General features: G+C 57.1%; 47 protein-coding genes, 1 other RNA gene and 2 CRISPR repeat arrays. Of the genes, 25 read left to right on the forward strand and 23 right to left on the reverse strand.

From position 1 onward, the window contains the following. Positions 1-163: 163 nt before the first annotated feature. A complete protein-coding gene (locus V3W49_RS09315; RefSeq protein ID WP_500145078.1) occupies positions 164-1,219 on the reverse strand; it encodes a PLP-dependent cysteine synthase family protein in 1,056 nt (351 codons plus the stop codon). 123 nt (positions 1,220-1,342) lie between these two features. Between V3W49_RS09315 and V3W49_RS09320 the strand changes: the two genes are divergently transcribed. From V3W49_RS09320 to amtB, 5 genes are all read left to right on the forward strand, one after another. Then, complete coding sequence (locus V3W49_RS09320) at positions 1,343-1,795, forward strand: Lrp/AsnC family transcriptional regulator (RefSeq protein WP_500145079.1); 453 nt, start codon at positions 1,343-1,345, stop codon at positions 1,793-1,795. Positions 1,796-1,861: 66 nt separating this feature from the next. Beyond that, positions 1,862-3,631 carry a SmdA family multidrug ABC transporter permease/ATP-binding protein gene (locus tag V3W49_RS09325; protein WP_500145080.1) on the forward strand — a complete coding sequence of 590 codons (1,770 nt, stop codon included), beginning with the start codon at positions 1,862-1,864 and terminating at the stop codon, positions 3,629-3,631. Continuing rightward, on the forward strand, positions 3,624-5,402 hold the full coding sequence (locus tag V3W49_RS09330; protein WP_500145081.1) for a SmdB family multidrug efflux ABC transporter permease/ATP-binding protein: 1,779 nt from the start codon (positions 3,624-3,626) through the stop codon (positions 5,400-5,402). Before V3W49_RS09325 ends, V3W49_RS09330 begins: the two co-directional genes overlap by 8 nt. Before the next feature lie 224 nt (positions 5,403-5,626). Continuing rightward, positions 5,627-5,965: a P-II family nitrogen regulator gene (gene glnK, locus V3W49_RS09335; RefSeq protein WP_500145082.1), complete on the forward strand. Its 339-nt coding sequence runs from the start codon at positions 5,627-5,629 to the stop codon at positions 5,963-5,965. 25 nt (positions 5,966-5,990) lie between these two features. Further along, a complete protein-coding gene (amtB, locus tag V3W49_RS09340) occupies positions 5,991-7,277 on the forward strand; it encodes an ammonium transporter AmtB (RefSeq protein ID WP_500145083.1) in 1,287 nt (428 codons plus the stop codon). A gap of 212 nt (positions 7,278-7,489) precedes the next feature. Here amtB and tesB read toward each other — a convergent pair whose 3' ends face one another. Next, a complete protein-coding gene (tesB, locus tag V3W49_RS09345) occupies positions 7,490-8,353 on the reverse strand; it encodes an acyl-CoA thioesterase II (protein ID WP_500145084.1) in 864 nt (287 codons plus the stop codon). 188 nt (positions 8,354-8,541) lie between these two features. On the opposite strand from tesB, the gene V3W49_RS09350 reads away from it, so the two are divergent. Then, complete coding sequence (locus V3W49_RS09350; protein ID WP_500145085.1) at positions 8,542-9,111, forward strand: YbaY family lipoprotein; 570 nt, start codon at positions 8,542-8,544, stop codon at positions 9,109-9,111. 208 nt (positions 9,112-9,319) lie between these two features. Further along, positions 9,320-9,837: a CRISPR direct-repeat array (repeat unit 29 nt; unit sequence GTGTTCCCCGCGCTAGCGGGGATAAACCG). Between the two features lie 63 nt (positions 9,838-9,900). Here the strand turns inward: V3W49_RS09350 and V3W49_RS09355 are convergent. Then, positions 9,901-10,215 (reverse strand): MGMT family protein, encoded by a 315-nt coding sequence (locus V3W49_RS09355; protein WP_500145086.1) that lies wholly within the window; start codon positions 10,213-10,215, stop codon positions 9,901-9,903. A 171-nt stretch (positions 10,216-10,386) separates the two neighbouring features. On the opposite strand from V3W49_RS09355, the gene ffs reads away from it, so the two are divergent. Then, an RNA gene (ffs, locus tag V3W49_RS09360) (signal recognition particle sRNA small type) lies at positions 10,387-10,483 on the forward strand. Positions 10,484-10,703: 220 nt separating this feature from the next. Then, positions 10,704-11,587: direct repeats of the CRISPR family, unit length 29 nt. A 68-nt stretch (positions 11,588-11,655) separates the two neighbouring features. Here ffs and V3W49_RS09365 read toward each other — a convergent pair. From V3W49_RS09365 to V3W49_RS09400, 8 genes are all read right to left on the reverse strand, one after another. Then, entirely contained in the window at positions 11,656-12,327 is a 672-nt protein-coding gene (locus V3W49_RS09365) for an N-acyl amino acid synthase FeeM domain-containing protein (protein WP_500145087.1), read from the reverse strand. Between the two features lie 337 nt (positions 12,328-12,664). Then, positions 12,665-14,641: an alkyl/aryl-sulfatase gene (locus V3W49_RS09370; RefSeq protein WP_500145088.1), complete on the reverse strand. Its 1,977-nt coding sequence runs from the start codon at positions 14,639-14,641 to the stop codon at positions 12,665-12,667. A gap of 196 nt (positions 14,642-14,837) precedes the next feature. Further along, on the reverse strand, positions 14,838-17,945 hold the full coding sequence (locus V3W49_RS09375; protein WP_500145089.1) for an efflux RND transporter permease subunit: 3,108 nt from the start codon (positions 17,943-17,945) through the stop codon (positions 14,838-14,840). After that, positions 17,942-19,438, reverse strand: coding sequence for an efflux RND transporter periplasmic adaptor subunit (locus V3W49_RS09380; protein WP_500145090.1), 1,497 nt, complete (start codon positions 19,436-19,438; stop codon positions 17,942-17,944). Before V3W49_RS09380 ends, V3W49_RS09375 begins: the two co-directional genes overlap by 4 nt. After that, a complete protein-coding gene (locus tag V3W49_RS09385; protein ID WP_500145091.1) occupies positions 19,435-20,688 on the reverse strand; it encodes a TolC family protein in 1,254 nt (417 codons plus the stop codon). Before V3W49_RS09385 ends, V3W49_RS09380 begins: the two co-directional genes overlap by 4 nt. Before the next feature lie 15 nt (positions 20,689-20,703). Beyond that, positions 20,704-21,033 carry a copper-binding protein gene (locus V3W49_RS09390; RefSeq protein ID WP_500145092.1) on the reverse strand — a complete coding sequence of 110 codons (330 nt, stop codon included), beginning with the start codon at positions 21,031-21,033 and terminating at the stop codon, positions 20,704-20,706. 120 nt (positions 21,034-21,153) lie between these two features. After that, on the reverse strand, positions 21,154-21,555 hold the full coding sequence (locus V3W49_RS09395) for a hypothetical protein (protein ID WP_500145093.1): 402 nt from the start codon (positions 21,553-21,555) through the stop codon (positions 21,154-21,156). 184 nt (positions 21,556-21,739) lie between these two features. Next, positions 21,740-22,312 carry a TetR family transcriptional regulator gene (locus tag V3W49_RS09400; RefSeq protein WP_500145094.1) on the reverse strand — a complete coding sequence of 191 codons (573 nt, stop codon included), beginning with the start codon at positions 22,310-22,312 and terminating at the stop codon, positions 21,740-21,742. A 127-nt stretch (positions 22,313-22,439) separates the two neighbouring features. Here V3W49_RS09400 and V3W49_RS09405 point away from each other — a divergent pair, with 127 nt between their 5' ends. Next, positions 22,440-23,933 (forward strand): SmvA family efflux MFS transporter, encoded by a 1,494-nt coding sequence (locus tag V3W49_RS09405; protein ID WP_500145095.1) that lies wholly within the window; start codon positions 22,440-22,442, stop codon positions 23,931-23,933. Here V3W49_RS09405 and V3W49_RS09410 read toward each other — a convergent pair whose 3' ends face one another. The 7 genes from V3W49_RS09410 to V3W49_RS09440 all read right to left on the reverse strand — a co-directional run bounded on the left by V3W49_RS09410 (position 23,934) and on the right by V3W49_RS09440 (position 31,581). Further along, a complete protein-coding gene (locus tag V3W49_RS09410) occupies positions 23,934-24,479 on the reverse strand; it encodes a flavin reductase family protein (protein WP_500145183.1) in 546 nt (181 codons plus the stop codon). A 72-nt stretch (positions 24,480-24,551) separates the two neighbouring features. After that, complete coding sequence (locus tag V3W49_RS09415) at positions 24,552-25,253, reverse strand: GNAT family N-acetyltransferase (protein WP_500145096.1); 702 nt, start codon at positions 25,251-25,253, stop codon at positions 24,552-24,554. A 32-nt stretch (positions 25,254-25,285) separates the two neighbouring features. Beyond that, positions 25,286-25,777: a YlaC family protein gene (locus V3W49_RS09420; RefSeq protein WP_500145097.1), complete on the reverse strand. Its 492-nt coding sequence runs from the start codon at positions 25,775-25,777 to the stop codon at positions 25,286-25,288. Positions 25,778-26,117: 340 nt separating this feature from the next. Then, positions 26,118-26,336 (reverse strand): hemolysin expression-modulating protein Hha, encoded by a 219-nt coding sequence (gene hha / locus V3W49_RS09425; RefSeq protein WP_138096046.1) that lies wholly within the window; start codon positions 26,334-26,336, stop codon positions 26,118-26,120. A 28-nt stretch (positions 26,337-26,364) separates the two neighbouring features. Further along, positions 26,365-26,739, reverse strand: a complete 375-nt coding sequence (gene tomB / locus V3W49_RS09430) for an Hha toxicity modulator TomB (protein ID WP_500145098.1) — start codon at positions 26,737-26,739, stop codon at positions 26,365-26,367. Between the two features lie 467 nt (positions 26,740-27,206). Continuing rightward, positions 27,207-30,359 (reverse strand): multidrug efflux RND transporter permease subunit AcrB, encoded by a 3,153-nt coding sequence (acrB, locus tag V3W49_RS09435; RefSeq protein WP_500145099.1) that lies wholly within the window; start codon positions 30,357-30,359, stop codon positions 27,207-27,209. 22 nt (positions 30,360-30,381) lie between these two features. Further along, positions 30,382-31,581: an efflux RND transporter periplasmic adaptor subunit gene (locus V3W49_RS09440; protein WP_500145100.1), complete on the reverse strand. Its 1,200-nt coding sequence runs from the start codon at positions 31,579-31,581 to the stop codon at positions 30,382-30,384. A 143-nt stretch (positions 31,582-31,724) separates the two neighbouring features. On the opposite strand from V3W49_RS09440, the gene acrR reads away from it, so the two are divergent. Further along, positions 31,725-32,372, forward strand: coding sequence for a multidrug efflux transporter transcriptional repressor AcrR (acrR, locus tag V3W49_RS09445; protein ID WP_500145101.1), 648 nt, complete (start codon positions 31,725-31,727; stop codon positions 32,370-32,372). Between the two features lie 113 nt (positions 32,373-32,485). Continuing rightward, entirely contained in the window at positions 32,486-35,866 is a 3,381-nt protein-coding gene (mscK, locus tag V3W49_RS09450; protein WP_500145102.1) for a mechanosensitive channel MscK, read from the forward strand. Here mscK and rsmS read toward each other — a convergent pair. Continuing rightward, entirely contained in the window at positions 35,858-36,019 is a 162-nt protein-coding gene (gene rsmS / locus V3W49_RS09455) for a pleiotropic regulatory protein RsmS (RefSeq protein ID WP_500145103.1), read from the reverse strand. The two genes, mscK and rsmS, sit on opposite strands and share 9 nt — an antisense overlap. 28 nt (positions 36,020-36,047) lie before the next feature. After that, complete coding sequence (gene priC, locus V3W49_RS09460) at positions 36,048-36,575, reverse strand: primosomal replication protein PriC (protein WP_500145104.1); 528 nt, start codon at positions 36,573-36,575, stop codon at positions 36,048-36,050. A gap of 57 nt (positions 36,576-36,632) precedes the next feature. Between priC and V3W49_RS09465 the strand changes: the two genes are divergently transcribed. The 6 genes from V3W49_RS09465 to htpG all read left to right on the forward strand — a co-directional run bounded on the left by V3W49_RS09465 (position 36,633) and on the right by htpG (position 42,861). Continuing rightward, positions 36,633-37,022 carry a DUF454 family protein gene (locus V3W49_RS09465; protein ID WP_500145105.1) on the forward strand — a complete coding sequence of 130 codons (390 nt, stop codon included), beginning with the start codon at positions 36,633-36,635 and terminating at the stop codon, positions 37,020-37,022. Between the two features lie 148 nt (positions 37,023-37,170). Beyond that, a complete protein-coding gene (gene apt / locus V3W49_RS09470) occupies positions 37,171-37,722 on the forward strand; it encodes an adenine phosphoribosyltransferase (protein WP_500145106.1) in 552 nt (183 codons plus the stop codon). Positions 37,723-37,952: 230 nt separating this feature from the next. Continuing rightward, positions 37,953-39,872, forward strand: coding sequence for a DNA polymerase III subunit gamma/tau (gene dnaX, locus V3W49_RS09475; protein ID WP_500145107.1), 1,920 nt, complete (start codon positions 37,953-37,955; stop codon positions 39,870-39,872). A 69-nt stretch (positions 39,873-39,941) separates the two neighbouring features. Beyond that, positions 39,942-40,271, forward strand: a complete 330-nt coding sequence (locus V3W49_RS09480) for a YbaB/EbfC family nucleoid-associated protein (RefSeq protein WP_138096057.1) — start codon at positions 39,942-39,944, stop codon at positions 40,269-40,271. Next, on the forward strand, positions 40,271-40,876 hold the full coding sequence (gene recR / locus V3W49_RS09485; protein WP_500145108.1) for a recombination mediator RecR: 606 nt from the start codon (positions 40,271-40,273) through the stop codon (positions 40,874-40,876). Before V3W49_RS09480 ends, recR begins: the two co-directional genes overlap by 1 nt. A gap of 110 nt (positions 40,877-40,986) precedes the next feature. After that, on the forward strand, positions 40,987-42,861 hold the full coding sequence (gene htpG / locus V3W49_RS09490) for a molecular chaperone HtpG (protein WP_500145109.1): 1,875 nt from the start codon (positions 40,987-40,989) through the stop codon (positions 42,859-42,861). A gap of 95 nt (positions 42,862-42,956) precedes the next feature. On the opposite strand, the gene V3W49_RS09495 is transcribed toward htpG, so the two are convergent. Then, entirely contained in the window at positions 42,957-44,132 is a 1,176-nt protein-coding gene (locus V3W49_RS09495) for a DegT/DnrJ/EryC1/StrS family aminotransferase (protein WP_500145110.1), read from the reverse strand. A 129-nt stretch (positions 44,133-44,261) separates the two neighbouring features. Between V3W49_RS09495 and V3W49_RS09500 the strand changes: the two genes are divergently transcribed. From V3W49_RS09500 to V3W49_RS09535, 8 genes are all read left to right on the forward strand, one after another. Further along, positions 44,262-44,510: a hypothetical protein gene (locus V3W49_RS09500; RefSeq protein WP_500145111.1), complete on the forward strand. Its 249-nt coding sequence runs from the start codon at positions 44,262-44,264 to the stop codon at positions 44,508-44,510. Further along, the gene (locus tag V3W49_RS09505; protein WP_500145112.1) at positions 44,507-46,027 is read left to right on the forward strand and encodes a sodium:solute symporter family transporter; all 1,521 of its coding nucleotides are present in this window, start codon (positions 44,507-44,509) and stop codon (positions 46,025-46,027) included. The genes V3W49_RS09500 and V3W49_RS09505 overlap by 4 nt, the downstream gene beginning before the upstream one ends. Positions 46,028-46,035: 8 nt before the next feature. After that, positions 46,036-47,004 carry a GntR family transcriptional regulator gene (locus V3W49_RS09510; protein ID WP_500145113.1) on the forward strand — a complete coding sequence of 323 codons (969 nt, stop codon included), beginning with the start codon at positions 46,036-46,038 and terminating at the stop codon, positions 47,002-47,004. A 2-nt stretch (positions 47,005-47,006) separates the two neighbouring features. Further along, entirely contained in the window at positions 47,007-47,711 is a 705-nt protein-coding gene (locus V3W49_RS09515) for a creatininase family protein (protein WP_500145114.1), read from the forward strand. After that, positions 47,708-48,883 carry a beta-aspartyl-peptidase gene (iadA, locus tag V3W49_RS09520; RefSeq protein WP_500145115.1) on the forward strand — a complete coding sequence of 392 codons (1,176 nt, stop codon included), beginning with the start codon at positions 47,708-47,710 and terminating at the stop codon, positions 48,881-48,883. Before V3W49_RS09515 ends, iadA begins: the two co-directional genes overlap by 4 nt. Before the next feature lie 107 nt (positions 48,884-48,990). Continuing rightward, the gene (gene adk / locus V3W49_RS09525) at positions 48,991-49,635 is read left to right on the forward strand and encodes an adenylate kinase (RefSeq protein ID WP_500145116.1); all 645 of its coding nucleotides are present in this window, start codon (positions 48,991-48,993) and stop codon (positions 49,633-49,635) included. Positions 49,636-49,911: 276 nt separating this feature from the next. Then, positions 49,912-50,874: a ferrochelatase gene (gene hemH, locus V3W49_RS09530; RefSeq protein ID WP_500145117.1), complete on the forward strand. Its 963-nt coding sequence runs from the start codon at positions 49,912-49,914 to the stop codon at positions 50,872-50,874. Positions 50,875-50,935: 61 nt separating this feature from the next. Further along, a complete protein-coding gene (locus V3W49_RS09535; protein WP_500145118.1) occupies positions 50,936-52,240 on the forward strand; it encodes an inosine/guanosine kinase in 1,305 nt (434 codons plus the stop codon). Between the two features lie 39 nt (positions 52,241-52,279). On the opposite strand, the gene ybaL is transcribed toward V3W49_RS09535, so the two are convergent. Beyond that, positions 52,280-53,971, reverse strand: a complete 1,692-nt coding sequence (gene ybaL, locus V3W49_RS09540; RefSeq protein ID WP_500145119.1) for a YbaL family putative K(+) efflux transporter — start codon at positions 53,969-53,971, stop codon at positions 52,280-52,282. Positions 53,972-54,206: 235 nt separating this feature from the next. Beyond that, entirely contained in the window at positions 54,207-55,421 is a 1,215-nt protein-coding gene (locus V3W49_RS09545; protein WP_500145120.1) for an MFS transporter, read from the reverse strand. A 225-nt stretch (positions 55,422-55,646) separates the two neighbouring features. Between V3W49_RS09545 and ushA the strand changes: the two genes are divergently transcribed. After that, positions 55,647-57,305 carry a bifunctional UDP-sugar hydrolase/5'-nucleotidase UshA gene (ushA, locus tag V3W49_RS09550; protein WP_500145121.1) on the forward strand — a complete coding sequence of 553 codons (1,659 nt, stop codon included), beginning with the start codon at positions 55,647-55,649 and terminating at the stop codon, positions 57,303-57,305. Positions 57,306-57,671: the final 366 nt, after the last annotated feature.

The following is a 57,671-nucleotide window of genomic DNA, read 5'->3' on the forward strand; positions in this document are numbered from 1 at the left end:
AACGGGCTCTTATGCCTTAGTTGTAAGTGTCTACCATGTCCCCGAACAAGTGTTCACTATGTCCCCGGACCGTACACCCGAAACGGGAGAGGGAGTTCCCCGGCAATGAACGGAACAGCTCGCCATATCCATCCTGCCAGCTGTTGCCTTCAAAGGCGGCTTACTAATTTGCGAATTTCATCATCTGATCAATTTGCGCCCGCCATGGCTGCGGATCGCCGATGTGTTCCGCCACCCACTGCGGATTGTAGTAAGTTTCCAGGTAGCGATCGCCGCTGTCACACAGTAGCGTCACGATGGCGCCCTGACGCCCTTCGTCACGCATCCTGACCGCCAGCTGTAGCGCCCCCCACATATTGGTACCGGTGGAAGCGCCAGGGCGGCGCCCTAACTGGCTTTCCAGCCACTGCATGGCGGCAACGCTGGCGGCATCGGGAACCCGCATCATCTCGTCGATGGCGTCCGGAATAAAAGACGGTTCAACCCTGGGGCGGCCGATCCCCTCGATCCGGCTACCGATAGTGCTGGAAAGCGACGGGCAGCGCCGTTGCCAGTAATCGAGAAAAACCGAGTTATCCGGGTCCACCACCGCCAGCCGGGTGGAGTAACCTTTACAGCGCAGATAGCGACCGATGGTGGCGGAAGTACCGCCTGTACCAGCGCTCATCACGATATAGTCCGGCACCGGGAAAGGTTCGCTTTCCATCTGGCGGAAAATACTATCGGCAATATTGTTGTTGCCGCGCCAGTCGGTGGCCCGTTCGGCGAAGGTGAATTGATCCATATAGTGGCCGCCCAGCTCCCGGGCAAGCTCTTCAGCAGCGGCGTAAATCTCGCAGGGACTGTCCACAAAGTGGCAGCGACCGCCATAGAAGGTGATTTGCTCTATTTTGCGGCGGGCGGTACAGCCGGGCATCACTGCGATAAACGGCAGACCGAGCAGCCGGGCAAAGTAAGCTTCGGATACCGCGGTAGAGCCGGACGAGGCTTCGATAATCGGCATACCTTCGCGGATCCAGCCGTTGCACAGGCCATACAGAAACAGTGAACGCGCCAGGCGGTGCTTCAGACTGCCGGTGGGGTGGGTGCTCTCATCCTTCAGATAAAGATAAATACCGGGGAAGGCGGGCAGCGTCAGCCGAATCAGATGGGTATCGGCAGAACGCTGGTAATCGGCGTTAATTTCGTTAATGGCCCGGGTGGCCCACTGTCTGTTCATGGCTGGGTATCCGTTTGTCTGTTTGTGCAGCGCTACTTTACTCCGGAGTTCGGAAAAAAGGATTGCTATTTGGCCCCCTTACGCCCACCATGATAGAAAATATTTCTCTGTTATGGCGGCTGTATGGATAAAATTGACCGCAGTCTGCTGGCGCTGCTTCAGCAGGACTGTTCGCTCTCTTTGCAGGAGCTGGCAGATGCCGTTAATCTGACCACAACGCCCTGCTGGAAACGCCTTAGGCGGCTGGAAGAGTCGGGGATCATTCAGGGCCGGGTGGCGATGCTGGATCCCGAAAAGCTGGGGCTGGGGCTAACGGCCTTTGTGCTTATCAAAACCCAGCAGCACAGCAGTCAGTGGTACAACCAGTTTGTGGCGGCGGTAGACGCCATGCCGGAGGTGCTGGGCTTCTGGCGTATGGCAGGGGAGTATGACTATCTGATGCGGGTTCAGGTGGCGGACATGAAGCGCTACGACGACTTCTATAAACGCCTGGTAAACAGTGTGCCGGGCCTGAGCGATGTAACTTCGAGTTTCGCCATGGAACAGATAAAATATACCACTGCGTTGCCGCTTTGAACCCGGGTAACCCTTTTTTGTTCTGTTGCGCCCAGCCGCGGGTCGGCGAGATCAGGAATTTGTCGCGTGCGATTATTTGCTCAATTAAGCTGGTTTTTTCTCCGCGAATGGCGGCGCTACCTTAGCGCAGTATCCCTGCTGATACTGGTCTCCATTCTGCAACTGATCCCGCCCAGGCTGGTGGGGGTTATTGTGGATGGCGTGACTGAAAGCCATTTCACTACCGGGCAAATCCTGAAGTGGATTGGTCTGATGGCGCTGATTGCGGTGATGGTCTATCTGCTGCGCTACTTCTGGCGCGTGCTGCTGTTTGGCGCTTCTTATCGCCTGGCGGTGGAGCTGCGCGAGTCGTTCTATCGCCAGCTTTGCCGCCAGAATCCCGCCTTTTACCTGCGTCACCGTACTGGCGATTTGATGGCCCGGGCCACCAACGATGTGGACAGGGTCGTATTCGCCGCCGGGGAAGGGGTGCTGACGCTGGTGGATTCGCTGGTGATGGGTTGTGCGGTACTGATTGTTATGAGCACGCAAATCAGCTGGCAATTGACGCTGCTGGCGCTGCTCCCTATGCCGGTCATGGCGGTGGTGATTAAACGCTATGGCGATATGCTGCACCAGCGCTTTAAACTGGCTCAGGCGGCTTTTTCCGTCCTGAACGATCGCACTCAGGAGAGCCTGACCAGTATCCGCATGATCAAATCCTTCGGACTGGAGGACAGACAGTCTGCGCTGTTCGCCGATGAAGCGCGCGATACCGGCGAGCGTAACCTACGGGTGGCTCGTATCGACGCCCGCTTCGATCCCACTATTTATATCGCCATCGGAATGGCCAATTTGCTGGCGGTAGCTGGTGGCAGCTGGATGGTGATTCAGGGAACGCTGACCCTGGGGCAACTGACCAGTTTCACCATGTATCTTGGTCTGATGATTTGGCCGATGCTGGCGCTGGCGTGGATGTTTAACATCGTTGAACGCGGCAGCGCCGCATACAGCCGCATTCGGACGCTGCTGGCAGAAGCGCCAGCGATTGTCGACGGCGACCAGCCGCTACCCGCCGGGCGGGGAACGCTTCAGATGGATGTGAAGTCGTTCCACTATCCCGAAACGGCTGCGCCGACGCTAACCAATATCGCATTCACTCTGACTCCCGGCCAGATGCTGGGGCTGTGTGGCCCGACCGGATCTGGTAAGAGCAGCATACTGGCGCTGATTCAGCGCCACTTCGACCCCGATCCTGGTGAAATTTGTTTCCATGGTATGGCGCTAACCACACTGCGCATTGATGACTGGCGCGCCCGGCTGGCGGTGGTGAACCAGGGGCCTTTCCTGTTTTCCGATACGGTGGCGGCTAATATTGCTCTGGGCCGCCCGGACGCCACCCGGCAGCAGATAGAAGAGGCGGCGCGGCTGGCCTGCGTGCATGACGATATCCTGCGTCTTACCAATGGCTATGACACCGAAGTGGGGGAGCGCGGGGTGATGCTCTCCGGCGGTCAGAAGCAGCGTATCGCTATTGCCCGGGCTCTGTTGCTTGATGCTGAAATACTGATCCTCGACGATGCGCTGTCGGCGGTGGACGGGCGCACCGAGCACCAGATCCTCCAGAACCTGAAAACGTGGGGTAAAGAGCGCACGCTGATTGTCAGCGCCCACCGTCTGTCGGCCCTGACGACGGCCAGCGAGATACTGGTGCTGCAACGTGGTCAGGTGGCGCAGCGCGGTCGCCATGACCGGTTGGTGGAACAGCCTGGCTGGTATCGCGATATGTACCGCTATCAGCAACTGGAGGCCGCACTGGATGAAGTGCCGGTCGACGAGGAGGCGACGGATGCGTAATCTGCGTCAATTGTGGCCGACCCTGAAGCGACTACTGGCTTATGGTTCACCCTGGCGTCGACCCCTGATGATAGCGGTGGCGATGCTGTGGATCGCGGCAGCGGCGGAAGTCAGCGGTCCGGCGCTTATCAGCTATTTTATTGATAATATGGTAGCCCAGCATCGGTTGCCGGTGAAACTGGTGGCGGGGCTGGCCGCGCTCTATCTCTTTCTGCAGATTCTGGCAGCGTCACTGCACTACGCCCAGGCGCTGCTGTTTAACCGCGCTGCGGTGGGCGTGGTGCAACAGTTGCGCACCGACGTGATGGATGCGGCGCTACGTCAGCCGATTAGCGCCTTCGATACCCAGCCGGTGGGGGAGTTGATCTCCCGGGTGACCAACGATACTGAAGTGATTCGCGATCTCTACGTTACCGTCGTGGCGACGGTGCTGCGTAGCGCAGCGCTGATAGGCGCCATGCTGGTGGCGATGTTCAGCCTGGACTGGCGTATGGCGCTGGTGGCGATAGCCATCTTCCCGGCGGTGCTGGTGGTGATGCTGATTTATCAGCGTTACAGCACCCCCATCGTGCGCCGGGTACGCAGCTGGCTGGCGGATATTAACGATGGATTTAATGAAGTGATTAACGGCATGGGCGTGATTCAGCAGTTTCGCCAGCAGGCGCGCTTCGGCGAGCGAATGGGGCGCGCCAGCCGGAATCACTACCAGGCACGAATGCAAACCCTGCGGCTTGACGGCTTTTTGCTGCGTCCGCTGCTGAGCCTGTTTTCCGCGCTGATCCTGTGCGGCCTGCTGATCCTGTTCGGCTTCAGTCCGCAGGGCACTATCGAAGTCGGGGTGCTGTACGCCTTTATCAGCTACCTCGGACGCCTTAATGAACCCCTGATTGAGCTGACCACTCAACAGTCGATGCTACAGCAGGCGGTGGTGGCCGGGGAGCGGGTTTTCGAACTGATGGATCGCCCACGCCAGCGCTATGGCGACGATACCCGGCCGCTGGCAGGCGGCAGTATCGCCATTCACGGCCTCTCTTTTGCCTACCGCGACCAGCAGTGGGTACTGAAGAACATCGATCTGGAAGTGCCGTCGCGCGGCTTTGTGGCGCTGGTCGGGCACACCGGCAGCGGCAAAAGCACGCTGGCTAACTTGCTGATGGGCTACTACCCCCTGACTCACGGCGAGATTTTGCTGGATGGTCGTAGCCTGGAAAGCCTGAGTCATGAAGTATTGCGCCATGGCGTAGCGATGGTGCAGCAGGACCCGGTGGTGCTGGCGGATACGTTCTTCGCTAACGTCACTCTGGGACGTGATATCAGCGAACAGCGGGTCTGGCAGGCGCTGGAGACGGTGCAGCTGGATGCCTTGGCTCGCAGTATGCGCGACGGGATCCAGACCCGGCTGGGCGAACAGGGGAATAACCTGTCGGTGGGCCAGAAGCAACTGCTGGCTCTGGCCCGGGTGCTGGTGGCGCCGCCGGAGATACTGATTCTTGATGAAGCTACCGCCAGCATTGACTCCGGTACTGAACAGGCCATTCAGCGGGCGCTGGCGGTGGTGCGCGAGCATACCACCCTGGTGGTTATCGCTCATCGTCTTTCCACCATCGTGGAGGCAGATACCATCATGGTGCTGCATCGCGGTCGGGCGGTAGAGCGCGGTACCCACGAGGCGCTACTGGAAGCCAGAGGCCGATACTGGCAAATGTATCAGCTGCAGCTGGTGGGCGATGAACTACAGGCTGCCGGGCGCGAAGAGACGCTGATTGCCTGATGCACCATTCCGGGGCGCGCGCTTAACCCGGCGCCCCGTTCCCCGTTTTTGCGCACCATAATAGTGCGTCAATATCCTCCAGTGGTCTTTCAGTCTGCATGTCGGTCATGCATTCCCCCCTATCTGAATCCCCACCCGGGGGCCGTTGGCGTTGAATAACGCGTTTTGGCATGTCCCTTGCTTTATCCCCTTGTATGCGGCTTTTACCCGGACGGAGGGGAATTATGAAGTTGGTTACGGTGGTCATTAAGCCATTTAAGCTGGAAGAGGTGCGCGAGGCGCTCTCCTCTATCGGCATTCAGGGGCTGACGGTGACGGAAGTGAAGGGCTTCGGGCGCCAGAAGGGCCATGCGGAGCTGTATCGTGGCGCGGAGTACAGCGTCAACTTCCTGCCTAAGGTCAAAATAGATATCGCCATTGCCGACGATCAGGTGGATGAAGTGGTGGACGTCATTAAAAACGCCGCCTGGACCGGCAAGATCGGCGACGGCAAGATTTTCGTCGCCGAGCTGCAGCGGGTGATTCGTATTCGTACCGGCGAAGCCGATGAAGCGGCACTATGACTGGCCTTGAATGGGGATAATTAAGATGAAAAAACTGACCTCAAAAATCGGCTGCTGCACGCTGGCTCTGGCGCCGGGTCTGGCGATGGCGGCGCCTGCCGTAGCCGATAAGGCGGATAACGCCTTTATGATGATTTGCACCGCGCTGGTGCTGTTTATGACGATACCGGGACTGGCGCTGTTTTACGGCGGGCTGCTGCGCGGGCGAAATGTCCTTTCGATGCTGACTCAGGTAAGCGTCAGTTTCGCTATGGTTTGCGTACTGTGGGTACTTTATGGCTACACGCTGGCCTTTGGGGAAGGGGGCGCCTTTTTCGGCAATCTTGACCAGATTATGCTGAAGGGGATTGAGCTGACGGCCCTGACCGGCTCCTTCTATCAGTATATTCACGTGGCTTTCCAGGGCTCTTTCGCCTGTATTACCGTGGCGTTAATTGTTGGCGCCCTGGCGGAACGCATTCGTTTTTCGGCGGTACTGATTTTTGTGGTGGTGTGGCTGACGCTTTCCTATATACCCATCGCCCATATGGTGTGGGGTGGTGGATTGTTGGGTACTCATGGGGCGCTGGACTTCGCGGGCGGCACTGTGGTGCATATTAACGCCGCGGTTGCCGGTCTGGTTGGGGCCTGGCTGCTGGGCAAGCGCGTGGGTTACGGCAAAGAGGCCTTTAAGCCCCATAATTTGCCGATGGTCTTTATGGGCACTGCGGTTCTCTATATCGGCTGGTTCGGCTTTAACGCCGGTTCCGCCAGCGCAGCGAATGAGATTGCCGCGCTGGCTTTTGTGAATACCGTGGTGGCCACGGCAGCGGCGATTCTGGGCTGGATCTTCGGCGAGTGGGCGCTGCGCGGCAAACCGTCGCTGCTTGGCGCTTGCTCTGGCGCCATCGCCGGGCTGGTGGGCATTACCCCGGCTTGCGGTACCGTGGGTGTTGGCGGTGCGCTGATTATCGGCCTTGTTGCCGGTCTGGCCGGGCTATGGGGCGTAACGGCGTTGAAACGCTGGCTGCGGGTGGACGATCCCTGCGATGTCTTTGGCGTCCACGGCGTGTGCGGCATTATCGGCTGCGTGCTGACTGGCATCTTCACCGCCACTTCGTTGGGCGGTACCGGTTTTGCCGATGGCGTGACGATGGGACATCAGGTACTGATTCAGCTGGAAAGCATCGCCATTACCGTGGTCTGGTCAGGAGTGGTGGCCTTTATCGGCTATAAACTGGCGGATATCGCGGTCGGACTGCGGGTGCCGGAAGAGCAGGAGCGCGAAGGACTGGACGTCAACAGCCATGGCGAGAACGCCTACAACAACTGAGTTATGGCTCCGTGCATTAAAAGCCCGAGCCTCGTTCGGGCTTGAGACTGTTGATAAACCTGGGTCAAACGCGGTCGGTCAGAATCGCTGAAAAATAAACAAGGAAAATCAATTTATTGAGTTTCGGCTGATAAACATTAAAGAGGGAAAAACCACGCTTTTTCCCTCTTTGTCATCAACCTGAAGCCCGAATCTCGTTCGGGCTTTTTGCGTTATTCGCCGTGGCGACGAATAACGCCTTCCTGTACCGATGAAGCGACCAGCTGGCCGTCCCGGTTATAAAATTCTCCGCGCACAAAGCCGCGGGCGCTGGAAGCGGAAGTGCTCTCTACATCGTAAAGCAGCCAGTCGCTGATATCGAACGGGCGGTGGAACCACATGGAGTGATCGATGGTCGCCACCTGCATGCCGGGCTCCAGGAACCCGACCCCATGGGGCTGAAGCGAAACCGGCAGAAAGTTAAAGTCGGACGCGTAGCCCAGCAGATACTGGTGTACGCTCAGGCAGTCAGGCACCGCGCCATTGGCTCGCAGCCACACCTGGCGTTTGGGGCCGTCGACGTGCCCTTTGAGCGGGTTATGGAAGGTGACCGGGCGTATCTCCAGCGGTTTCTCGCCCAGAAACTTATTGCGGGCCTTTTCAGGTAGCAGGTGAGCCAGCGAGCGGGCGATATCGCTTTCCGATTTCAGCGATTCGGGCGGCGGGGCGTCCGGCATTGTTTTCTGGTGCTCAAAGCCCGGCTCCGGCGCCTGGAAGGAGACGGTCATATAGAAAATGGGTTTGCCGTTCTGGATAGCGGCGACCCGACGGGCGCTGAAGCTGTTGCCGTCGCGTAGTACTTCCACATCGTAAACGATGGGTTTCTGGGTATCGCCGGGGCGAAGGAAGTAGCTGTGAAAAGAGTGTGCCAGTCGGGCTTCCGGCACCGTCTGTTTAGCGGCGGAAAGCGCCTGGCCCACGACCTGGCCGCCGAAGACGCGCTTTAGCCCAAGGTCTTCGCTCTGGCCGCGAAACAGTCCCTCTTCGATCTTCTCCAGTCGTAGCAGCGTCAGCAAACTATCAAGCGCCTGGCTCATCTTCTTTCCTCTTATCTGGTCAGTCTCAATGCTTCTCAGTATACCGCACAACCCGGCAGGGGCTGATAAGTTCAATTGTCTGATTCCCCGTCCTTTAAGAGGAAAAATCTGGCATGATGTGCCACACTTAGAGGCATATCTGGTGTAGATCACCCGGTTTGGTATGCATTGATAATAAGGAGAAATCAATGAAACTGGTGCATATGTTAAGTGGTTTGGCGATTGCCGTGGCTCTGGCTGGCTGCGCACAGGAAGGGTCTGAACAGGTTGCCGCGCCGACGACTCAGGGTGCAACGATAGCCGGAACCACTACGCAGAACGATCTGCGTCTGCCTAATGTCTCTGGCTCTGTCTGGTTGAAACAGAACGTGGTGTTGCCGCCGAATGCGGTGCTGACCGTGACGTTATCTGACGCTTCGCTGGCAGATGCGCCTTCGAAGGTGCTGACCCAGAGAGCGGTACGAACCGAAGGGAAGCAGGCGCCGTTTACCTTTATCCTGCCGTTTAACCCCTCGGACGTGAAACCGAACGCCCGCATTCTGTTAAGTGCGGCCATTACGGTTGATGATAAGCTGATGTTTATTACCGATACCATCCAGCCAGTGGTGAACAACGGCGTGACCAAAGCGGACGTGACCCTGGTTCCGGTACAGCATACGGCGGTTCCGGTGAAATCAGGCCCCAGCGCCGTGAATCAGAGCAGCATGCTGTCGGGCTCACAGCAGCAGGGTTCCGCTGCTACGCCGACCCTGTACTGAATTGTCGGTTTTCGTTCTGCTAAGGCGCCTGTCTGGCGCCTTTTTTTATGATATATGATCGGTGAATGGCGGATAGTCTGGGTAGTGAGATAATGAGTTTTTAATAATCAAAGGGTTATAATTCTTTGTCGCCATGATTTATGCTGCAAACGGTGGTGGATTTTATCTGCTATGAAAAACTTTTTAAAAACAGATGGATATGTCTGGAGTGTTCCCCGCGCTAGCGGGGATAAACCGGGGGTCCATCCGGATCTGGTCAGGCTGGCTCGGTGTTCCCCGCGCTAGCGGGGATAAACCGTGATAGTTCTCGATCGTTCATTTGGTTAGCATGTGTTCCCCGCGCTAGCGGGGATAAACCGAACATCTTCTAAATCCATTGCTACCCCCATAAGTGTTCCCCGCGCTAGCGGGGATAAACCGCGTATCGCAAGCCAGGTTGACCCTCACATCAGGTGTTCCCCGCGCTAGCGGGGATAAACCGTGATGGCGAGCGGCGTTGATGTACTCAACAGCGTGTTCCCCGCGCTAGCGGGGATAAACCGTCAGGGGAAATAACCCTGGCATGGTCTGACCTGTGTTCCCCGCGCTAGCGGGGATAAACCGATTATCCGCCGCTTGCGTGAGCTGGAAGAGCAGTGTTCCCCGCGCCAGCGGGGATAAACCGAGAACGACGCTCTGATTGCTGAGTGGCCCTTGGTGTTCTCCGCGCCAGCGGAGATAAACCGATATAATGGGGATGATTCAGCACGTTACCGGCGTGTTCCCCATGCCAGCAGGGATAGAAAAGACTTAATAGCGCCAGCGGTAGCGCTGGAGATCGATTTCACCCTGCCCGGAAACCTGCACGCCTTCAGCCAGCAAGGCCTGACGCTGACGCTGGAGATCGGGGCCGGTCAGCGAAATTACGCCGTGGCGGTTCACGACTCTATGCCAGGGAAGACGGCTTCCCTCCGGCAGCCTTTTGAGTACGCCGCCCACCTGGCGCGCCGCGCGTGGCGAACCGGCCAGTTGTGCCACCTCGCCGTAGGTGGTGACGCAGCCTTCGGGAATGGCGGCGACAATCTGATAGACCCTTCTGGCGAAAGTATCCTGAATCTCTTCCATTGCCTTGCTCCTGTTGTGGGCCATCAGAATAAACAGCCAGCGGAGGAGTGTGAAGAGCAGGTTGTGCAAGAATCAGGCATCCGGGCAGGGGCGGCTTGCAATTGCATCATCGTATGGCGATAATGCCCCGGCGCTTGTGGAGCTGGCTCCGCAAGTCCTCAATGGGGGCTCTGTTGGTTCTCCCGCAACACTAACTTGTGAACTCGGTCAGGTCCGGAAGGAAGCAGCCGCAGCAGGTGACGTGTGTGCCGGGATGTCGCTGGCAGGGCCCCCACCCAATTCAGGGTTATTATTTTCTCTTCAATTCTTTTGTCCTTCAGCCTGAGAAGCCGCCACCTGGTGGTGGATTCGGAACGCATCCGTAGTACATATTTTTTATCTTTAATAATCAATGCATTATATTTTCTACTGGCAATGATTTATGCTGAAACTGCTGGTGGATTTTATTCTGTATAAAAACACTTTAAAAACATATAGATAAGCTTAGGGTGTTCCCCGCGTCAGCGGGGATAAACCGGGCATCACGGTCAGCATCGTGCTGGATACCAGGTGTTCCCCGCGTCAGCGGGGATAAACCGTTTTCGCGTAACGTAGAGACAGATAACAACGGGTGTTCCCCGCGTCAGCGGGGATAAACCGCGCGTAAGGCGTACATCGATATGGAGGAGAAGGTGTTCCCCGCGTCAGCGGGGATAAACCGGAAACGAAAGAGGCTGTCAGCCTGGAGGGAATGTGTTCCCCGCGTCAGCGGGGATAAACCGAGTTTCAGATAGCGGTAAACAGGTTGGTTTATGTGTTCCCCGCGTCAGCGGGGATAAACCGCATACTGGGAGGCCAGCTGACGGATACGGGGTGTGTTCCCCGCGTCAGCGGGGATAAACCGGACTGGAAAGACATTTTCACCGCTCTGTGGCTGTGTTCCCCGCGTCAGCGGGGATAAACCGAACATAAAACCCCATCAATGCTTATAATTAGTGTGTTCCCCGCGTCAGCGGGGATAAACCGGCGAGCCGCTGATTTACCCGCCAGAAGATGTCGTGTTCCCCGCGTCAGCGGGGATAAACCGGCATGTTTAACAGCCTGTCTCATATGCTGGCCGTGTTCCCCGCGTCAGCGGGGATAAACCGGCATGGTTATTTCTGAATATTGCATTGCTGGACGTGTTCCCCGCGTCAGCGGGGATAAACCGCAACCCGATTATTGTGTCCGGGCGGTAGATGAGTGTTCCCCGCGTCAGCGGGGATAAACCGCAGAGGCTGCAAGAGCGGCAATTGAGCAGCAGGTGTTCCCCGCGTCAGCGGGGATAAACCGGCGTTTCACAGCGCGTGACCGTGGCCGGAGACGTGTTCCCCGCGTCAGCGGGGATAAACCGGTGAATGAAGATAAATAACAGTGCGCCCGGGAGTGTTCCCCGTATTCGCAAAAGAGCACGCTATTCCATCAGTTTCGCATCGCCACAGGGGCACTGCTCTCCATACCACACAGGTAGCTGTAAACCCGCGCATCCTTATCGCAGATGACGTATCTGTCCTTCATAAAGCGTACATCGTTGACGGATTTATATTCGCAAAGCAGACCCAGCTCGCACAGTACGCGGATCCATCCCAGCGGGCCGTAAGATTTCTGTTCGTAGATTTTACGTCTGACCTTCTTCACATCCGCCCGTAGTAGCGTGGTCTGTATGTCCTGGTAGTCCGGATGCGTTTTGGCTTCGCTGGCCCTTTCGAACAGAAAATTATTCACGTAAAAGTCGGCGGTTTTTTCCTTAACCTGAATAAAAACGTCGTCGACCTTCTCAATGAAAATGGCGTAGATCAGCACCTTCATATAGAGTTTGAAAACGATACCGTCCGAGATAGCCGATTTTTTTACCGATAGCGTGCCAACTTCTACACAGGAACGTCCGTGAAACGCCGGAGAGTTGATTTCATCGTTAAATAGTTTCATGCAGGGTAGGGTGTGATGCTTAATGATGCTAATGGTACCGACGACCTCTTTCTGATATCTGGCCAGGAATAGTTTGCTCTCCGGGTTTAATAGTCCCTCATTATATAAGAATGATTTGTTTTTCTGGCTAATGATTCCGTTGCTGACATATTCGTTGTAGAGCACTTCCATGCCTTTGAGAAAGTCGACGAATTCCCTTGCTGGTTCGATGGTTATACTTGATGGTAATCTGTTGATAATGTTGCATATTTTTATTGTTCTTTTATTTAGTATGCCGTCATTTATTGCCTTTATTGACACGTTTTTTTTAGCCATCCCGCTCCACCTGATTGAAAGTTTACCAACAAAATACATTAAATATAATTAACTATTTCAATCGTGCGCATGAGGATTATCTGAACTATCAACTGGTCGGGCCGCCAGTGGCTGAAGCTAAAAAAGCCGGAGTATTGAGCTCCGGCTATTTCTAAAAATGGGGTTCAGTCACCCGGAATAAACGCCATTATGGCGTAACGATATTGAACCAGAATTCAAATTTGTCCATATAACTCAGCAGCTCATCCAGCTTCGCCGCATCGCCGTCAATCTTCATATCGCCGTTATCGCGGGCCTGCTTAATGGTTTCTTGCTTAAGGATAATCTTGTTCAGGGTGTCACGGGAAAGCGTAATGGTGGCATCCGCATTCTTATCCTGGGCGTTGGCGGTATGGTTCAGCACGCCATTTTCCAGCTCCAGCTTATATTTACCGCCATCGTTACCCAGGTCGATGTTCAGTACCGATTTTGCGCCAGCCGCTTTCTGCCCGTTAAGATGTACCGCCAGATAGTCGAAGAACATCTCCGGCGTCATGGCGCGTACGGTATCCGGGCTGGCGGTATTCGGGGTCGGCAGTTTCTGTACCCCGTTGCGCAGCTCCTGAGCGCCGGTCAGGTAGAAATTACGCCACGGGCCAGATTCTGCCTGATAGCCTAACTGTTCCAGCGCATCCGCTTCCAGATTACGCGCCGCCTGGTTTGACGGGTCGGCAAAGACCACCTTGCTGACCACCTGCGCCACCCAGCGGTAGTTGCCCTGAGCGTAATCCTGTTTCGCTTTGGTGAGGATATTGTCAGCGCCGCCCATATACTCAACGAACTTTTTCGCAGCCTGTTCCGGTGGCAGTTCGTCCAGGGTGGCCGGGTTGCCGTCGAACCAGCCCAGATAGAGCACGTAGGTCGCTTTAACGTCGTGGCTTACGGAACCATAGTATCCGCGGCTGGACCAGGCTTTCTCCAGCGTCGGCGGCAGTTTGAAGTTACTGGCGATTTCGTCGCGGGTCAGACCTTTGTTGGCCATACGCAGCGTCTGGTCGTTGATATAACGGTACATGTCTCGCTGGTTTTTCATCAGTTTAACGACGTTATCGTTGCCCCAGGTCGGCCAGTGGTGTTGGGCCATAATGATTTCAGCTTCGCCGCCCCAGCGATCGATGGCGTCGTTAATGTATTTCGACCACGCCAGCGGATCGCGGATTTTGGCGCCGCGCAGCGAATAGGTGTTATGCAGGGTATGGGTTACATCTTCTGCGGCTTCGATCATTTTCTTCTCTTTGATGTACCACAGCATTTCAGACGGTGCTTCCGAGCCGGGCGCCATCATAAAGTCGTAGGTCAGGCCGTCTATCTTCTCTTCCTGACCGGTTCTGGTGATGTAATTAGTCGGCGCTATCAGGGTTACGGTACCGGCAGAGGTGGTGGTGCCCAGACCGGCGCCGACCTGGCCTTTGGCGTCTGGCTTAAGCAGGTTGCCATACATGTAGCTGGCGCGGCGGCTCATCACGTTACCGGCCATCATGTTTTCAGAGACCGCTTCTTCCATAAAGCCTGCCGGGGCATAGACTTTCACCTTGCCGGATTTCACATCGGCTTCATCGATCACGCCGCGCACCCCGCCGTAGTGATCCACGTGGCTGTGGGTGTAAATCACCGCCACCACCGGTTTTTTACCGCGGTTTTTATAGTAGAGATCCATACCGACCTTTGCGGTTTCCGCGGAAACCAGTGGATCGACCACGGTGATGCCTTTTTCCCCCTCGATAATGGTCATATTCGACAGGTCGAGGTTACGAATCTGATAAACGCCGTCGGTCACTTCAAACAGGCCGCTGATATTAATCAGCTGCGACTGGCGCCACAGGCTGGGGTTGACGCTATCCGGCGCTTTTTCGTTTTCTTTAATAAAGGCGTATTTTTGCGGATCCCAGACCACATTGCCTTTTTCGCCTTTAATCACTTCCTGGGGAATAGCGGCGATAAACCCTTTATGGGCGTTGGTAAAGTCGGTGTTATCAGAAAACGGTAGTTTGTTGTAAAGCGCGTTGTTGGCCTGCTTTGTGGCTTCGGTCGCCTCCTGGGGCCCGGCCTGAGCGAAAACGGGAACGGTAATGGTGGTCAGCAGACCGGCGAGCGCCAGACTCCTGATAACAGGCTTCAGTTTCATTGGAAAAACCTCGTGTGGTTATCATCGCGATAAATCCGTTTTCACGACAGGTTGCGAATAAAAACGATGACGGTGTAAGAACAGTCATGGGATAGTCAAAGGATAGCCAGCATTAGAAAAACCGTTTAGTTAATAACGACTTTAGCCTGGCTTAAGAAAGGCGATATTCCCCGCCGGGGCGGGGAATCAGTGGGGATCATTTTTTACGGTGGGTCAGCAGATAGAACGCCGGAATCACCAGCATCGAGAGCAGCGGGGCGCTGATCATCCCGCCAATCATCGGTGCGGCGATGCGTTGCATTACCTCAGAACCGGTGCCATCACCCCACATAATCGGCAGCAGGCCCGCCATAATGGTGGCGACGGTCATCGCCTTCGGGCGTACCCGCAGTACCGCGCCTTCGTGGATTGCCGCATTCAGCGAACGGGGCGTTTCACCGCCGTGCTTATCCAGGGCGTGATTCAGGTAGAGCACCATAATCACGCCAAATTCCGCCGCTACGCCGGCCAGGGCGATAAAGCCCACCGCCGCCGCCACCGACAGGTTGTAGTCCAGCAGCCACAGCAGCCAGACGCCGCCAATCAGCGCAAAGGGCAGGGTGCCCATAATCAGCAGGGCGTCGCGCACCCGCTTAAAGGTGAGGTAGAGCAGAATAAAGATAATCGCCAGGGTGAAGGGCAGCACCAGCGTCAGCTTTGCCGCAGCCCGCTCCAGATACTCATACTGTCCCGACCAGCTCAGGGATACGCCTTGCGGCAGTTTGACCTGGCGGTCGACGGCCTGCTGCATATCCCGTACCGCTGAAGCCAGATCGCGATCGCGGATATCTACGTAGATCCAGTTGGTCAGACGGGCATTCTCGCTTTTCAGCATTGGCGGGCCGCTGGCGACGCTGATATCCGCCAGTTCGGCCAGGGATATCTGCTCTCCGCCGGCGGTGACAACGGGCATCTCGCGCAGCTTTTGCAGCGAATCGCGCATTTCGCGCGGATAGCGCACGCTAATGGGATAACGTTCGCGCCCTTCAATGGTGGTGCCGATATTATCGCCGCCCACCAGGCTCGCAACCAGCGACTGTAGCTCCTTCACCGACACGCCGTAGCGCGCCGCCTTGCGCCGGTCGATGTCGATGTTGATATAACGCCCGCCGTCCAGACGCTCGGCCAGAGCGGAGGTAACGCCCGGAACGGTGCGCACCACCTGCTCGATCCGTTCAGCGGTCTTTTCGATCTGCGTGATGTCATTACCGTTTACCTTGATTCCCACCGGACTTTTAATGCCGGTGGCCAGCATATCCAGCCGGTTACGGATCGGCGGCACCCAGACGTTGGCGATGCCCGGCACCCGTACCCGACTGTCCAGATCCTCGATCAGTTTTTCCATGGTCATGCCCGGACGCCATTGATCCTTTGGCTTAAAGCGGATCGTGGTTTCCAGCATGGTCAGCGGCGCCGGATCGGTCGCGGTATCGGCCCGTCCTGCCTTACCAAAAACGGTATCCACCTCCGGTACCGTTTTGATCAAACGGTCGGTCAGCTGCAGCAGGCGCGCCGCCTCCCGGCTGGAGATACCGGGCAGGGTGGAGGGCATGTACAGCAGATCCCCTTCGTCTATCTGCGGCAGGAATTCGCTACCCAACTGGGAAAGCGGCCAGAGCGTGGCGACAAGCAGCGCCGCCGCTATCCCCAGGGTCGCTTTCGGCCAGCGCAGCACCTTCTCCAGCATGGGTTCATACAGGCGGATCAGGATGCGGTTCAGCGGGTTTTTATTCTCATCCGGAATCTTTCCGCGAATGAAAAAGCCCATCAGGATTGGCACCAGGGTAATACCCAGTCCGGCCGCTACCGCCATCGACCAGGTTTTGGTAAAGGCCAGCGGCGAGAACATCTTCCCTTCCTGGGCCTCCAGCGTGAAGACCGGAATAAACGAGAGGGTGATGATAAGCAGGCTGCAAAACAGGGCGGGGCCCACTTCTGAAGAGGCCTGCCGGGTTATTCGCCAGTAGTCGGCCGATTGCGGCGTCTGTTGGGGATGGTCGCGGCGCCACTGCTCCAGCACCTTGTGCATGTTCTCTATCATTACGATGGCGGCATCCACCATGGCGCCGATGGCGATGGCGATTCCCCCCAGCGACATCATATTGGCGCTGATGCCCTGATAATGCATGACGATAAAGGCGCCAAGGATCCCCAGCGGCAGCGTGATTATCGCCACCAGGGCGCTGCGGAAGTGGAACAGGAACAGGGTGCAGACCACCGCCACCACAATGAACTCTTCGATCAGCTTTTGGGTCAGGGTGTTAACCGAGTTTTTAATCAGCGGCGAGCGGTCATAGACCGGCACGATCTCCACCCCCCGGGGCAGGCTTTTTTTCACCTCTTCCAGCCGGGCCTTCACGGCGTTTATGGTGGTCATGGCGTTTTTACCGGAGCGCATAATGGTAATGCCGCCCGCCACTTCGCCTTCGCCGTTAAGCTCCGCTACGCCGCGGCGAATCTCCGGGCCGCGTCTGAGGGTGGCGATATCGCCGAGCAGAACCGGCACGCCGCCGCGGTTGGCGATAACCACATTGCGAAACGCCGCCAGGTTTTGCAGATAGCCGGAGGTGCGCACCATATATTCCGCTTCGCCCATTTCCAGTACCGATCCGCCCCCTTCCTGGTTGGCGCTCTTGATGGCATCGATCGCCTGGGCGTGGCTGATGTTAAGGGCCCGCATGCGATCCGGGTTGAGCACCACCTGGTACTGCTTCACCATGCCGCCGACGCTTGCGACCTCCGACACGTTCGGCACGGTTTTCAGTTCGTATTTCAGTATCCAGTCCTGGATAGCCCGCAGATCCCCCAGGCTGTGATTGCCGCTGCGGTCGACCAGCGCATACTCATAAACCCAGCCTACTCCGGTGGCGTCCGGCCCCAGCGAGGCTTTTGCCTCCGGGGGCAGGCTGCTCTGTACCTGGCTCAGGTATTCCAGCACCCGGGAGCGCGTCCAGTAAAGATCGGTGCCTTCATCGAACAGAATATAGACCCAGGCGTCGCCAAACATGGAAAAACCGCGTACCGTTCTGGCGCCGGGAACCGAAAGCATGGTGGTAGTGAGCGGATAAGTTACCTGATCTTCCACGATCTGCGGCGCTTTTCCCGGATAGTTCACCCGAATGATCACCTGGGTATCGGAGAGATCCGGCAGTGCGTCCAGAGGCGCCTGCTGTATCGACCAGACTCCCCAGGCTGCCATGATGAGCGTGGCAAGCAGCACCAGCAGCTGGTTGCGCAGCGAGGCGCGAATAATCGCGGCGATCATGGCTGCTCCTTATGGCCATGTCCGGCCATGTCGTTCACAGGCACGATCGAGGCGATATGTACCCCGTTATCGTCCATCGTAAAGCTGAACATCACTCGCTCGCCGGGTTTAAGCCCGGCTTTTTGCTCCGGCGTAATGGTGAAATCCATGGTCATCGCCGACCACTTCAGCGCTGGTATCGGGTCGTGAGCGATGGTGATCGCCTCCGGATTCAGTGCTCTGATAACGCCATGGGTGCTCCAGCGCTGTGGCGTCTGCTGCGGGGCCTTTTGCACATCGCTCATCTGGGGCAGAGCGCTACGCAGGCTGGCTTCGGAATCAATCAGGAACTGGCCGGAGGTGACCACCTGCTGACCCTCTTCCAGACCGCTGCGGACTTCAAGCATACCGTCGCTGCTACGCCCGATAGTGACCGCCACCGGACGAAACAGGCCGTCCTTTTCCTGAATCAGCACTCGTCCGCCATCGCTGGTGGCGATGAGCGCCTCTTCGGGAATCGTCAGCACCGGCGCGCTGTGGGTGGCGGCATCCAGCCGGACGTTAAGCACCATGCCCGGTTTGAGCTGCTGGCGCGGATTATCCAGCATTACGCGGGCCTTCAGAGTACGGGTGGCGGGTTCCAGATCCGCCAGCAGTTCGGTAACGGTACCGTGGAAGCTTTCACCGGGCCAGGCGTCGGAGGTGGCTTCAACTTTCGCTCCCTGATGAATCTGGCTGGCCTGACTTTCCGGGTAGTCGATCACCATCCAGACAGGATCCAGCGCCGCCAGTTCAAACAGTCCCTGATTCGCTGCGACCTGGCTTCCGGTGCGGACTTCCAGTTTGCTGATATAGCCGTCGCGTGGGGCGCGCAGCGTGATGCGCGCTTGAGGGGCGCCGCTGCGCTCAACGGCGCGAATAATTGCTTCCGGCATAAACTGCAACCGCAGGCGAGCGCGGGCGGCGCGGGTGAGCGCGCCGTCGCCCATCTGGCGCACCGCCAGATACTCCCGCTGGGCGGCGGTCCACTGGGGGATCCACAGCTGTGCCAGTGGCTCATTATGCTTCACAAATTGCTGGGAGGCGCTGACCCACAGCTTTTCTACCCGTCCGGCGGCGGGGGCCGGGACGATATCGATACTGCGTTCATCGGTGGCGACAGTGCCAAAAGCGGCAAGCCGGTTTTCAGGCGTGCGCAGGGTCACCGGCGCTGTTCGTACGCCCAGATTCTGCTGCTGGCGTGGAGTGATCTGTACGCCGCTATCGTCCCGGGCTTCGTCGGCATAGCGCGCAACCAGATCCATGTCCATAAAGGGGGATTTCCCCGGCTTGTCGAAACGGGTACCGGGAACCATGGGATCGTACCAGTAGAGCACTTTGCGTTCCTGTTGCGGACTTTGGTGTCCTGCATCAACGGAAGCGGGGGAGTGGTGAGTGGTGCTTCCCAGCCAGTAGCCGCCAATCGCCAGCGCAATGGCGATAGCGGCCAGCGATAAAGAGGTTTTCAGTGTCATGACCGGGACTCCTGAGGTGTCAGGTAACGGATGGCTGCCCAGGCGTCGGCAAGCGCTTTTTCGGCATTGTTGCGGGCGATTTCGCCGCTTAATAGCTCGCGGCGGGCGGCAAGGAGTTCTGACAGCCCCGAACTGCCCGACTGATACTGGGCTTTCATCAGACGGGCCTTTGAACGCAGCAGCGGCAGAACGTCGTTGACCTGGCGGTCATAAATGGCTTTTGCCGCGTTGTACTGAGAGATCAGCTGATTAAGCAGCGCCTGATGTTCGCGCATTAGCAGCGTTAACTGGTCGGTGGCCTGGTAAGTGCGGGAAACATCCGCCGCGTGGTCTTTATCCTGGCGTTTGCCCTGGAACAGGGGCAGATCGACGGTGAACATCACACCGGCCATATCGTCCATGCCATCGGCGCGTTTGGCGTAGTAAACCTCTATGCCCACGTCGGGGATAGCGGCCACCTCTGACTGGCGGGATTTAGCCCGGGCGGTTTCGGCTTCGCGACTGGCCTGAACGATCTCCGGGTGCTGTTTTATGGCGGCGATAAGCGTGGCTTCGTCGGCAGGCAGGCGCCCGATGCGCGGCAGCGGGCCGGATACGGCGGTAATGTTTTGCCCCGTAAGCTGCATCAGTCTGGCCTGCGCGATCTGTAGGTCGCGGCGGGCGTTGTCCGCCTCGTTTTCCATGGCGTTCAGGGCCAGTCGCAGATCCAGCACGCTACTGGCGTTGGCCGCTCCGCTGGCCACGCCGGCGATCTGGGCGCCGCCCTGGCGACGGGTTTCGGCAATCAGCGCTTCAATAGCCTTCAGCGTTTTTTCCGATGTCGCCAGATTGAGCCACGCCTGAGCGGTGTCGCGCTGGAGTCTGGCGCGGATCACTCCGGTATTGGCGGCAGTTTTGCTGGCTTCGGCGCGGATGGCGTCCGACCGCCGTTCGCGCTTGGTGCTGCTGACGTACTGTTGCATTACGCCGATCCGCTGCATGGTCATGCCGTCACGAGTCAAACGGCGACCGTTTCCCCCTTCCACCGGGACATTTTCGATACCGAATTTCAGTTTGGGATCCGGCAACTGCATGGCGGAATCCGCCATGTTATTTAGTGCGTTAACCTGATGGCCGTTAGCGGAAAGCTCCGCCGAATAGTTTTCCGCGGCGCTGAGCGCCTGTGCCAGGCTGGTGGCGCCAGCGGTGGCGGAAAACAGGGACAGCATCAGGGGCAGCCCACAGGCCGCCCTTTTCAGATTGAGGTTCATGTTCGCCTCCGGCGATTACTGTGCGCTGGCAGAGACCAGGGCGTAGCCGGATTCCGTCTGGCGGAAGGTGAATCTAATCTGCTGCCCCGGGGCGAGCGGTTTGCCCTGGTAGCCATCGAGTTCGAAGCTCATGGTCATAGCGGGCCAGTTAAGCTGGGGAATGGGGCGGTGAGCGATAGAGACCGATGTCGGGGACCAGGATTTGATAGTCCCGCTGGTGCTCCAGGTGTGCTCGCTCTGGCTGGAGTGATGCATTCCCGCCATTGCGTTGTTACCCATGGCGCTAAATACACTGGCGGAAAGGCTAAGCAGGGCGGTAGTCAGAATAAAATAAAAAATACGCATGATAGAAATCTCCGTCTTCCCGTTATATTTCGAAGGGCGCGCGGAAACCGCCCGAAATATTCAGGAGTTAAAAACAATAATCGTGAACCACAAAGGTCGTTATTTATTTCTGACGGATTTCTATTCCCGGAAACGGCAAAAGCGTATTTCAGCGGGAGGGCCGGTAACGGGCGGTTGATACCACTGCGCCTGTTCGATACAGGGCGTTTGCTCGCTGGCGACAGGCAGCAGGGTAGCGTCGACGGGCAGGGCCGTAAGCTGCAACGAAGGCGAGCCGGTTTGCGCGCTGTCCGGGTTGCAGTGCTTTTCACACAGCATCTTCTGGGCTACGGCGTGCTGCATACCGGGCATTTGCGCGTGCGAGGCGTTCTGCGGGGCGGTGATGTCCGGCTGCGGCGTGTGATGGGCGGCCAGCGCCAGTTGCATATTCAGCAGCAGCCAGCAGGCAACCACGAATCCCGCCCGGATGCGAAACCGGCGTCGAATTAGCGGTTGAAAGAGTGACTGAATACGCTGTCGCATTATTGCCATGTCCATAGCGAAAAGTGAATAAATTAAACCATAAATTTTAGGCAAATAGCTACCGGAAAATAGAATAACGGAAAGAGGCCCGTTAATTTAAAAAATTATCTCTATTTTTTCACAAATAAATAACGAATATTATCGGAAGGAAAGCGGCCTTATTCCAGGCTAACGGAAAGCCGCGTTATCCTCCCGTTTCGCTATCAATCACGCGCCGCATATGTTCTACCAGGCTTTGGGCGGTCATTTCCGGTAGGTCGAGCGCGATAAGGCCGTCCATGCCGCACAACAGGGCGATAAGCCGCCAGGCGATGGCCTCCGGTCGATCTTTCAGCCGGAAATGCCCCTGTAGCGCACCGTGATGCAGAATTTTTGTTGTCTCTTCGTGCCACAGGGCGGTAGCGGCGGCAAGTGCCTGGCGGAGGGGGAGATCCTGTTCCGCCAGAACCTGTGCTTCGCGCCACAGGCGCAGATAGGGGTCGTTGAGAGCGGTGTCGGCGCCCAGCATAGCCCAGAGCCGCTCGTTCCAGGTGCCGTCGGTGGCGGCGTCACTCAGGGAGTTACGCACCAGCGTCAGGAAGGCTTCGGCCTTAAGCGCTGAAGCTGAGGTGAAGTGATGGTGCACCTGGCCGGCGGCGATACCCGCTTCACTGGCGATACGTCTTACCGTCATTGCCCCAAAGCCTTCGCTCAGAGCCAGGCTCATCGCCGCCTTCAGGATGGTTTCGCGTCGCGCTTCGCGTTTCAGGTAGGACATCGTTTTTCTCTTAATGACTGGGCTGCGCCGCAGTTTAACAAAAAAACTGGACACTCGTTCAATTTTCAGTGAGGATCGAAAATGGACAGTTGTCCAGCTTTTTAAAGTTGTTTAAAGAGAGTAAGTTATGCAACGTCAGTGGGGAGTACTGGGCATTATTATTCTGGCCTACGTGCCGGTGGCTATCGATGCCACCGTGTTGCACGTGGCGGCGCCGTCGCTCAGCGTGGCGCTACAGGCAACGGGCAGCGAGCTGCTATGGATTATCGATATCTATTCGCTGGTGATGGCGGGGATGGTGCTGCCGATGGGAGCGCTGGGGGATCGCATTGGTTTCCGACGCCTGATGCTGGCAGGCAGCATGCTGTTTGGGCTGGGCTCGCTGGCGGCGGCTTATGCGCCGGATGCCCGACTGCTGATTGCCGCCCGGGCGCTGCTGGCGGTGGGCGCGGCGATGATTCTGCCGGCCACCCTGGCGGGCATTCGCACCACCTTTAACGATACCGGACAGCGTAACGTCGCGCTGGGTATCTGGGCGGCGGTCGGCTCCGGCGGCGCCGCGTTTGGGCCGCTGGTCGGCGGCATGGTGCTGACGCATTTCTCCTGGGGCGCGGTCTTTTTAATCAATATTCCCATTGTGGCTCTGGTGCTGCTGTTGACCTGGCGTTGGGTACCGCATCAGGCCTTCCGTTCCCAACAGAAACTGAACCTGCCACAGGCTGTCATGCTGGTGGTGGCGATTCTGGGCGTGGTCTGGTCGGTGAAAAGCGCAATGAAGCCCGATATCGCCGCGCTGCAAACGCTGGGCATCCTTATTCCGGCGCTGTTGCTGCTGGCCTGGTTTGTTCGCATCCAGCGAAATTCGCCATCGCCGATGATCGATATCGCGCTGTTTCGTCACCGGGTGATTCTGACCGGCGTGGTGATGGCGGTGACCTCCATGGTGGCGCTGGTGGGCTTTGAGCTGTTAATGGCCCAGGAACTGCAGTTTGTGCATGGCCGTACGCCGCTCCAGGCCGCGCTGTTTATGCTACCGGTGATGTTGGCCAGCAGTTGCAGCGGCCCGCTGGCGGGAATGCTGGTTTCCCGGTTGGGGCTACGCAGGGTCGCTACCGTCGGTATGGCGCTGAGCGGGATAAGTTTCCTGGGGTTGGCCAATGCCGATTTTCACCATCAGCAATGGCTGGTGTGGAGCTGGATGGCGCTGCTGGGCGTCAGTGCGACCATCGCGCTGCTTTCCGCCACTTCGGCTATTATGTCGGCCACGCCGAAAGAGAAAGCGGCTGCGGCAGGGGCGATTGAAACTATGGCCTACGAACTGGGCGCTGGTCTGGGCATTGCGCTGTTTGGGCTGGTACTGGCCCGCAGCTACAACGCCGTCATCGCGCTGCCGTCGGGGTTGAGCAGGGACGAACAGATCCGTGCCGCATCGTCCATCGGCGAAGCGGTACAGGTGGCTGCGGGGCTGGCGCCAGGGCGCGGTCTGGCGGTGATGGAGGCCGCCTCTCGGGCCTTTACCCATTCTCACAGCGTGGTGCTGCTTTCCGCCTGTGTGATTTTGCTGGTGTTGTCAGTCGCCGTCTGGATCGCGCTAAGCGGCCTGAAGCGCGAACGTAGCTAGTCAGGAAACTTTGGTAAACCAGCGGCTCAGATCGCGCAGCGGGCCGTCGCCGCGAAACTGTCCGCCGCCTGCGTAGTGCAGGGTGGCGGGCCACGAAGGCTCCCGACACACCCGGGCTTCGAGCACCTCGAATATAAAAAAGTTATAGTCGCTTACCAGACTGTCGTCGTAGAGCCGGCATTCGAAGCTGGCGTAGCATTCGGCAATGGCTGGCGCCCTCACCTTAACGCCCGGCTCCGGGGTTAATCCAAAACGGTCGAATTTATCCACCTGCGCGCCGCTGCAATTACCGATTTGCGCAATGGTATCGTCCAGCGTTTCAGTGGGCAGATTCAGCACGCATTCCTCGCTATGCAGCACCATATCGAAGCTGTGATTGCCGGCGGAAATCATGCAGCCCACCAGAGAAGGCGTAAACGCCATGATGGTATGCCAGCCCAGGGTCATAATGTTATTTTTCCCTTGCCAGCGGGAGCTGACCAGTAATACCGGGCCAGGCTCCAGCCAGCGTCGCACGTCGCTGACAGGCCAGGTTGTTTTGTTCATCATCCGCCTCTCCTGGTTAGAAAACCCTGATAGAGGAAGCGTAGAAGAAAAGCGGCCCTTGTGCTTTGTGGCTCAAGACCGGCGCAGTTCGGCCAGAGGCTGGCGTTGTATACCCCGTTGGTCGAAATTGGCGGGCGACAGCCAGCGCTGCAATGCGGCGTTAAGGCACGGCCATTCGCTATCGATAATGGAATACCATGCGGTGTCTCTGTTGCGTCCTTTATAGACCAGCGCCTGACGGAAAATGCCTTCGAACTGAAACCCCAGGCGCTGCGCCGCGCGGCGTGAAGGGGCATTCAGGCTATCGCACTTCCATTCATAGCGGCGATAGCCCAGTTTGTCGAAGGCATAACGCATCAGCAGCCAGTGGGCTTCGGTTGATAGCGGGCTGCGCTGCATGAGCGCAGAGAAGTGTACGTGGCCGACTTCCATCACGCCATGCTGCGGCACAATACGCATTAGTGCCAGCATACCGACCGGGCTTTGGCTGGCGTTATCGATCACGGTGAAGTGGAGCGGATCGCTGGACGATGCGGCTTCCGCCAGCTGACGGGCAAACGCCCCGACATCGCGTGGAGGCTCCAGAGGAAGCCAGGTCCAGTGACGGTCATCTTTGGCCTGCGAGAAGGCGCTATAGAGCGCGGGTGCATGTTCCAGCTGTAGCGGAGTCAGTTGGCACCAGGTTCCTTTCAGCGTTCGGCGCCGGGGGGTAGGGCGGGGTTGCCAGTCGGGCAGGCTGTCGCCCACCGGCTGGCCCCAGATATTTAGCGGCATGGCGTTCTCCTGGCGGGGCATGCCGCACGGTGTTACGCAGGTGCGGCCACGACTTTTTGGACTGCGCTGGCGTGTTCCAGCGACCAGATATCATAAAAAGAGATTTCTCCCTTCGAGGCAACCATTTTGCGCAATAGCGCTTTTTGTTGTGCAGTGACCCGGGGGGAGTTCAGGATGCTATCGATTAACGAAGTCGGGGCCGAACGGGTGTTGTACCACTCGCCGTTATAGCAGACACGCAGATCCAGAACGTCGATATCGCTGTAGTGATAGCGGGGATTCACATCAAAGAAGAAAAAACCGTTCAGCAAAACGAACAGGACGACCAGCAACCAGACAGAATCGGCCAGGGTAGGGGACAGCAGCATGACCGTCAGCGTGGCGAACCAGCCGAGGTACATAGTGATAAACAGCCAGGGGTGATTACGGATAAAACTGATACTGAGCCGCGGACGGTTGTCACGCTTCTCCCGATGATTGATCTGTTCAATGGTGGCGGTCAGCAGGCGCTGTATTTCACTCATAGAGGACCTTTTGATAATACGCGACGCGCGCAAGGGCGATGCGCTTATGGTAGAAGGCCCTGCCGTTGATAAAAAGTAACAGTTGCGCAGCGAAAAGTAATAACAGTCGTTCATGTTATCTTACCTTCCGGCGGATCCATCCTGTGCCAACATCGGGAATAACGATGATAATTCTTAATTTAGTCTTAAGCCTTATTGTTATCAGGTATAACTCTTATTTTAGATTCTTACCCGGGGCTTTTTTTCTCCTGAAAATACGCACAGTAAAGCATCAACCGGCAACCAAACGGCGCTGGTGCTTAGGCTTTCACTTATTAGTTAAGGCTGAGGAGTCGTTGCGTTATCGGACAAATTTCCACACAGACGTCGGGATTTTATCGTAGAGTTTGTTCATGGTAAGTTCCGCCAGACGGTGGTCTGCGGCTGAATAAAATACCGCCAGTTCATGGTCTGATAATTCATATTTATTTTTTTCAATAACGCGCTCAAGCGTATCGATGGTCTGACAGCGGCGCAGACGCATCAGATAGTCTGTCTTAGTTAAGGGCTTAGTTGTCATGAAATCACCTCAAGTGCTTCTAAAATTATTAAAATGAAAGGCTTACCGGATGGGCTTTGCTTTCATTGACGAAACACCGGAACAAGCGATTGCTGGATTTGTACCATTGCTGCAAATCCTGTGCATTAATGCCGTAGTTGCTAAACAACATGAAGGTATCGTCCAGGTATTCGTCTATTTGTTGGGTCAACTTACTCTCATCTTCATACTTAATCTTGTAATTAAGTGCGAAGGTTGCTATGTGCTCAATCAAATCATTCAACTGCAGGTTGACGGTGGAGGTTGGATCATTAACCCAGCCGGGAGTGCCATCGTCGAGCCTTGTCAGGCAGTCATGATACAGATTTTCGCAGAGATATTTTAGCTGCGCTATATCATGCCGCTTCGGTGAGTATTCGTCCATATGCTATCCCCTTTTATCGTATAAATCTGATAAAGGATCCGGTAAAGAGCACCGTCATAATGTGGAGATTTAACGCACATTTTCAACTACTGATAAATTATAAATCAGTATTTGAGAATTTTCCCTACGATATTACGAAAAATTACAATCAGACAGCGAAGCAGCTTATTAATGATTTTACCTCTAACCTTCCAGTCTGTGAATAGCTGTTTTCATAATTGGCGATTTATCAATGTTTTCAGTATGTTGGCCTGTTTGTTGATTGAGGGCAAATTTTGCAAAAACGACGTGTGGTTAGAAAATGACAATAAGGTAACTATGATTAATCTGTAAAATTAATTTAATTTAACAATAACGGATGTGGATGATTGAAGCGGCGAAATAAAATTTGATCTACCAGAGAGGTTGCTGGCGGCAGGCATAAAAAAGGCCGCTTGCGCGGCCTTTTTTCACTACCCTTGTCAGGGTTATACGTCGTTTTCGGAATTCTTCTGCTGCCCGGTTTCTTCAACCTTCTTACCGAAGCGGCGGCGTACCACCACGAAGAATACCGGAACGAAGAAGATAGCCAGTACGGTCGCGGTAATCATACCGCCCATTACGCCGGTACCTACCGCGTTCTGGGAACCTGAACCTGCGCCTGTGCTGATAGCCAGCGGCAGTACCCCGAGGATAAAGGCCAGTGAGGTCATCAGAATGGGGCGCAGACGCATACGTACCGCCTCCAGCGTGGCCTCGATAAGTCCTTTGCCCTCTTTTTCCATCAGATCCTTGGCGAATTCTACGATAAGTATCGCGTTCTTCGCCGACAGGCCGATGGTAGTCAACAGACCTACCTGGAAGTACACGTCGTTGGTCAGGCCGCGCATGGTGGCGGCCAGCAGCGCGCCGACAACCCCCAGCGGAACGACCAGCATAACCGAGAACGGAATCGACCAGCTCTCGTACAGTGCCGCCAGACACAGGAACACCACAATCAGCGAGATGGCATACAGCGCCGGCGCCTGGTTGCCGGAGAGTCGCTCCTGATAGGAGAGACCGGTCCAGTCATAGCCCACGCCGGTCGGCAGTTTGCTGGCCAGCTGTTCCATCAGCGTCATGGCTTCACCGGTACTCTTACCCTGAACTGCTTCACCCAGGATCTCCATGGAAGGCAGACCGTTGTAACGTTCCAGACGCGGCGAGCCATACTGCCAGTGGCCGGTCGCGAAGGCGTTGAACGGCACCATCTGACCGTTGGAACCGCGGACATACCACTTACTGATATCGCTGGGCAGCATACGGGAAGAGGCTTCGCCCATGATGTAAACCTTCTTCACACGACCTCGGTCGATGAAGTCGTTGACGTAGCTACTTCCCCAGCCGGCGCCCAGGGTGGTATTGATATCGCTGATGGAGACGCCCAGAGATTCGGCTTTCTCCTGATCGATTTCAATCTTGTACTGCGGCGTATCTTCCAGACCGTTAGGACGCACAGAGGTCAGAACATCCGGATGCTGGGCCACCATACCTAATAGCTGGTTACGGGCCTGCATGAGCGCGTCGTGTCCCAGTCCGCCCTGGTCTATCAACTCGAAGTCGAAGCCGGTTGCGGTACCCAGTTCCACGATCGCCGGCAGGTTAAAGGCGAACACCATCGCGTCTTTAATCTGCGAGAAGGCTCCCATGGCCCGGCCGGTAATGGCGGTAACCTTGTTTTCCGCGCCCTGACGTTCATCCCAGTCTTTCAGACTGACGAAGGCCAGACCGGTGTTCTGGCCACGGCCCGCAAAGCCAAAGCCGTTAACCGTAAAGACGGAATTAACGTTCGCTTTCTCTTTAGTCAGGAAGTAGTCGGTCACCCGATCCATGATCTTCTGGGTTCTTTCCTGGGAGGCGCCAGCAGGCAACTGAACCTGTACCAGGAATACCCCCTGATCCTCTTCCGGCAGGAAGGAGCTTGGCAGGCGCAGGAACAGCCAGGCCATGCCCACCACAATCAGCACGTACAGCAGCAGATAGCGGCCGGTGCTACGCAGGATGCTGCCTACGCTGTCGGTGTAGTGGTGCGTGCTCTTATCGAACATGCGGTTGAACCAGCCGAAGAAGCCTGTTTTGCCTTCTCCGTGATCGCCTTTTTTCACCGGTTTCAGCAGGGTGGCACACAGCGCTGGCGTCAGGATCATCGCCACCAGTACCGACAGCACCATCGCTGAGACGATAGTGATGGAGAACTGGCGATAGATAGCCCCGGTTGCGCCGCCGAAGAAGGCCATCGGGATAAATACCGCCGACAGTACCATCGCAATACCGACCAGAGCCCCCTGGATCTGGCCCATCGATTTGCGGGTGGCCTCCCTGGGAGGGAGTCCTTCCTCCACCATGACACGCTCGACGTTTTCGACCACCACGATGGCGTCATCCACCAACAGCCCTATCGCAAGAACCATGGCGAACATCGTTAGCGTGTTTATCGAGTAGCCGAAGGCGGCAAGGACGGCGAATGTCCCCAGGAGTACGACCGGCACTGCGATAGTTGGAATCAGCGTAGCACGGAAGTTCTGCAGGAACAGGTACATCACCAGGAAGACCAGCACAATGGCTTCCACCAGGGTTTTCACCACTTCGAAGATAGAGATCTTAACGAACGGCGTGGTGTCGTACGGGTAGACCACTTCCAGACCATCCGGGAAGAAGGGCTTCAGTTTTTCTACCTGAGCACGCACTGCGGCGGCGGTATCCAGCGCGTTAGCGCCGGTCGCCAGTTTAATCCCAAGGCCGGAAGCCGGGTGTCCGTTAAAGCGCGCGATAACGTCGTAGTTTTCGCCGCCCAGTTCAATCTTCGCCACGTCACGCAGACGAACCTGGGAACCATCCTGATTCACTTTCAGCAGGATTTTGCCAAATTCATCCGTAGAGGTCAGACGGGTCTGAGCGATGATGGAGGCGTTAAGCTGCTGACCTTTGGCCGGCGGCGTGCCGCCTAGCTGACCTGCGGCGACCTGGGCGTTCTGGGCTTTAATGGCCGTGGCCACGTCGCCTGGGGTCAGGGAGTAGTTAGTCAGTTTGTCCGGATCCAGCCAGATACGCATGGCGTACTGGGAACCAAACAGCTGAACGTCGCCCACCCCTGAAGTACGGCTGACCGGGTCTTTGATATTAGAGCCGACGTAGTCCGCGATATCTTCCTGCGTCATGCTGCCGTCGGTGTTGATAAAGCCAAGCACCATCAGGAAGCTACTGGAGGATTTTTTCACGTTGATACCCTGCTGCTGCACTTCCTGCGGCAGCAGCGGCATCGCCAGCTGCAGTTTGTTCTGCACCTGTACCTGGGCGATATCCGCGTCGGTACCGGTCTCAAAGGTCAGCGTAATCTCAACGGTACCGGACGAATCACTGGTGGAGGACATATACATCAGGTTATCGATACCGTTCATATTCTGTTCGATAACCTGAGTCACGGTGTCCTGCACCGTTTTCGCATCAGCCCCCGGGTAGGTGGCCGTAACGGTGACAGCCGGCGGCGCAATCGTCGGGTATTGCGCAACGGGAAGCTTAAGTATTGAAAGCAACCCTGCCAGCATGATGATGATCGCGATAACCCACGCAAAGATGGGGCGATCGATAAAAAACTTAGCCATGCCTTAACGGCTCCTGTTTTTGTTAAGACTGTTTCTGTTCGGACTGAGCTGCTGCGCCCTGCTGTTGCGCGTTGGCATCGCCGGATTTGGCTTCTTCAGGCTTAACCGTGGCGCCGGGCTTAATCTTCTGCAGTCCGGAGACGATCACTTTGTCTCCGCTCTTCAGCCCGTCAGTGACCAGCCATTTATCGCCAATGGCCTGACTGGCAGTGACTTTGCGCATTTCGACTTTATTGTCCTTGCCAACCACCATCGCGGTAGCGTCGCCGCGCGGCGTGCGGGCGATACCCTGCTGGGGCACCAGCAGTGCGTCAGGATTGGTGCCTTCTTCCAGCGTCGCACGGACATACATACCCGGCAGTAGCGTATGGTCGGGGTTCGGGAAGATGGCGCGCAGCGTGATAGAGCCGGTGGTCTGATCGACGGTGACGTCCGAGAATTCCAGCGTGCCGGTCTGGTTGTACTGAACGCCGTTGGCGGTGCTCAGCGTCACTTTCGCCTTACCGTTTTCCTGCTTAAGGGTGCCGTTAGCCAGCTCCTGTTTCAGACGCAGAAAATCGTTACTGGACTGGGTGACATCCACATAGATGGGATCCAACTGGGTCACGGTCGCCATCGCAGTTGTCTGGCCGGTTTGCACCAGCGCACCTTCGGTGACGGCGGATTTGCTGATACGTCCACTGATCGGCGAGGTTACCTTGGTGTAGGCGAGGTTAATGCGAGCAGTTTCCACGGCGGCTTTGGCGGCAACGACCGCTGCGTCGGCCTGTTTGGCTTCGGCGGCGGCGTTATCGTAGTCCTGTTGGCTCACATAATGAGTGCCCAGCAGTTTCCGGTAGCGATTCACCGTCAGGCGTGCCATATGGGCGCTGGCTTCGGCTTTCGCCAGATCGCCTTTAGCGCTATCCCACGAAGCCTGATAGGTCGCGGGATCGATCTGGTAAAGTGAAACACCGGCTTTAACGTCGCTTCCTTCGATAAAATTACGTTTCAGGATAATGCCACTGACCTGAGGACGTACTTCCGCAACGCGGTAAGGGCTGGTGCGTCCGGGAAGTTCAGTTTTTATCTGAAGAGGTTCGCTTTGCAGCGTCACAACGTCCACAGGTATCGCCTGAGCCGATTGCTGCTGGGACTGATCGTCATTACATCCTGTAAGCGCTAAACCGCCTGAGAGCATCAGAACGACCGCCAGAGGCGACAACCCTCTGTTTTTGTTCATAGGTAAACCTCGAGTGTCCGATTTCAAAATTTGATCAATGGTCAAAAGTCCATAAACCCATTGCTGCGTTTATATTATCGTCGTGCTATGGTACATACATTCACAAATGTATGTAAATCTGACTCCTGTAAATCCCTTAACCGATGGCACGAAAAACCAAACAGCAGGCGCAGGAGACGCGCCAGCACATTCTTGACGTGGCGCTGCGCCTTTTTTCCGAACAGGGCGTTTCGGCCACTTCGCTCGCTGATATTGCGAAGGCGGCAGGCGTAACGCGCGGCGCCATCTACTGGCATTTTCGCAATAAATCCGATCTGTTCAATGAAATATGGGAGCTTTCGGAATCCAGTATTGGGGATTTAGAGATTGAGTATCGGGCAAAATTTCCCGACGATCCACTTTCAGCGCTCAGAGAGCTTTTGATTTACATTCTGGAAACCACGGTAACGGAAGAGCGCCGACGCCTGATGATGGAGATTATTTTCCATAAATGCGAGTTTGTCGGTGAAATGATGAGCGTACAACAGGCCCAGCGCAGTCTCTATATGGAAGGTTACGATCGCATCGAAGCCAGCCTGAAACGCTGTAGCGATGCCGGCATGCTGCCCGCTACCCTGCAAACCCGCCGCGCCGCGGTGCTGATGCGCTGCTATATTACCGGTATTATGGAAAGCTGGCTATTCGCGCCGGATACCTTCGATCTACGGCGTGAAGCCCGGGAATATGTGGCGATTCTGATTGAAATGTTCCAGCTCTGCCCGAGCCTGCGCCAGGTCGCCAGCGAAAACTAGCTTACGGCCGCCAGGCGGCGGATTAAGAGCATGTCGCTATTTCCGGATTAAAAGGCGTGCTATTCTGCGTCACATCAAAGCTATTGCTTCAGTACATTCTCATCCGGATGATTATGCAGCACGCGACCAGTCGGCGGAAATTCACATCCGCTTTCATTATTACTCTGATATTTATTCTGTTCAGTGGCCTGTTGCCGCTGAACCAGGCGTATGCGCAGTCTAATGGCGATCTACCCTCCCGCAGCGAGATTCAGAATCAGCTTGATGCGCTAGACAAACAGAAAAGCCTGTCGTCCCGGGATAAGCTGGCCCAGCAGGACTTGACTCAGACTCAGGAGATGCTGGAAAAGCTCAAGCGCGTAAAAGAAGAGAGCGGCGATCTTAATAAGCAGATTGAGCAGGCGCCAGTCAAAATGCGTGAGGCGACCCGCAAACTCGAAGCGCTTCGCAAACCGCAGGATGATGCCGCCATCAGCAAACAGCTGGCGCGCCTGAGTCTGCGTCAGCTGGAAGAGCGACTGGGCACGGCACTTGAAGATCTCCAGAACGCCCAGAGCGACCTCTCTACCTTTAACAGCCAACTGGTATCGCTGCAAACCCAGCCTGAGCGGGTGCAGAATGCCATGTCCAACGCCACTCGCCAGCTTCAGCAGGTTCGTAACCGCCTGAGCGGTACCGCGGCAGGGGATACCGCGCTGCGCCCCACCCAACAGTCGCTATTACTGACCCAGCAGGCGCTGCTTAACGCGCAGATAGAGCAGCAGCGCAAAAGCCTGGAAGGTAACACTGCGCTGCAGGATTCGCTGCAAAAGCAGAAGGATTACACCACCGCATACATCAGTCAGCTGGAACATCAACTGAAGCTATTGCAGTCGGCGGTGAACAACAAGCGCCTGACCCTGACGGAACGCACCGCCCGCGAAGCGGTAACCCCGGAAGAGGCCAGCAATATCCAGAAAAACCCGCTGGTAAAGCAGGAGCTGGATCTCAACCATCAGATCAGCCAGCGCCTGATCGACGCCACTCAGAACGGTAACGATCTGGTACAGCGCAATATTCAGGTCAAAACCTGGCTGGATCGAGCATTGCAGTCGGAACGAAACCTGAAAGAGCAGATCGCCGTGCTGAAGGGGAGCCTGCTGCTGTCGCGTATCCTCTATCAGCAGCAGCAGACGCTGCCGTCGGCGGATCAACTGGAAGATATGACCAATCGCATCGCCGACCTGCGCCTGGAGCAGTTCGACATCAATCAGCAGCGGGATGCGTTATTTCAGCGCGAGGCTTTTGTCGATCGGCTGATTCAACCTGGGAAGGATAAGGAAAAGGCACAGGCCGATGACGAGGTACGCGACGCACTGCTGGAAGTGGTGGATATGCGGCGTGAATTGCTCGATCAGCTTAACAAACAGCTGGGCAACCAGTTGATGCTGGCGATTAATCTGCAGATGAACCAGCAGCAGTTGATGAACGCCAGCGGCAACCTGCAAAAAATTCTGACCCAGCAGATCTTCTGGGTAACCTCTAACAAGCCGATGGACTGGGAGTGGTTCAAAGCTTTCCCCCAGGCATTGAAAGACCAGATTGCAGGGATGAAGGATCTCTTCAGCCATGGCAAAGCGTCGCCGGCTTTGGGAATGGGACTGATTCTGGCGCTGCCGCTGTTGCTGGTGGCGGGACTGGTGCGCTGGCGTTTCCGCTGGCTTAAAGAACGACTGAAAACACTGTCGGACGATGTGGGGCAGTTGCGTAAAGACAGCCAGCTTCATACCCCGATGGCGCTGCTGATTAATCTGGTGCGCACGCTACCGGTGTCATTGCTGATTCTGGGGATCGGCATGCTGTTACTGTGTATGCGCTTTACCTCCAGCGATCTGATGTGGGATATCGCCAAAGAGCTGGCGCTGTTCTGGACGATTTTCGGTCTGAGCTGGCGGGTGCTGGAAAAAGAGGGCGTTGCGGTACGCCACTTTATGATTTCGCCGATGAAAAGCCGCCACTATCGGCGCCAGATGGTGCGAATCAGCCTGGCGCTGCTGCCGCTGTTGGTCTGGGCGGTGATTGGCGGCCATTCGCCGCTGCACCTGATGAACGATGTGCTGGGCCAGTTCGTTATTTTCCTGAACCAGCTGCTGCTGGCCGGTCTGATGCTGCCGATGTGGCGCGACGCCTGGCGCGATAAAGAGTCCCACACCATTCGCCTGGTGGTGATCACCATCCTGCTGCTGGTGCCCATTGGCTTACTGGTGCTGACGGCGACCGGTTACTTCTATACCACGCTGCGCCTGGCGCACCGTTGGGTCGATACCGTCTACCTGGTGATCGTCTGGAACCTGCTGTACCAGACGGTGTTACGCGGTCTGAGCGTGGCGGCGCGGCGTATCGCCTGGCGCCGGGCCCTGGCGCGTCGCGAAGCGATGGCCAAAGAGGGCGAAGAGGGGGCGGAAACCGTGGTGGAAGAAGAGCCGCCGCTCGGGCTGGATCAGGTCAATCAGCAGACGCTGCGCCTGACCACGCTTGCGATGTTCGTCCTGTTCGGACTGGTATTCTGGGCAATCTGGTCTGATTTGATTACGGTCTTTACCTATCTGGACAGCATTGTGCTGTGGGAGTACAGCTCCGGTAGCGGCGGGGCGGCGGTGACGAAAAGCGTCACCATGGGTAGTATGCTGATAGCGCTGCTCTCTTTTATGCTGGCCTGGATATTGATCCGCAACCTGCCGGGGTTGCTGGAGGTGTTGATACTTTCCCGGCTGAAGATGCGTCAGGGCTCCTCTTACGCCATCACCACTATTCTCAACTATGTGATTATTGCCACCGGCGCCATTGCCGTGCTGGGCTCGCTGGGTATCTCCTGGGATAAACTCCAGTGGATGGCTGCCGGTCTGTCGGTTGGCCTGGGTTTCGGGCTGCAGGAAGTGTTCGGTAACTTTATCGCTGGCCTGATGATCCTGTTTGAACGCCCGGTGCGTATTGGCGATACCATTACTATTGGCACTTATTCGGGAACGGTCAGTAAGATTCGCATTCGCGCCACTACGCTTACCGACTTTGACCATAAAGAGATAATCGTGCCCAATAAGGCCTTTGTCACCGAGCGGCTGATCAACTGGTCGCTGAGCGACACCGTAACTCGCGTGGTGGTGAAGCTGGGCGTGGCCTATGGATCCGATCTCGAAAAGGTGAAGAAGATCCTCTACCGGGCCGCGACCGATCATCCCAAAGTGATGCACGATCCGGCGCCAGAGGTTTTCTTCCTGGCCTTCGGTCAGAGTTCGCTGGATCACGAACTGCGTTTCTATGTACGCACCCTGGCGGATCGTAACGCCACCCTTGACGAGGTAAACCGCGCCATTGAACAGCTGTGCCGTGAACACGAGATCGACGTGGCCTTTAACCGTCTTGAGGTGCATATGCTCAACGACAAGGGCGATGAGCAGACCGTGGTGAAACGCGGCGACGGCACCGATGAAGAAGGGGAAGCGCCGTCAGTCTGATTCAGACGGTGTTTGAGCCTGCTTGCGTAAAAAATCCTGACGCACAATTTCCAGCGCCGCCAGTGCGGTGTGGGTCGGGATTTGGTGCTGCTCCAGCAGCATAATCAGATCGACGGCCAGTTTGACTTCGTCTGGGGCCTGTTCCAGCGACATAGGCGTTCTCCGGGTTGCGGTTAAGGGGCTAGCGCAGCTTCCTTTGAGCGCTTCCCGAAATCGTGGCCAGGGCTGTCCGGCAGCGCTCCAGCCGACCTTCCAGGGCTTCCAGCTCGCGTACCAGCCGCTGCTGGCCAGCCAGGGTTTGCTCCCGTGACAGCTGCGCTTTTCGTTCGGCCTTCATCGCCAGCAGACGTCGTTCATAATCCTGGTGGCGATGCAGCCGGGCGCTCAGTTTGCCGGTACTGCTGCGGGTGTCATCATAGCGGCGAAGCGTCCAGGTGGCGGATTCGCGAGTCAGCGCCGCCATCTGATTCGTCAGCCGCTCCGCCAGCCAGGCGCTGCGCGCTTCGTCCTGACGGGATACCGCCTGAGCCAGATGGCGGTAGTTGTTCTCCAGCTCCGCCAGGTAGTCCCCCAGCAGGGTGCCGCGGCAGCTGAACAGCTTCACATCGAAACGCGGCATTAAACTCATATGACCGGCCAGCGGTGCCAGCTCTGCCCTTAACTGCACGATGCGAGCTTCCAGCGATTGCAGTAATTGAGGGGTGTTCATCTTCTCTCCGCGAATCATCCACTGTTACACTTAAAGGCACTATCCGTGGAAAGCGATATGCCAAAAATCATTCTAACCTTCATTGGCTGGGTGGCGGTAGTACTGGCGACCCTGGGCGTGGTGCTGCCGCTGCTGCCGACCACGCCGTTCTTGCTGCTGGCGGCCTGGTGCTTTGCCCGTTCATCGCCGCGCTTTCACTACTGGCTGCTTTACCGTTCGTGGTTCGGCGGCTATCTGCGCTTCTGGCAGCAGTATCGTGCCATGCCGCGGGGCGCTAAACCTCGTGCGGCTTTGCTTATTATGATTACCTTTGCGATTTCGCTGTGGCTGGTCAAACTTACCTGGGCGCGGCTGTTTCTGCTGGCGGGGCTGATGGGGTTACTGGTTATGCTGTGGCGGGTGCCGGTTGTGGATCCGGCAGTTGATAAGGAACAACAAAAGCCGTAAACGACGGCCCTTGCGGTTGCAATTATAGCCCGCAGCCAGTAAATTCTGGCGTCTTCGAGCGCGGCACGCAGGTTAATAAACAGACAACGGAGCAGCAATACGCTCCTGGCGTGCCGTGAGTAACACCGTATTTATCAGGCATTTAATTATGACCGCGACTGCGCAGCAGCTTGACTATCTAAAAAACAGTATTAAAAGCGTTCAGGATTATCCGAAGCCGGGAATTCTGTTCCGTGACGTGACCAGCCTGCTGGAAGACCCCCAGGCCTATGCGTTGAGCATCGACCTGCTGGTGGCGCGTTACAAAGCGGCCGGCATCACCAAAGTGGTGGGAACCGAGGCCCGCGGCTTTCTGTTCGGCGCGCCGGTCGCCCTGGGTCTGGGCGTAGGTTTTGTACCGGTGCGCAAGCCGGGCAAGCTGCCGCGCGAGACTATTAGCGAAAGCTATGAGCTGGAGTACGGCACCGACAAACTGGAGATCCACGTCGATGCTATCGCCCCGCAGGACAAGGTACTGGTGGTGGACGATCTGCTGGCGACCGGTGGCACTATTGAAGCGACCGTGAAGCTGATTCGTCGTCTGGGCGGCGAAGTGACGGATGCCGCCTTTATTATTAATCTGTTCGATCTGGGCGGCGAGCAGCGCCTTTCGAACATGGGCGTTGCGAGTTACAGCCTGGTGCCTTTCCCGGGCCACTAACTTACCTTTCCCGTCAGGCTATTTTACTTGCCATTTTGAATCCGGGCAGTGCTCGAAATCCTCTCGTACTTTGAGTAGGCTCCGGTTCTTCTGCGCTGGCCGTCTTCAAACTGCCTGCGGCAATAGCGCCTGATGGAAAAGGTATTGATTGCTTATCAGGCAGCCTCGCCCAAATGGGTGGGGCTGTGTTAGCATTATCCCCCTGAATTTCCCCGAGAGCCTATATTCTGATGAGCTACCAGGTGCTGGCCCGTAAATGGCGTCCACAAACCTTTGCCGATGTCGTCGGTCAGGAGCATGTCCTGACCGCGCTTGCCAACGGCCTCAACCTGGGCCGTATCCATCACGCTTATCTGTTTTCCGGCACCCGCGGCGTCGGTAAAACTTCTATCGCCCGCCTGCTGGCGAAAGGGCTGAACTGCGAAACCGGTATTACCGCTACTCCCTGCGGCCAGTGCGAAAATTGCCAGGCTATTGAACAGGGACGCTTTGTCGATCTGATAGAGATTGACGCCGCGTCGCGCACCAAAGTGGAAGACACTCGCGATCTGCTGGATAACGTGCAGTACGCCCCGGCGCGCGGCCGCTTCAAGGTCTATCTGATCGATGAAGTGCATATGCTGTCGCGCCACAGCTTCAACGCCCTGTTGAAGACCCTGGAAGAGCCGCCGTCGCACGTGAAATTCCTGCTGGCGACCACCGATCCCCAGAAGCTGCCGGTGACTATTCTGTCGCGCTGTTTGCAGTTCCATCTGCGGGCGCTGGATGCCGGGTTGATTCGCGACCGGCTGGAATACATTCTCAATCAGGAAAGTATCGACCATGAATCCCGGGCGCTGCAGCTTTTGGCGCGCGCTGCGCAAGGCAGCCTGCGTGATGCCCTGAGCCTGACCGATCAGGCTATTGCCAGCGGCGATGGCCGGGTGACCACCGAGGCGGTCACCGGCATGCTCGGGACTCTGGATGACGATCAGGCCATGAGCCTGGTGGAAGCTATCGTTCAGGCGGACGGTCAGCGTGCCATGAATCTGGTTCAGGAAGCCGCCGCCCGCGGCGTGGAGTGGGAAGCGCTGCTGATCGAGATGCTGGGACTGCTGCATAAAGTAGCGATGATTCAGCTGTCGCCCCAGGCGCCGGTCGGCGATATGGCGCAGCTTGAGCCGCGTCTGCGGGAGCTGGCGCGTACCGTGCCGCCCGGAGACGTACAGCTCTATTACCAGACCCTGCTGATTGGTCGCAAAGAGCTGCCCTGGGCGCCGGATCCGCGCATGGGCGTCGAGATGACGCTGTTGCGCGCGCTGGCATTTCATCCGAGCGCGCCGCTGCCTGAGCCGGAACCGGCTGCGCGGGTGCAACCCGCCGCCGCGCCAGCTGCGCCGCCGCCTGCGGCCTCGCCACCGGCGCAGCGCAGCGATACGCCGCTATCGGACACCACCAGTCAGGTATTGCAGGCCCGCAGTCAGCTCCAGCGTCAGGGGGCTGAACGAGCAAAAAAGGGTGAACCGGCGGCGCAACAGCAGCGTTCAGCGCGGCCGGTAAGCTCCTCTGCGCTGGAACGTCTGGCTTCGGTCACTGAACGGGTACAGGCGCGCGCTTCCTCGGCGGTTGCAGAACAGGAACAGCCTGCGAAGAAAGAGGCCTATCGCTGGAAGGCCCAGAACAAAGTGGCGGTGGTGAAAGAGAAAGTCGCCACCCCGAAGGCGCTCAGAAAGGCGCTGGAGCATGAAAAGACGCCGGAACTGGCGCTCAAACTGGCCGAAGAGGCTATTGCGCGGGATCCGTGGGCGGCAGAGGTCAGCCGCCTGAAGGTGCCTAAACTGGTCGAGCAGGTCGCGCTCAATGCCTGGAAAGAGCAGACCGGCGAACATCAGGTGTGCCTGCATCTGCGTTCCAGCCAGCGCCATCTGAATTCGTCTGGCGCGCGCCAGGCGCTGAGTGAGGCGATGTCAGCCCTGGAAGGTGCGCCGGTAGAACTGACTATTATTGAAGATGACTCCCCTGCGCAGCGCACGCCGCTGGAGTGGCGCCAGGCTATCTATGAAGAGAAGCTGGCCCAGGCGCGGGATTCGATTACCGCGGATGGCAACATCCAGACGCTGCGTCGGTTCTTCGACGCGGAGCTGGATGAAGAGAGCATCCGCCCCGTTTGACGCGGTTTTTTAGCGTCGAATTATTTTTAACGCCGCCGTTACGCGGCCCGAGCAAGAAGAGAGACTGATATGTTTGGTAAAGGCGGTCTGGGCAATCTGATGAAGCAGGCCCAGCAGATGCAGGAAAAAATGCAGCAGATGCAAGAGGAAGTCGCCGCCATGGAAGTGACCGGCGAATCCGGCGCGGGCATGGTGAAAGTGACCATTAACGGGGCACATAACTGCCGCCGGGTGGAGATCGATCCGAGCCTGCTCGAAGATGATAAAGAGATGCTGGAAGATCTGGTCGCCGCCGCGTTTAACGACGCCGCGCGCCGTATCGAAGAGACCCAGAAAGAGAAGATGGCCTCCGTCTCCTCCGGCATGCAGCTGCCGCCGGGCTTTAAGATGCCGTTCTGATGCAAACCAGCCCGCTGTTGACGCAGCTTATGGAAGCGCTGCGCTGTCTGCCCGGGGTCGGGCCGAAGTCAGCGCAGCGTATGGCGTTTACCCTGCTGCAGCGCGATCGCAGCGGCGGTATGCGCCTGGCGCAGGCGTTGTCTCGCGCCATGTCGGAGATTGGCCACTGCGCTGACTGCCGGACTTTTACCGAGCAGGATGTCTGCAACATTTGCTCGAACCCAAGGCGTCAGGAAAATGGTCAGATCTGCGTGGTGGAAACACCGGCGGATATCCACGCCATTGAACAGACCGGGCAGTTTTCCGGCCGCTATTTCGTGCTGATGGGCCACCTGTCGCCGCTGGATGGCATCGGCCCGGACGATATCGGCCTCGATCGCCTGGAGCAGAGGCTGGCCAGCGAGTCGCTTAAAGAGGTGATCCTTGCCACTAACCCCACGGTGGAAGGCGAAGCGACCGCCAACTACATCGCCGAGCTTTGCGCCGAGTATGGGGTGGACGCCAGCCGTATCGCCCACGGCGTGCCGGTCGGCGGTGAACTGGAGATGGTGGACGGTACTACGCTGTCCCACTCTCTGGTCGGGCGCCACAAGATCTCTTTTTAATCAAACGGGGAGCGAACAACCGCTCCCCGCTTGAATTTATTTCCCCCTGTCCCCATCTCTCCCTCAACGCATTTTTTCACCCTGTTTTCATTAGTTGAGGAATCACCACTATGAAAGGACAAGAGACTCGCGGTTTTCAGTCAGAGGTTAAGCAGCTTCTGCATCTGATGATCCACTCTCTTTATTCGAATAAAGAAATTTTCCTGCGTGAGCTGATCTCCAACGCTTCGGATGCGGCGGATAAACTTCGTTTCCGGGCCCTTTCTCAGCCGGATCTGTATGAAGGCGATGGCGAGCTGCGGGTACGTATCTCTTTTGATAAAGATAACCGTACGCTGACCATCTCTGATAACGGTATCGGAATGAGCCGTGACGACGCCGTCGAACATCTGGGCACTATCGCCAAGTCCGGCACTAAAGCTTTCCTGGAATCCATGGGTTCCGACCAGGCGAAAGACAGTCAGCTGATTGGTCAGTTCGGCGTGGGTTTCTATTCCGCCTTTATCGTGGCGGATAAAGTCACCGTTCGCAGCCGTGCGGCCGGCGCCAGCGCCGACAGCGGCGTGTTCTGGGAATCGGCGGGGGAAGGGGAATACACCGTTGCCGATATTACTAAAGCCGACCGCGGTACTGAAATTACCCTGCACCTGCGCGAAGGGGAGGACGAATTCCTCGACGCCTGGCGGGTACGCTCGATAATCGGCAAATACTCCGACCATATCGCGCTGCCGGTCGAGATCGAAAATCGCGAAGAGAAAGACGGTGAAACCGTTGTCTCCTGGGAGAAGATCAACAAGGCCCAGGCGCTGTGGACCCGTAATAAGTCAGAAATCAGCGAAGACGAATACAAAGAGTTCTATAAGCATATCGCCCATGACTTCAGCGATCCGCTTGCCTGGAGCCATAACCGGGTGGAAGGGAAGCAGGAATATACCAGCCTGCTGTACATCCCCTCTCAGGCGCCCTGGGATATGTGGAACCGCGATCACAAGCACGGGCTGAAGCTCTATGTGCAGCGCGTTTTCATTATGGATGACGCCGAGCAGTTTATGCCCAACTACCTGCGCTTCGTACGCGGGCTGATTGATTCCAACGATCTGCCGCTCAACGTATCGCGTGAAATTCTGCAGGACAGCAGCGTGACCCGCAGTTTGCGCAGCGCCCTGACCAAGCGCGTACTACAGATGCTGGAAAAACTGGCGAAGGACGACGCGGAAAAATACCAGACCTTCTGGCAGCAGTTTGGCCTGGCGCTGAAAGAGGGACCGGCGGAAGACAGCAGCAATCAGCAGACCATCGCGAAGTTGCTGCGTTTTGCCTCGACCCATACCGACTCCGCGGCGCAGACCGTTTCGCTCGAAGAGTATATCGGTCGTATGAAGGAAGGGCAGGAGAAGATCTACTTCATCACTGCCGACAGCTATGCGGCCGCCAAGAGCAGCCCGCACCTCGAACTGCTGCGTAAGAAAGGCATTGAAGTGCTGCTGCTTTCCGACCGCATCGACGAGTGGATGATGAGCTACCTGACCGAATTCGACGGTAAGGCGTTCCAGTCGGTGGCGAAAGCCGACGAGTCGCTGGAAAAACTGGCGGACGACGTGGATGAAAGCGCCAAAGAGGCCGACAAGGCCATGGAGCCTTTCGTTGAGCGCGTAAAAACGCTGCTTGGCGATCGGGTAAAAGAGGTGCGTCTGACGCATCGTCTGACCGATACTCCGGCCATCGTCACCACCGATAATGACGAAATGAGCACCCAGATGGCGAAGCTGTTCGCGGCGGCCGGTCAGGCCGTGCCGGACGTGAAGTACATCTTCGAACTCAATCCGGATCATCCGCTGGTGAAGCGTACCGCGGATACCCAGGACGACGCGCAGTTTGGCGAGTGGGTTGAGCTGCTGCTGGATCAGGCGCTGCTGGCCGAACGCGGCACGCTGGAAGATCCCAACCTGTTTATTCGCCGGGTTAACCAGCTGCTGACGGCATAACTTTTCGCCTGACCGACAGGCGTCAGCAGGTTAAAGCGAAGAGACCTGGCTGATTCAAAAAATCCGTAACCATCTGTGATGGTTACGGATTTTTTTTAATCTGACGTTTCCCACAGCCAGGTGGGGAGATTGATGCAGCGCCGCGTGACATCCATCCCGGTTGGGCAATCCGCTAAATCGCAGGGGTGAGGGTGCATTGGCGTGGTAAACCAGACGCCAACCTCAACATTTAGCGCCGTCTCCAGCGTTGATTTTGCCATGGCCTGCGGCTGTGGGGTCAGGAGAGGGTAACGAAGCCAGCTATTTTCTGCATCAGGGCGGGGAGTGGGGCCCTGTAAGCCTTTCTCGCTGGCCCATTTTTGCCAGAACGCGGCGCCACGCCGCCGGCGGGCCAGAATTTCCGGCAGAGATGTCAGCTGCAGGCTTAATAATTCAGCTACCGGTTCCGCCATTCGCCAGAGATATTGCGGGCTGAGCAGGCCGCGCAGTTCGTCCTGCTGCATCTGCGGCAGCAGTGGCTGCGAAGGGGCGGGCGTCGCGTCTGAATGCAGCGAAGCGCAGGCATGACGCAGCGTATGCAGCAGGCGGGTAATAAACCGGGCGTCAGGGCAGGGGCTGGCATCCTGAATCTGTAACAGCCGTTGGCCCAGTACCGGATGGCGGGTTACCACCCAGCCGCCATGGATGGTATTGACAATTTTTGAGCGTTCACTGCTGAAGAAAGCGATATCGCCCAGCGTACCCAGCAGTTGTCCCTGCCAGCGCCCGCCGGTTGCGTGGGCGCAGTCTTCTACCACCCATAGTCCGTGTTGCCGGGCGATGGCCAGAAGCCGTTCCAGATCGCGGCAGACCAGGCCAAAAGTGTACTGAATCATAACGGCCCGGGTACGCGGGCCGATTGCCGCCTTCATTTGCCCGGCATCCATACCCAGGGTTTCAGACTCAATATCGACAAACCTTATGGCTACGCCGTTAAAGGTGATGGCATTGGTGACGCACTGGCAGGTGAATGCCGGAATTAACACTTCATCGCCGGGCTTAAGCGCCAGAGCGCGGATAACCGCATACAGCGACGCTCTTCCCCCCATAAAGCTGGCCACCCACTCGCATTGCCAGTCGTCGGCAAGCTGTTGATGGAGCCGGGCTACGGCTTGCCCTGGTGAATAATCCCGCTCATCGCGCTCCAGCCAGCGGGCGGCGCAGCGATCTTCGCGCGGGGTCAGACTCATATTCAGCAATGGAACCCGCTTTGTGAAAGGTAATTCGTCCATTCCAGCGCTCACTTATTCACCCTGATGATTGTCGTTAATTTGAACATCTGTTATAAGCAATAATTACAGTCAGGTGCAAGTCGTACTCATTAAAATTACACACAACAGCAACCGAGAGTTCGAGTCAATATGGATATTTTAACTAATTGTTTTGAAAAGAGATGGTTCTGCATTTTTATGGGGATGTACCTCCTTATCATGCTGCCGCTGCCGTGTTTTTTTAGCACGGAATATCGGCCGGGATGGCTGGGGGTTCCCCTTTTTGTCTATGGTTGGTTAGTACATGGTATAACAGTTTTTGCGCTCATTTTGCTGTTTGCCCGCCAGTGTCTGAAGCGGCCGGAATATCAGGATGACGCGCTGGAGGATCGGGGATGAACGATCTTTCACAAATGCTGCGTCCGGAACCGCTACCTTTTTATACCGTTCTGATTCTTTTCCTGCTCCTGCTGGGGATCATTGGCTGGCGCGCCGCCCGGGCCACGCGTTCGCTGAGTGACTTTCTGGTCATGGGCGGAAAAGCGGGCGCGCTGGTGGGGGGATTCGCCTGGTTCGCCAGTCAATACAGCATGAGCACCTTTATGGGGGTGCCCGCCATGACTTACGGCACCGGATTCGCCGGCATGAGCATTTCAGTGCCGGGGCTGGCTTTTTCTATGATAGTCCCCATGCTGTTAGTTGGCCGTAAGCTGATGCTGATGGGCCGACGCTATAACCTGATGACCATGAGCGATTATCTGGCCGATCGCTATGAATCCGATGCTATTCGCGGCATTCACGCCGTGATGATGGTGGTGTTTCTGTTGGCGATGATGGGGGCGCAGACCGTAGGGGCTGGCGTTATCCTCAACACCTTTACCGGCCTGCCGGAATGGATTGGCGTGGTGGTGATGGGCATAGTGGTGATTTTATACTGCATGACCGGCGGCATGACCGGCGCCATGATGACCGACGTTTTGCAGGGCGCGCTTATGGTCGCGACGGCCATTGTCACCTTCTGGGTTTCGGTACAGGCCGGAGGCGGCATGGAAGCGATTACGGCAAAACTTGCCAATACGATGCCATCCCATCTGAGCCATCCGGGAACGAAAGGTGATTTTCCGTGGCAGACCTATGTCTCCATGATCGTCATGTGGAGCTTTTTCACTATCGGTCAGCCGACGCTGTTTACCAAATTCTTTACCATGAATGGCTACCGGACGATGTTCCGGGCGGTCATTCTGGGTACGATGGGAATGCTATTTTCCGCGACGCTGATTGAGTGGTCTGGCGTTAACGCGGCGACATTCATCCACGGATTAACCGGCAAAGATGCAGACTTCATCGTACCGCTTATTTTGCAGCAGAATGTTTCTCCCTGGATTTCCGCTCTGCTGATTACCGGTATTGTCTCTGCCGGGATGTCGACGATCTCGGCGCTGCTGGTGGTTTCGACCGGAGGCATCACCCGCGATATTTACCAGAATTTGTTTAATCCCCAGGCGACTCAGCGCCAGGTTCTGACCCTGTCGCGCTGGTTCACTATCCTGGTTGGTATCGCCGCTGTGATTATCGGCATCATGAAGCCAGCCGGTATCTTTTCGCTGATACGCTTCGCTTTTGGTGGGCTGGGTATCTGGGTGGCGCCGGTTATTCTGGGCATGTACTGGCGGCGCGCCAGCCGTAGCGGCGCTATCAGTGCGGTGATCGTAGGGGAATTGCTGTTTGTCGCGATGAAGCTATGGTTCCCGGGGATGGCGATGGGATTCGATCCGTTGATTATCTGCTGGGCCATTACCATGCTGGTGATGATCGCGGTCAGTCTGTGTACGCGTCCGGCGACGCCTGAAACGCTATGGCGGCACTTCGACGCGCTTAAAGCGTGCGTGACCCGTCGCCAACAACAAGACAGTTAGAGGAATGAATGACGCTCTCAATCGATAAAAGTCTGCCCGTTGCGCTGCAAACCCAGATTGTCGGGGCCATTGAATACGGCATTATGGCCGGGGAGTTTTTTGATGATGGCGCGCTGCCGTCAGTGAGAGCATTAAGCAAACAGTTAGGCGTTGCGCAGCTTACGGTCAGTCAGGCCTACAACACGCTAAAAAGCATGGGGCTGATTGAAACGATACCGGGTAAGGGAACCTACGTTGTTCGCGATCGACGGGAGGTTTCCCTGAGTCACCAGGTCGGGGAGCTGCGTGAACGCTTTCGCCAGTTGGTTGATGAGGCCGCCTCGCTTGGACTGTCGCCGTCGTTTTTTGTCGGTGCGTTGAATCATCCCTGTGCGGAATCGCCGCTTCCCCTGGCCTTTTCCATTGGCTTTGTGGGCAATTCGCGGCGTATTAACCGGCGCTATCTGGAAGCGATTGGCGAAACGCTGGGGATGAAAATAAGCGCCGATGTCTGGACTTTTCAGGAATTTGCCGCGCTGCCGCCGCATCAGGTGGAGCGCTATGATTTCTGGTTGACTATCCCGCACTGCATACCGCGCCTGCGTCAGCGTCTGGCTGAAGGGGTACCGGTTTACGCTCCCTGGCTTATACCTTCGGAAACCACCCGTACCCGTCTGGCGGCGCTTCCCGCTGACATGCCGGTACTCCTGGTTTCCCGTTATCAGACCTTTATCCCCGCAATGGTGGAAGGGGTCAAAAAATTTGCGCCACACCTGGGAAAAATCAGCGTGATTACGCTGGATGATAAAAAATTGCCGGAGACGATGGCCCGTTTTCAGGCGGTGATTTACAGCACCGGCTGCCATAGCGTCATACAGCGTCTACCGCCAACAAATATTTTGTTTGAATATCAACATACGCCTGAGCCTCGCTACCTGCGCGAGGTCCTGCTGCCTGCGTTGCATCGCCAGGCCAGGGAATCAACACAAGGACATTGACCATGCAATTCCAGAATATGAACTGGTTTCAGGTGGAAGAGTATCTGAAGCATCACGATCGGGTGATTCTGCCTTTGGGCAGCACCGAACAGCATGCATACCTGAGCCTGTGTACCGACCATGTGCTGGCTTCACGGCTGGCGACAGAGGTGGGCGAACGTTTGAGTATTCCCGTTTGTCCCGGGTTGCCGTTCGGAATGGCGCCGTATTTTACGGCGTTTCCCGGCACGATAAACCTGCAACCGGCAACCTACAATGCGCTGATTAACGATCTGCTGGATAGCCTCTATAACAGCGGGTTTCGGCGTATTTTTTTGATTAATGGCCACGGAGGCAACAGCCCGGTTCAGGCGCAGATTCATCACTGGTTGAATCGACACCCGGATGCGCGGGTACAGCTGCATAACTGGTGGGCCGCTCCGGCGACGATGGGAATGGTGAAACAGATTTCCGCAAACGCCAGTCATGCCTCATGGATGGAAAATTTCCCCTGGACGCGGCTGGAAGGCGTTGTCATGCCCCAGGAGGAGAAAGCGCCGCTGACCGTTTCCCGGTTGGCTCAGCTACCAGCCCGGGCGGTACGGGACTATATTGGCGATGGCAACTATGGCGGGCAGTACCAGCGTTCCGATGATGAAATGCACCGGATCTGGCAGGTCGCGCTGGATGAAACCTGTCAACTTCTGGAGGAGGGATGGATGTCATGACAGATTCGACTGGCTTCACGCTACTCAAGAATGCCCGACTGCTGACCCCTGAGGGGGGGCGGCAGAGCGCGCTACTGATGGGGGCCGGGAAGATCCTGGCCGTCGCGCCGGATCTACTGGCGCCGCGTCAACCGGAATGCCAGGTGGTGGATGCCCGGGGACGTTGGGTGGTGCCCGGCATCATCGATCAGCATGTGCATCTGACTGGCGGCGGCGGTGAGGCTGGATTCCATACCCGGACGCCGGAAGTTATGCTCAGCCAGTTACTGAAGGCCGGGATTACCGGCGTGATGGGACTACTGGGAACCGATGGCATCACCCGCCACGTCGCTTCGCTGTTTGCCAAAGTGATGGGGCTGCGTAATGAAGGTATTTCGGCCTGGATGCTGACCGGCTCTTATGAAGTGCCGACGCTCTCCATCACCGGCTCCGTGCGCGACGACATTGCTTTTATCGAACCGGTACTGGGCGTTAAAACGGCGATCTCCGATCATCGCTCATCGCAGCCGACGGTTGAAGAGCTGATTCGTATGGCGACCCAGGCGCGATCTGCGGCGCTGCTGACCCAAAAGCCGGGGCTGGTCGTGATGCATATGGGCAATGCCAGTAGCGCGCTGGCGCCGCTGGAAGAGGTGCTGGCGCATAGCGAGATTCCCGTTGGGCATTTTTTACCGACCCACGTTAATCGCCAGCGCCATTTGCTGGAACACGGGATAAAACTGGCCAGGACGCAGGGCGTCAACCTTGATATCACCTCCGGAATCAGCCCGCTTATCGGCGCCAGGGGGGCGGTGAAACCTTCGGAAGCGGTGCTGGAAGCGCAGGAGCAGGGCGTCGCGCTGTCGCAGTTAACCTTTAGCTCCGACGGTAATGGCAGTATTCCGGCCTTCGATGAGCAGGGGAACGTTTGCGGCCTGACCGTGGCCGGATTCGGTAGCCTGCTGGAAGAGGTTCGGGATCTCAGCCAGAGTCTGACGCTGGAGCAGGCCTGGCCTCTTGTTTCTTTAAACGTGGCTCAGCGTTTGAAACTGCCGCATAAGGGATGCATCGCGCCTGGCTATGACGCCGATTTACTGATGCTTGATGAGGCATTCTGCGTGGAGCGACTGTGGGCCGGAGGGCGGCTGATGGTCGACAATGGTCAGCCGTGCGTGCGGGGCACCTTTGAATAACGATCCGGCAGAATGCGAATATTTTGTCACCTTTCTTGAGCCAGCGGGGCCTCTGGTGGTAATGTTTGACCCCTTATTCAAAGATGATATCTAAGGGGAACTACGCAATGCGTATTATTCTGCTCGGTGCGCCCGGCGCTGGTAAAGGTACTCAGGCACAGTTCATTATGGAGAAATACGGAATTCCGCAGATCTCCACCGGTGACATGCTGCGCGCCGCGGTAAAATCGGGCTCCGCACTCGGCAAACAGGCTAAGGACATTATGGATGCCGGGAAACTGGTTACCGACGAACTGGTGATCGCGCTGGTGAAAGAGCGTATCGCTCAGGATGACTGCCGTAACGGCTTCCTGCTGGATGGCTTCCCGCGTACCATTCCGCAGGCGGACGCTATGAAAGAAGCCGGTATTCAGGTGGATTTCGTGCTGGAGTTCGACGTACCGGACGAACTGATTGTCGATCGCATTGTGGGTCGCCGCGTGCATGCCGCTTCCGGGCGCGTTTATCACGTAAAATTCAATCCGCCGAAGGTGGAAGGTAAAGATGACGTGACCGGTGAGGAGCTGACCACCCGTAAAGACGATCAGGAAGAGACTGTTCGTAAGCGCCTGGTGGAATATCACCAGATGACGGCGCCGCTGATCGGCTACTACCAGAAAGAGGCCGAAGCCGGTAACACCCGCTACGCCAAAGTTGACGGGACTCAGGCCGTTGCCGCAGTACGCGCTGACCTGGAAAAAATTCTCGGTTAACGCAGCATTTGCTCCATCCCGAATGGGGTGGAGCGCCTTCCCGTCAGGATCCCGCTTTTTGTGCTATCCCCGCTCCCTTTTGCTGCGATTGGTTTCGCCCTTCGGCTTTTCAGATACAATTATCCCCGTCATTCTTCAGGCCGCAGAGGCGTTAGCTGCGTGCGCTCACCCGGGGCACATGGTCATCTATGCGCCCGGCGATTCACGAGTTTGCCGCCTTTCGGCTACCTGAATTATTCAGGGGAATCCCTGTTACAGTGATAAAGAGGTAGAGCTTTGCGTCAGGAAAAAATGGGAGTATTACTGGCTAATCTGGGAACGCCGGACGCGCCGACGGCGAGCGCGGTAAAAGGTTATCTGCGTCAGTTCCTGAGCGACAGACGGGTGGTGGATACGCCTCGTTTGCTGTGGTGGCCGCTGCTGCGGGGCGTAATACTGCCGCTGCGTTCTCCCAGAGTGGCGAAGCTCTATCATTCGGTCTGGATGGAGGGCGGTTCCCCGCTGATGGTTTACAGCCGCCGCCAGCAGCAGGCGTTGGCCCGGCAACTGGCGGATATGCCAGTGGCGCTGGGTATGAGCTATGGCCAGCCGTCGCTGGTATCGGCGCTGGACGAACTGCTGGACGCCGGGGTGGATCATATCGTGGTGCTGCCGCTCTATCCGCAGTATTCCTGCTCTACGGTGGCGGCAGTCTGGGATGAACTGGCGCGCATTCTGGCGACGCGCCGTCGCCTGCCGTCCATCTCCTTTATCCGCGACTATGCCGATCACCCGTTCTATATTCAGGCGCTGGCCGAATCGGCGCGACGCTCCTTTGAGCTGCATGGCGAGCCGGATATGCTGCTGCTTTCATACCACGGCATTCCCCAGCGCTACGCCGATGAAGGCGACGACTACGCTCAGCGCTGTCGCACCACCACCCGGGAGCTGGTATCGGCGTTGGGTCTTTCGCCGGACAAGGTGATGATGACGTTTCAGTCGCGCTTTGGCCGTGAACCGTGGCTGACCCCCTACACCGATGAAACCATGAAGATGCTGGGCGATAAAGGGGTGAAGCACGTTCAGGTGATGTGTCCGGGATTCGCCGCCGACTGCCTGGAAACCCTGGAGGAGATTGCGGTGCAGAACCGGGAGTTTTTCCTGGAGGCGGGGGGAGAAAAGTATGAGTATATTCCTGCCCTTAATGATGAAGACGCGCATATCGCCATGATGGCGGAGCTGGTGGGGCGCTACCGGTAATCGCGGTCGGGCGGAGACTGTGCTAACATCGCCGCCTTTCGAGCGCACCTGAACGGCTTCCATGAAATTTCCCGGTAAACGTAAATCCAAACATTATTTCCCCGTCAGTAACCGCGATCCGCTGCTGCAACAGGCGCCGCCAGAAAGCGAGCAGAGCGCCAGTTGGGTGGTGGGGATCGATCAGACCCTGGTTGATATCGAAGCCCGGGTCGATGATGATTTCGTCCGCCGCTACGGTCTCAGTATGGGCCATTCGCTGGTGATCGAGGACGATGTGGCGGAAGCGCTCTATCAGGAGCTGGTGCGGGACAACCTCATTACCCATCAGTTCGCTGGCGGCACCATCGGTAATACCATGCACAACTATTCGGTGCTGGCGGATGACCGCTCGGTGCTGCTCGGCGTGATGTGCAATAACATCGAAATCGGCGGCTACGCGTACCGCTACCTGTGTAATACCTCCAGCCGTACCGATCTCAACTACCTGCAGGGCGTGGATGGCGCCATTGGTCGCTGTTTCACGCTGATTAACGAGCACGGCGAGCGTACCTTCGCCATCAGTCCGGGGCAGATGAACCAGCTGCGTGCCGAAAGCATTCCCGAATCGACCATCGCCGGAGCTTCGGCGCTGGTATTAAGCGCCTATCTGGTGCGCTGCAAAGAGGGCGAGCCGATGCCGGAAGCCACCATGCAGGCCATTGATTACGCAAAACGCCACGACGTGCCGGTGGTACTGACCATGGGGACGAAGTTCGTGGTGGCTGACGATCCGCAGCGCTGGCAGGCGTTTCTGCGCGATCACGTTTCGATCCTGGCGATGAACGAAGAAGAGGCTGCAGCCCTGACCGGCATTGAGGATCCGCTGTTGGCTGCAGATCGGGCGCTGGAGTGGGTGGATCTGGTGCTGTGTACCGCCGGGCCGCAGGGACTCTATATGGCGGGTTACACCGAAGAGGAAGCGAAACGCCAGACCCGCCAGCCGCTGCTGCCTGGCGCCATCGCCGAATTTAATCAGTATGAATTCAGCCGGGCGATGCGTCGCCACGCATGTCGGCAACCGCTGCGAATCTACTCCCACATCGCCCCCTATATGGGCGGGCCAGAGAAGATTATGAACACCAACGGCGCAGGCGACGGCGCGCTGGCGGCGCTGCTGCATGATATTACCGCCAACCGCTATCATCGGGTAAAGGTGCCCAATTCCAGCAAACATGGCTATAACTGGCTGACCTATTCGTCGCTGTCTCAGGTGTGTAAGTACGCCAACCGGGTAAGCTATCAGGTGCTGAATCAGCATTCGCCGCGCCTGAGTCGCGGGCTGCCTGAGCGGGAAGACAGTCTGGAAGAGGCGTACTGGGATCGCTAATGCGCTAAACAAAGGGCGACTTCTGTCGCCCCTGATTGATTAATTCGTAACCGCACTGTCCGACATCACCGGCCGTTGGGCGGAATCTTTTAGCAGCGCCAGCATGGTGCCGGCGATTTCCCGCTCGCCCATCACCACCTGGTTAGCGCCGCGTTCGGCGATGTAGTCCACTTCGTCGTCGTAGTGGGCGCGGGCGATAATTTCGATATCCGCATTTTTCTCCCGGGCAGCGGCCACAATTTCGCCGGCTTCGTAGCCGTTTGGAATGGTCAGCAACAGCCAGCGTGCGCAGTCCAGATGCGCCAGCGCCATAATCTCTTCATTGGCGGCATTGCCCAGCACGGCGCGGATACCGCGCTCGCGCAGCGCGTCCACCCGGGAGCGCGAAGTCTCTATCACTACCAGCGCAACCCCCTTTGACAGCAGCTTTTCGCCGATCAGACTGCCGACCCGGCCATAGCCCACCAGCAGTACGTGGTCGCAGATATCCACCGGAATCTGCTTTTCGTCTTCCAGCGCCTCTTCCAGGGTCTGCTCTTCCAGGGTTTCATTCTTACGCAGGTAGTGTTCAAGCAGGGTAAACAGAATCGGATTGAGCATAATCGACAGGATCGCACCCGCCAGCACCAGGTTCTGACCGGTTTTGGGCAGCAGATCCATCGCCATACCCAGACCGGCCAGAATAAAGGCGAACTCGCCAATCTGCGCCAGGCTGGCGGCGATGGTCAGCGCGGTACGCTGGGAATGGCCGAACATTCTGACTAACAGGAAGGCGGCCAGCGACTTACCGAAGATGATAATAGCCACCACCGCCGCTACCGCCAGCGGCTCTTCCAGCAGGATTTGCGGATCGAACAGCATGCCTACCGAAACGAAGAACAGCACGGCGAAGGCGTCGCGCAGCGGCAGGGTGTCGTGAGCGGCGCGGTGGCTCAGTTCTGATTCATTCAGCACCATACCGGCGAAGAAGGCGCCCAGCGCAAAGGAGACGTCGAACAGCTCCACCGCCCCCATGGCGATACCGAGCGCCATAGCCAGCACCGCCAGGGTAAACAGCTCCCGGGAGCCGGTGGCGGCACTACGGGCCAGAATCCAGGGCACCAGTCGGCGGCCGACCACCAGCATCAGGGCGATAAAGGCCGCCACTTTGCCGATAGTCATCAGCATATCCAGACTCAGGGAGACGAAGCCGACGTTACCTTTTTCCAGCATGCCCGCTACCGCCGGTAGCAGCACCAGGGTCAGCACCATCACCAGATCTTCGACAATCAGCCAGCCGATGGCGATCTGCCCACGGTGGCTGTCGAGCAACTGCCGCTCTTCCAGGGCGCGCAGCAGCACCACGGTACTGGCGGTGGAAAGACACAGACCAAAGACGATGCCGGTCATCGGCGACCAGCCCAGCCACCAGGAAAGGCCCATCCCCAGCAGCGTCGCCACCGCGATTTGCAGTACGGCGCCGGGAATAGCGATGGATTTAACCGCCATCAGATCCTTCAGGGAAAAGTGCAGCCCCACGCCGAACATCAACAGAATCACGCCCAGTTCAGCCAGCTCCGGCGCCAGTTGCGTATCGGCGACAAATCCGGGCGTAAAGGGCCCAACCAGAACTCCCGCCAGCAAATAACCTACCAGTGGTGATATGCGCAGCCTGTTGGCGAGCATACCCAGTAAAAAGGCCAGCACAAGGCCGCCGACAATGGTGGTAATAAGCGGGGTGGCATGATGCATTCCGTCTCCTTTGGTCCGTGGTCAATCCAGAATCCGTCCGCGAAGGGACGGGGCGCTATGTAATAGTTTATGACAATTTTTCATTCGCGTTTGTTTTCAGGTGTTGGTTTTTTACGAAAACACGATTTTTTTCATAAAAATGCACTGAAGGGAGTAATTATTGGCTTAATTTTGCCTGGAGCATTGGGGGATATGGAGTTAAAGAACGGCCAGATCAAGCATCTGGCCGGAAAAATCAATCTTTTACGCGGTTATTCGGAAGGAATACCGTCAGAATGCCAAGAAGAGGCAGGAAAGCGCAGATTTTATAAACCAGCTCGATACTGGTCCGATCGGCAATCAGACCCAGAACAGCGGCGCCAAGGCCCCCCATTCCAAAGGCGAACCCAAAGAACAGACCGGAAACCATACCGATGCGTCCGGGCATCAGCTCCTGGGCGTAGACCAGAATGGCGGAAAATGCTGAAGCGAGAATAAAGCCGATGATCACCGTCAGTACCCCGGTCCACCACAGACTGGCCCAGGGAAGCATCAGGGTGAAAGGCGCTACGCCAAGGATAGAACACCAGATCACCGCTTTACGGCCAACTTTATCGCCCACCGGCCCGCCAATTACGGTACCAGCCGCCACCGCAAACAGAAAGGCGAACAGATGGAGTTGGGCATTTTGTATCGACAGTCCGAACTTATGCATCAGATAAAAGGTGTAATAGCTGCTGATGCTGGCCAGATAGAAATACTTGGAAAAGATCAGTACCAGCAGCACGCAGACCGCCTGCACCACTTTATTGCGCGGCAGGGGGGAAATCACCTTCTGCGCCGGGCGGCTGCGGGCTATTCGGTGCTGGGCTGCGTACCAGCGACTGACCTGGAGCAGCACGATAATGGCCAGCATCGCCGCCAGTACAAACCAGGCCACGTTGCCCTTGCCATAGGGGGCGATAATCACCGCCGCCAGAAGCGGCCCCAGCGAACTGCCGAAGTTGCCGCCTACCTGAAACAGCGACTGGGCCAGGCCGTGACGGCCGCCGGAGGCCATCCGCGCCACCCGGGAGGATTCCGGGTGGAACACCGATGAGCCAGTACCGACCAGCGCTGCCGCCAGCAGAACCTGCGGAAAGCTACCCGCCATCGCCAGCATCACCAGACCGCTCAGGGTAAAGCACATGCCGACAGGCAGTGACCAGGGCATGGGATATTTGTCGGTATAGTACCCTACCAGCGGCTGTAGCAGCGATGAAGAGACCTGGTAGGTCAGGGTGATAAGACCCACCTGAACGAAGCTCAGGGAGAAGTCGGCCTGCAATAGCGGATAAATCGCCAGCAGCAACGACTGAATCATATCGTTCAGCAGATGGGAGAGGCTGATAGCCCCCAGGATGCCGAACGCGGTGCGGGGTTTGGGCGGCGCGATGTCGGCGCCGCCCAGCGAAGGGTTTTGTTCACTCATGCCATAGTTACCTGAAAATTATGTTTATTTTATATACTCTGGATTATTCGACCGGCTCGTAACCGTTGGAAGCAGCCAGAACCGGGGAACGGATGCAGGCGGTCGTTCCGTGCGGGATGCACCCTGCTACCATACCTGCACCCGGGCGCAGAGAAAAGTCGCAACGGCTATGCGCTGTGGCTATGCTATGAGAAGAGTTTACACAATGAATATGGAGATACTGAGATGCACTCAGGGGTGAAGCGCGCGCTGATAGTCGCGCTGGTGGCGATCGGCATAATAATGTCGGGGCAGCCTGCGTTCGGCTGGGAAAAGGATAAAACCTATAAAATCACCATCTTGCATACCAACGATCATCACGGCCACTTCTGGCGCAATGCGCAGGGAGAGTACGGCCTGGCGGCGCAAAAAACGCTGGTGGATCGGATTCGCAAAGAGGTGGCACAGCAGGGGGGGAGCGTGTTGCTACTCTCCGGCGGTGATATCAATACCGGGGTGCCGGAGTCTGACCTTCAGGATGCCGAACCCGATTTTCGCGGTATGAATCTGATTGGCTACGACGCCATGGCAGTGGGCAACCATGAATTCGATAATCCGCTGGCGGTGCTGCGCCAGCAGGAGAAGCTGGCGAAATTTCCCTTTCTTTCCGCCAATACCTATCAGAAGAGCAGCGGCGAACGGCTATTTAAGCCCTGGGCGCTGTTTACCCCGCAGGGATTGAAGGTGGCGGTCATTGGCCTGACCACCGACGATACCGCGCGCGTCGGCAATCCCGAGTATTTGCAGGATATTGAGTTTCATCCCCCGGCCGGTGAAGCGAAGCTGGTTATCCAGGAGCTTCAGCAGAACGAAAAGCCGGATGTCATTATCGCCGTCACCCATATGGGTCATTACGACAACGGGGAGCATGGATCCAACGCGCCGGGCGACGTGGCGCTGGCCCGCGCCATGGATCCCGGGGCGCTGGCGCTTATTGTCGGCGGTCATTCGCATGATCCGGTTTGCATGGCGGCGGAAAATAAAAAGCAGCGTGACTATATTCCTGGCACCGCCTGTAAGCCCGATCGCCAGAACGGTACCTGGATACTCCAGGCCCAGGAATGGGGGAAATATGTCGGGCGGGCCGATTTTGAGTTTCGTAATGGCGAAATGAAGCTGGTGAACTATCAGCTGCTGCCGGTCAATCTCAAACGCACTATCGACTGGGGCGATGGCAAGCACGAGCGGGTTCTGTATGCGCCGCAGATCCCGGAAAATCAGCGTATGATTAGCCTGCTGGCGCCTTTTCAGCGTAAAGGGCAGGCCCAGCTTAAGGTGAAGATCGGCAGCGTCAACGCGCGGCTGGAAGGGGATCGCGACAGGGTGCGCTTTGAGCAGACTAATCTGGCGCGCCTGATCCTGAACGGATTAATGGCACGTAGTGACGCCGACTTCGCGGTAATGAGCGGCGGTGGCATTCGCGACTCTATCGCCGCCGGGGATATCACCTATGCCGATGTGCTGCGGGTTCAGCCGTTTGGCAATACGCTGGCGTATGTCGATATGAAGGGGAGCGACGTGGTGCGCTATCTGACCGCGGTGGCGCAGAAGACGCCCAATTCCGGGGCTTACCCGCAGTTCGCGAATGTGGGAATGCAGATTGAAGGTTCGGGGATCAAGGCGCTGACCATTAAAGGGCAGCCCATCGACGCCAATAAGACCTATCGGATGGCGACCCTGAGTTTTAACGCCGCCGGGGGCGATGGCTATCCCCGGCTTGACGATCATCCGGGCTACGTGAATAGCGGTTTTATCGATGCCGAAGTACTCAAGCAGTACATTGAGCAGAACTCACCTATCGACGCCAACGCCCTGGCGCCGAAGGGCGAGGTAAGCTGGCGTTAATTCGTCTGGTTCATCAGGCTATTTCATGGATCAGCGCGGATTAGCGTGGAGTGTTCGAAAGTGGAAAAAAACCGGCAGAATATGATGATGCAGTGGGGTGGGGGCCCCACTTCCTTCCAGGGAGAGGGCCGGGGTGAGGGTGACAGACAGCTATGGCGCCCGGTTTCAGAATAAAAGCGACATATGACGATGCGGCGGGTGTTCCGTTCATTGGCGGGGAACTCCCTCTCCCGTTTCGGGAGAGGGCCGGGGTGAGGGTGACAAGCGGCTCTGGCGCCCGGTTTCAGAATAAAACCGGCAGAATATAATGATGCGGTGGGCTGGGGGCCCCCTCTCCCTTCCAGGGAGAGGGCCGGGGTGAGGGTG

The organism is Rosenbergiella sp. YN46 (genome assembly GCF_036620675.1).
Lineage (GTDB): Bacteria > Pseudomonadota > Gammaproteobacteria > Enterobacterales > Enterobacteriaceae > Jejubacter.

Coding starts and splice junctions, on each gene's coding strand:
- V3W49_RS09410 (WP_500145183.1), bottom strand. CDS start 24,479: ATGAACAAAACAACCTGGCCTGTCAGCGACGTGCGACGCTGGCTGGAG.
- priC (WP_500145104.1), bottom strand. CDS start 36,575: ATGAACACCCCTCAATTACTGCAATCGCTGGAAGCTCGCATCGTGCAG.
- V3W49_RS09465 (WP_500145105.1), top strand. CDS start 36,633: ATGCCAAAAATCATTCTAACCTTCATTGGCTGGGTGGCGGTAGTACTG.
- V3W49_RS09505 (WP_500145112.1), top strand. CDS start 44,507: ATGAACGATCTTTCACAAATGCTGCGTCCGGAACCGCTACCTTTTTAT.
- V3W49_RS09355 (WP_500145086.1), bottom strand. CDS start 10,215: ATGGAAGAGATTCAGGATACTTTCGCCAGAAGGGTCTATCAGATTGTC.
- dnaX (WP_500145107.1), top strand. CDS start 37,953: ATGAGCTACCAGGTGCTGGCCCGTAAATGGCGTCCACAAACCTTTGCC.
- V3W49_RS09405 (WP_500145095.1), top strand. CDS start 22,440: ATGCAACGTCAGTGGGGAGTACTGGGCATTATTATTCTGGCCTACGTG.
- rsmS (WP_500145103.1), bottom strand. CDS start 36,019: ATGTCGCTGGAACAGGCCCCAGACGAAGTCAAACTGGCCGTCGATCTG.
- V3W49_RS09440 (WP_500145100.1), bottom strand. CDS start 31,581: ATGAACAAAAACAGAGGGTTGTCGCCTCTGGCGGTCGTTCTGATGCTC.
- V3W49_RS09515 (WP_500145114.1), top strand. CDS start 47,007: ATGCAATTCCAGAATATGAACTGGTTTCAGGTGGAAGAGTATCTGAAG.
- V3W49_RS09510 (WP_500145113.1), top strand. CDS start 46,036: ATGACGCTCTCAATCGATAAAAGTCTGCCCGTTGCGCTGCAAACCCAG.
- amtB (WP_500145083.1), top strand. CDS start 5,991: ATGAAAAAACTGACCTCAAAAATCGGCTGCTGCACGCTGGCTCTGGCG.
- ushA (WP_500145121.1), top strand. CDS start 55,647: ATGCACTCAGGGGTGAAGCGCGCGCTGATAGTCGCGCTGGTGGCGATC.
- V3W49_RS09375 (WP_500145089.1), bottom strand. CDS start 17,945: ATGATCGCCGCGATTATTCGCGCCTCGCTGCGCAACCAGCTGCTGGTG.
- V3W49_RS09420 (WP_500145097.1), bottom strand. CDS start 25,777: ATGAGTGAAATACAGCGCCTGCTGACCGCCACCATTGAACAGATCAAT.
- apt (WP_500145106.1), top strand. CDS start 37,171: ATGACCGCGACTGCGCAGCAGCTTGACTATCTAAAAAACAGTATTAAA.
- V3W49_RS09400 (WP_500145094.1), bottom strand. CDS start 22,312: ATGTCCTACCTGAAACGCGAAGCGCGACGCGAAACCATCCTGAAGGCG.
- tomB (WP_500145098.1), bottom strand. CDS start 26,739: ATGGACGAATACTCACCGAAGCGGCATGATATAGCGCAGCTAAAATAT.
- V3W49_RS09480 (WP_138096057.1), top strand. CDS start 39,942: ATGTTTGGTAAAGGCGGTCTGGGCAATCTGATGAAGCAGGCCCAGCAG.
- acrR (WP_500145101.1), top strand. CDS start 31,725: ATGGCACGAAAAACCAAACAGCAGGCGCAGGAGACGCGCCAGCACATT.
- V3W49_RS09315 (WP_500145078.1), bottom strand. CDS start 1,219: ATGAACAGACAGTGGGCCACCCGGGCCATTAACGAAATTAACGCCGAT.
- V3W49_RS09350 (WP_500145085.1), top strand. CDS start 8,542: ATGAAACTGGTGCATATGTTAAGTGGTTTGGCGATTGCCGTGGCTCTG.
- adk (WP_500145116.1), top strand. CDS start 48,991: ATGCGTATTATTCTGCTCGGTGCGCCCGGCGCTGGTAAAGGTACTCAG.
- V3W49_RS09500 (WP_500145111.1), top strand. CDS start 44,262: ATGGATATTTTAACTAATTGTTTTGAAAAGAGATGGTTCTGCATTTTT.
- mscK (WP_500145102.1), top strand. CDS start 32,486: ATGCAGCACGCGACCAGTCGGCGGAAATTCACATCCGCTTTCATTATT.
- V3W49_RS09395 (WP_500145093.1), bottom strand. CDS start 21,555: ATGCGACAGCGTATTCAGTCACTCTTTCAACCGCTAATTCGACGCCGG.
- tesB (WP_500145084.1), bottom strand. CDS start 8,353: ATGAGCCAGGCGCTTGATAGTTTGCTGACGCTGCTACGACTGGAGAAG.
- recR (WP_500145108.1), top strand. CDS start 40,271: ATGCAAACCAGCCCGCTGTTGACGCAGCTTATGGAAGCGCTGCGCTGT.
- V3W49_RS09495 (WP_500145110.1), bottom strand. CDS start 44,132: ATGGACGAATTACCTTTCACAAAGCGGGTTCCATTGCTGAATATGAGT.
- V3W49_RS09370 (WP_500145088.1), bottom strand. CDS start 14,641: ATGAAACTGAAGCCTGTTATCAGGAGTCTGGCGCTCGCCGGTCTGCTG.
- glnK (WP_500145082.1), top strand. CDS start 5,627: ATGAAGTTGGTTACGGTGGTCATTAAGCCATTTAAGCTGGAAGAGGTG.
- V3W49_RS09380 (WP_500145090.1), bottom strand. CDS start 19,438: ATGACACTGAAAACCTCTTTATCGCTGGCCGCTATCGCCATTGCGCTG.
- iadA (WP_500145115.1), top strand. CDS start 47,708: ATGACAGATTCGACTGGCTTCACGCTACTCAAGAATGCCCGACTGCTG.
- V3W49_RS09385 (WP_500145091.1), bottom strand. CDS start 20,688: ATGAACCTCAATCTGAAAAGGGCGGCCTGTGGGCTGCCCCTGATGCTG.
- V3W49_RS09330 (WP_500145081.1), top strand. CDS start 3,624: ATGCGTAATCTGCGTCAATTGTGGCCGACCCTGAAGCGACTACTGGCT.
- ybaL (WP_500145119.1), bottom strand. CDS start 53,971: ATGCATCATGCCACCCCGCTTATTACCACCATTGTCGGCGGCCTTGTG.
- V3W49_RS09320 (WP_500145079.1), top strand. CDS start 1,343: ATGGATAAAATTGACCGCAGTCTGCTGGCGCTGCTTCAGCAGGACTGT.
- hha (WP_138096046.1), bottom strand. CDS start 26,336: ATGACAACTAAGCCCTTAACTAAGACAGACTATCTGATGCGTCTGCGC.
- V3W49_RS09390 (WP_500145092.1), bottom strand. CDS start 21,033: ATGCGTATTTTTTATTTTATTCTGACTACCGCCCTGCTTAGCCTTTCC.
- V3W49_RS09545 (WP_500145120.1), bottom strand. CDS start 55,421: ATGAGTGAACAAAACCCTTCGCTGGGCGGCGCCGACATCGCGCCGCCC.
- htpG (WP_500145109.1), top strand. CDS start 40,987: ATGAAAGGACAAGAGACTCGCGGTTTTCAGTCAGAGGTTAAGCAGCTT.
- V3W49_RS09415 (WP_500145096.1), bottom strand. CDS start 25,253: ATGCCGCTAAATATCTGGGGCCAGCCGGTGGGCGACAGCCTGCCCGAC.
- acrB (WP_500145099.1), bottom strand. CDS start 30,359: ATGGCTAAGTTTTTTATCGATCGCCCCATCTTTGCGTGGGTTATCGCG.
- V3W49_RS09535 (WP_500145118.1), top strand. CDS start 50,936: ATGAAATTTCCCGGTAAACGTAAATCCAAACATTATTTCCCCGTCAGT.